General features: G+C 40.1%; 58 protein-coding genes and 1 pseudogene (1 of these 59 running past the window's edge). 40 read left to right on the top strand and 19 right to left on the bottom strand.

The window, feature by feature from the left end; translation table 11 throughout:
- Window positions 1–518: hypothetical protein (locus tag GBI66_RS15955; RefSeq protein ID WP_151716770.1), on the bottom strand; the 518-nt coding region annotated here is incomplete at its 3' end.
- Window positions 519–1,099: 581 nt separating this feature from the next.
- Here GBI66_RS15955 and GBI66_RS15960 point away from each other — a divergent pair.
- Window positions 1,100–2,047, top strand: coding sequence for a MobA/MobL family protein (locus GBI66_RS15960; RefSeq protein WP_151716771.1), 948 nt, complete (start codon window positions 1,100–1,102; stop codon window positions 2,045–2,047).
- 153 nt (window positions 2,048–2,200) lie between these two features.
- Here the strand turns inward: GBI66_RS15960 and GBI66_RS15965 are convergent, their stop codons facing one another.
- Together GBI66_RS15965 and GBI66_RS15970 are read right to left on the bottom strand one after the other, a co-directional pair.
- Window positions 2,201–3,052 (bottom strand): hypothetical protein, encoded by an 852-nt coding sequence (locus GBI66_RS15965; protein WP_151716772.1) that lies wholly within the window; start codon window positions 3,050–3,052, stop codon window positions 2,201–2,203.
- Window positions 3,045–3,383: a hypothetical protein gene (locus GBI66_RS15970; protein WP_151716773.1), complete on the bottom strand. Its 339-nt coding sequence runs from the start codon at window positions 3,381–3,383 to the stop codon at window positions 3,045–3,047. Before GBI66_RS15970 ends, GBI66_RS15965 begins: the two co-directional genes overlap by 8 nt.
- A 1,351-nt stretch (window positions 3,384–4,734) precedes the next feature.
- On the opposite strand from GBI66_RS15970, the gene GBI66_RS15980 reads away from it, so the two are divergent.
- The 5 genes from GBI66_RS15980 to GBI66_RS16000 all read left to right on the top strand — a co-directional run bounded on the left by GBI66_RS15980 (window position 4,735) and on the right by GBI66_RS16000 (window position 8,747).
- Complete coding sequence (locus tag GBI66_RS15980) at window positions 4,735–5,343, top strand: hypothetical protein (RefSeq protein WP_151716774.1); 609 nt, start codon at window positions 4,735–4,737, stop codon at window positions 5,341–5,343.
- Window positions 5,344–5,373: 30 nt separating this feature from the next.
- Window positions 5,374–6,960 (top strand): CAP domain-containing protein, encoded by a 1,587-nt coding sequence (locus GBI66_RS15985; protein WP_151716775.1) that lies wholly within the window; start codon window positions 5,374–5,376, stop codon window positions 6,958–6,960.
- Window positions 6,961–6,974: 14 nt separating this feature from the next.
- Window positions 6,975–8,213 (top strand): tetratricopeptide repeat protein, encoded by a 1,239-nt coding sequence (locus GBI66_RS15990; RefSeq protein ID WP_151716776.1) that lies wholly within the window; start codon window positions 6,975–6,977, stop codon window positions 8,211–8,213.
- Window positions 8,214–8,304: 91 nt separating this feature from the next.
- Complete coding sequence (locus tag GBI66_RS15995) at window positions 8,305–8,499, top strand: hypothetical protein (protein ID WP_151716777.1); 195 nt, start codon at window positions 8,305–8,307, stop codon at window positions 8,497–8,499.
- A gap of 41 nt (window positions 8,500–8,540) precedes the next feature.
- Window positions 8,541–8,747, top strand: a complete 207-nt coding sequence (locus tag GBI66_RS16000; protein ID WP_151716778.1) for a hypothetical protein — start codon at window positions 8,541–8,543, stop codon at window positions 8,745–8,747.
- A gap of 36 nt (window positions 8,748–8,783) precedes the next feature.
- Here the strand turns inward: GBI66_RS16000 and GBI66_RS16005 are convergent, their stop codons facing one another.
- The gene (locus tag GBI66_RS16005; protein ID WP_151716779.1) at window positions 8,784–9,239 is read right to left on the bottom strand and encodes a DUF1289 domain-containing protein; all 456 of its coding nucleotides are present in this window, start codon (window positions 9,237–9,239) and stop codon (window positions 8,784–8,786) included.
- A 187-nt stretch (window positions 9,240–9,426) separates the two neighbouring features.
- Here GBI66_RS16005 and GBI66_RS16010 point away from each other — a divergent pair.
- The 3 genes and pseudogenes from GBI66_RS16010 to GBI66_RS16020 all read left to right on the top strand — a co-directional run.
- Window positions 9,427–10,548, top strand: a pseudogene (locus GBI66_RS16010) (ribonucleotide-diphosphate reductase subunit beta); the annotation flags it as partial.
- Between the two features lie 105 nt (window positions 10,549–10,653).
- Window positions 10,654–11,073 carry a DoxX family protein gene (locus GBI66_RS16015; protein WP_151716781.1) on the top strand — a complete coding sequence of 140 codons (420 nt, stop codon included), beginning with the start codon at window positions 10,654–10,656 and terminating at the stop codon, window positions 11,071–11,073.
- Between the two features lie 396 nt (window positions 11,074–11,469).
- Window positions 11,470–11,727 (top strand): hypothetical protein, encoded by a 258-nt coding sequence (locus tag GBI66_RS16020; RefSeq protein WP_151716782.1) that lies wholly within the window; start codon window positions 11,470–11,472, stop codon window positions 11,725–11,727.
- Between the two features lie 224 nt (window positions 11,728–11,951).
- Here GBI66_RS16020 and GBI66_RS16025 read toward each other — a convergent pair whose 3' ends face one another.
- Together GBI66_RS16025 and GBI66_RS16030 are read right to left on the bottom strand one after the other, a co-directional pair.
- A complete protein-coding gene (locus GBI66_RS16025; RefSeq protein ID WP_151716783.1) occupies window positions 11,952–13,145 on the bottom strand; it encodes an MFS transporter in 1,194 nt (397 codons plus the stop codon).
- Between the two features lie 19 nt (window positions 13,146–13,164).
- Entirely contained in the window at window positions 13,165–13,584 is a 420-nt protein-coding gene (locus GBI66_RS16030) for a RidA family protein (protein ID WP_151716784.1), read from the bottom strand.
- Window positions 13,585–14,460: 876 nt separating this feature from the next.
- Here GBI66_RS16030 and GBI66_RS16035 point away from each other — a divergent pair.
- The 3 genes from GBI66_RS16035 to GBI66_RS16045 are packed head-to-tail and all read left to right on the top strand — an operon-like array spanning window position 14,461 to window position 17,381.
- The gene (locus tag GBI66_RS16035) at window positions 14,461–15,588 is read left to right on the top strand and encodes a Re/Si-specific NAD(P)(+) transhydrogenase subunit alpha (protein WP_151716785.1); all 1,128 of its coding nucleotides are present in this window, start codon (window positions 14,461–14,463) and stop codon (window positions 15,586–15,588) included.
- 11 nt (window positions 15,589–15,599) lie between these two features.
- A complete protein-coding gene (locus tag GBI66_RS16040) occupies window positions 15,600–15,923 on the top strand; it encodes a proton-translocating transhydrogenase family protein (protein WP_004655717.1) in 324 nt (107 codons plus the stop codon).
- Window positions 15,924–15,926: 3 nt separating this feature from the next.
- Window positions 15,927–17,381 (top strand): NAD(P)(+) transhydrogenase (Re/Si-specific) subunit beta, encoded by a 1,455-nt coding sequence (locus GBI66_RS16045; protein ID WP_005184817.1) that lies wholly within the window; start codon window positions 15,927–15,929, stop codon window positions 17,379–17,381.
- A gap of 62 nt (window positions 17,382–17,443) precedes the next feature.
- Here the strand turns inward: GBI66_RS16045 and GBI66_RS16050 are convergent, their stop codons facing one another.
- Window positions 17,444–18,265: an SDR family NAD(P)-dependent oxidoreductase gene (locus tag GBI66_RS16050; protein WP_151716786.1), complete on the bottom strand. Its 822-nt coding sequence runs from the start codon at window positions 18,263–18,265 to the stop codon at window positions 17,444–17,446.
- A 252-nt stretch (window positions 18,266–18,517) separates the two neighbouring features.
- On the opposite strand from GBI66_RS16050, the gene GBI66_RS16055 reads away from it, so the two are divergent.
- Window positions 18,518–19,789, top strand: a complete 1,272-nt coding sequence (locus GBI66_RS16055; RefSeq protein ID WP_151716787.1) for a hypothetical protein — start codon at window positions 18,518–18,520, stop codon at window positions 19,787–19,789.
- A gap of 41 nt (window positions 19,790–19,830) precedes the next feature.
- On the opposite strand, the gene rsfS is transcribed toward GBI66_RS16055, so the two are convergent.
- From rsfS to GBI66_RS16080, 5 genes are all read right to left on the bottom strand, one after another.
- Window positions 19,831–20,229, bottom strand: a complete 399-nt coding sequence (rsfS, locus tag GBI66_RS16060; RefSeq protein ID WP_004774663.1) for a ribosome silencing factor — start codon at window positions 20,227–20,229, stop codon at window positions 19,831–19,833.
- A gap of 81 nt (window positions 20,230–20,310) precedes the next feature.
- Window positions 20,311–21,105 (bottom strand): hydroxypyruvate isomerase family protein, encoded by a 795-nt coding sequence (locus tag GBI66_RS16065; RefSeq protein ID WP_151716788.1) that lies wholly within the window; start codon window positions 21,103–21,105, stop codon window positions 20,311–20,313.
- Window positions 21,106–21,135: 30 nt separating this feature from the next.
- A complete protein-coding gene (locus GBI66_RS16070; protein ID WP_151716789.1) occupies window positions 21,136–22,002 on the bottom strand; it encodes an NAD(P)-dependent oxidoreductase in 867 nt (288 codons plus the stop codon).
- 21 nt (window positions 22,003–22,023) lie between these two features.
- The gene (locus GBI66_RS16075; RefSeq protein WP_004655703.1) at window positions 22,024–22,812 is read right to left on the bottom strand and encodes a crotonase/enoyl-CoA hydratase family protein; all 789 of its coding nucleotides are present in this window, start codon (window positions 22,810–22,812) and stop codon (window positions 22,024–22,026) included.
- Window positions 22,813–22,941: 129 nt separating this feature from the next.
- On the bottom strand, window positions 22,942–25,752 hold the full coding sequence (locus GBI66_RS16080; protein WP_151716790.1) for an ATP-binding protein: 2,811 nt from the start codon (window positions 25,750–25,752) through the stop codon (window positions 22,942–22,944).
- A gap of 149 nt (window positions 25,753–25,901) precedes the next feature.
- On the opposite strand from GBI66_RS16080, the gene cysM reads away from it, so the two are divergent.
- From cysM to GBI66_RS16100, 4 genes are all read left to right on the top strand, one after another.
- Window positions 25,902–26,825 (top strand): cysteine synthase CysM, encoded by a 924-nt coding sequence (cysM, locus tag GBI66_RS16085; RefSeq protein WP_151716791.1) that lies wholly within the window; start codon window positions 25,902–25,904, stop codon window positions 26,823–26,825.
- A 92-nt stretch (window positions 26,826–26,917) separates the two neighbouring features.
- A complete protein-coding gene (locus GBI66_RS16090; protein ID WP_151716792.1) occupies window positions 26,918–27,739 on the top strand; it encodes a 3'-5' exonuclease in 822 nt (273 codons plus the stop codon).
- A 9-nt stretch (window positions 27,740–27,748) separates the two neighbouring features.
- Window positions 27,749–29,158 (top strand): 23S rRNA (uracil(1939)-C(5))-methyltransferase RlmD, encoded by a 1,410-nt coding sequence (rlmD, locus tag GBI66_RS16095; protein WP_151716793.1) that lies wholly within the window; start codon window positions 27,749–27,751, stop codon window positions 29,156–29,158.
- A 31-nt stretch (window positions 29,159–29,189) separates the two neighbouring features.
- A complete protein-coding gene (locus GBI66_RS16100) occupies window positions 29,190–31,496 on the top strand; it encodes a bifunctional (p)ppGpp synthetase/guanosine-3',5'-bis(diphosphate) 3'-pyrophosphohydrolase (protein WP_005184802.1) in 2,307 nt (768 codons plus the stop codon).
- A gap of 44 nt (window positions 31,497–31,540) precedes the next feature.
- On the opposite strand, the gene GBI66_RS16105 is transcribed toward GBI66_RS16100, so the two are convergent.
- Window positions 31,541–32,314 carry an SDR family oxidoreductase gene (locus GBI66_RS16105; protein WP_151716794.1) on the bottom strand — a complete coding sequence of 258 codons (774 nt, stop codon included), beginning with the start codon at window positions 32,312–32,314 and terminating at the stop codon, window positions 31,541–31,543.
- Window positions 32,315–32,417: 103 nt separating this feature from the next.
- Between GBI66_RS16105 and mazG the strand changes: the two genes are divergently transcribed.
- The 9 genes from mazG (at window position 32,418) to yjgA (ending at window position 39,075) form a co-directional block, all read left to right on the top strand.
- The gene (gene mazG / locus GBI66_RS16110; protein WP_151716795.1) at window positions 32,418–33,224 is read left to right on the top strand and encodes a nucleoside triphosphate pyrophosphohydrolase; all 807 of its coding nucleotides are present in this window, start codon (window positions 32,418–32,420) and stop codon (window positions 33,222–33,224) included.
- Window positions 33,193–33,621: a ComEA family DNA-binding protein gene (locus GBI66_RS16115; RefSeq protein ID WP_151716796.1), complete on the top strand. Its 429-nt coding sequence runs from the start codon at window positions 33,193–33,195 to the stop codon at window positions 33,619–33,621. Before mazG ends, GBI66_RS16115 begins: the two co-directional genes overlap by 32 nt.
- 139 nt (window positions 33,622–33,760) lie before the next feature.
- Window positions 33,761–35,215, top strand: a complete 1,455-nt coding sequence (gene pcnB, locus GBI66_RS16120; RefSeq protein WP_151716797.1) for a polynucleotide adenylyltransferase PcnB — start codon at window positions 33,761–33,763, stop codon at window positions 35,213–35,215.
- The gene (gene folK, locus GBI66_RS16125; protein WP_151716798.1) at window positions 35,212–35,700 is read left to right on the top strand and encodes a 2-amino-4-hydroxy-6-hydroxymethyldihydropteridine diphosphokinase; all 489 of its coding nucleotides are present in this window, start codon (window positions 35,212–35,214) and stop codon (window positions 35,698–35,700) included. Before pcnB ends, folK begins: the two co-directional genes overlap by 4 nt.
- 39 nt (window positions 35,701–35,739) lie before the next feature.
- A complete protein-coding gene (gene panB, locus GBI66_RS16130; protein ID WP_005184787.1) occupies window positions 35,740–36,549 on the top strand; it encodes a 3-methyl-2-oxobutanoate hydroxymethyltransferase in 810 nt (269 codons plus the stop codon).
- A gap of 3 nt (window positions 36,550–36,552) precedes the next feature.
- The gene (gene panC, locus GBI66_RS16135; protein ID WP_005184785.1) at window positions 36,553–37,398 is read left to right on the top strand and encodes a pantoate--beta-alanine ligase; all 846 of its coding nucleotides are present in this window, start codon (window positions 36,553–36,555) and stop codon (window positions 37,396–37,398) included.
- 20 nt (window positions 37,399–37,418) lie between these two features.
- Window positions 37,419–38,270 carry an RNase adapter RapZ gene (gene rapZ / locus GBI66_RS16140; protein WP_005146575.1) on the top strand — a complete coding sequence of 284 codons (852 nt, stop codon included), beginning with the start codon at window positions 37,419–37,421 and terminating at the stop codon, window positions 38,268–38,270.
- On the top strand, window positions 38,267–38,536 hold the full coding sequence (locus GBI66_RS16145; protein ID WP_004804467.1) for an HPr family phosphocarrier protein: 270 nt from the start codon (window positions 38,267–38,269) through the stop codon (window positions 38,534–38,536). Before rapZ ends, GBI66_RS16145 begins: the two co-directional genes overlap by 4 nt.
- Window positions 38,537–38,538: 2 nt before the next feature.
- Window positions 38,539–39,075, top strand: a complete 537-nt coding sequence (yjgA, locus tag GBI66_RS16150; protein WP_151716799.1) for a ribosome biogenesis factor YjgA — start codon at window positions 38,539–38,541, stop codon at window positions 39,073–39,075.
- Between the two features lie 38 nt (window positions 39,076–39,113).
- On the opposite strand, the gene GBI66_RS16155 is transcribed toward yjgA, so the two are convergent.
- Complete coding sequence (locus GBI66_RS16155) at window positions 39,114–40,760, bottom strand: acyl-CoA synthetase (RefSeq protein ID WP_151716800.1); 1,647 nt, start codon at window positions 40,758–40,760, stop codon at window positions 39,114–39,116.
- A 264-nt stretch (window positions 40,761–41,024) separates the two neighbouring features.
- On the opposite strand from GBI66_RS16155, the gene thrS reads away from it, so the two are divergent.
- From thrS to GBI66_RS16190, 7 genes are all read left to right on the top strand, one after another.
- Window positions 41,025–42,947, top strand: a complete 1,923-nt coding sequence (gene thrS, locus GBI66_RS16160; protein ID WP_005184776.1) for a threonine--tRNA ligase — start codon at window positions 41,025–41,027, stop codon at window positions 42,945–42,947.
- 5 nt (window positions 42,948–42,952) lie between these two features.
- Window positions 42,953–43,504, top strand: a complete 552-nt coding sequence (infC, locus tag GBI66_RS16165) for a translation initiation factor IF-3 (protein WP_081401483.1) — start codon at window positions 42,953–42,955, stop codon at window positions 43,502–43,504.
- A 170-nt stretch (window positions 43,505–43,674) separates the two neighbouring features.
- A complete protein-coding gene (locus GBI66_RS16170; RefSeq protein WP_151716801.1) occupies window positions 43,675–43,995 on the top strand; it encodes a hypothetical protein in 321 nt (106 codons plus the stop codon).
- Between the two features lie 128 nt (window positions 43,996–44,123).
- Window positions 44,124–44,744: a glutathione S-transferase N-terminal domain-containing protein gene (locus tag GBI66_RS16175; protein WP_005184766.1), complete on the top strand. Its 621-nt coding sequence runs from the start codon at window positions 44,124–44,126 to the stop codon at window positions 44,742–44,744.
- A complete protein-coding gene (locus tag GBI66_RS16180; RefSeq protein WP_151716802.1) occupies window positions 44,741–45,184 on the top strand; it encodes a hypothetical protein in 444 nt (147 codons plus the stop codon). Before GBI66_RS16175 ends, GBI66_RS16180 begins: the two co-directional genes overlap by 4 nt.
- Before the next feature lie 120 nt (window positions 45,185–45,304).
- Window positions 45,305–46,156, top strand: a complete 852-nt coding sequence (locus GBI66_RS16185) for an arylamine N-acetyltransferase (RefSeq protein ID WP_151716803.1) — start codon at window positions 45,305–45,307, stop codon at window positions 46,154–46,156.
- Window positions 46,157–46,220: 64 nt separating this feature from the next.
- The gene (locus GBI66_RS16190) at window positions 46,221–46,646 is read left to right on the top strand and encodes a YqaA family protein (RefSeq protein WP_005051656.1); all 426 of its coding nucleotides are present in this window, start codon (window positions 46,221–46,223) and stop codon (window positions 46,644–46,646) included.
- A 34-nt stretch (window positions 46,647–46,680) separates the two neighbouring features.
- Here GBI66_RS16190 and GBI66_RS16195 read toward each other — a convergent pair whose 3' ends face one another.
- Complete coding sequence (locus GBI66_RS16195) at window positions 46,681–47,934, bottom strand: MFS transporter (RefSeq protein ID WP_151716804.1); 1,254 nt, start codon at window positions 47,932–47,934, stop codon at window positions 46,681–46,683.
- 237 nt (window positions 47,935–48,171) lie between these two features.
- Here GBI66_RS16195 and rpmI point away from each other — a divergent pair, with 237 nt between their 5' ends.
- Entirely contained in the window at window positions 48,172–48,366 is a 195-nt protein-coding gene (gene rpmI / locus GBI66_RS16200; protein ID WP_004278281.1) for a 50S ribosomal protein L35, read from the top strand.
- Window positions 48,367–48,377: 11 nt separating this feature from the next.
- Window positions 48,378–48,737 (top strand): 50S ribosomal protein L20, encoded by a 360-nt coding sequence (rplT, locus tag GBI66_RS16205; protein WP_004664213.1) that lies wholly within the window; start codon window positions 48,378–48,380, stop codon window positions 48,735–48,737.
- A gap of 41 nt (window positions 48,738–48,778) precedes the next feature.
- Here rplT and GBI66_RS16210 read toward each other — a convergent pair whose 3' ends face one another.
- Window positions 48,779–49,915: a hypothetical protein gene (locus tag GBI66_RS16210; protein ID WP_151716805.1), complete on the bottom strand. Its 1,137-nt coding sequence runs from the start codon at window positions 49,913–49,915 to the stop codon at window positions 48,779–48,781.
- A 72-nt stretch (window positions 49,916–49,987) separates the two neighbouring features.
- Here GBI66_RS16210 and GBI66_RS16215 point away from each other — a divergent pair, with 72 nt between their 5' ends.
- Window positions 49,988–50,365 carry a hypothetical protein gene (locus GBI66_RS16215; RefSeq protein ID WP_151716806.1) on the top strand — a complete coding sequence of 126 codons (378 nt, stop codon included), beginning with the start codon at window positions 49,988–49,990 and terminating at the stop codon, window positions 50,363–50,365.
- A gap of 106 nt (window positions 50,366–50,471) precedes the next feature.
- Complete coding sequence (locus GBI66_RS16220) at window positions 50,472–50,669, top strand: hypothetical protein (RefSeq protein WP_005184732.1); 198 nt, start codon at window positions 50,472–50,474, stop codon at window positions 50,667–50,669.
- A gap of 57 nt (window positions 50,670–50,726) precedes the next feature.
- Here GBI66_RS16220 and GBI66_RS16225 read toward each other — a convergent pair whose 3' ends face one another.
- Window positions 50,727–51,731, bottom strand: coding sequence for a hypothetical protein (locus GBI66_RS16225; RefSeq protein WP_151716807.1), 1,005 nt, complete (start codon window positions 51,729–51,731; stop codon window positions 50,727–50,729).
- 230 nt (window positions 51,732–51,961) lie between these two features.
- Between GBI66_RS16225 and pheS the strand changes: the two genes are divergently transcribed.
- The 3 genes from pheS to GBI66_RS16240 all read left to right on the top strand — a co-directional run bounded on the left by pheS (window position 51,962) and on the right by GBI66_RS16240 (window position 55,691).
- The gene (pheS, locus tag GBI66_RS16230) at window positions 51,962–52,942 is read left to right on the top strand and encodes a phenylalanine--tRNA ligase subunit alpha (RefSeq protein WP_151716808.1); all 981 of its coding nucleotides are present in this window, start codon (window positions 51,962–51,964) and stop codon (window positions 52,940–52,942) included.
- A 74-nt stretch (window positions 52,943–53,016) separates the two neighbouring features.
- Window positions 53,017–55,398, top strand: a complete 2,382-nt coding sequence (gene pheT / locus GBI66_RS16235; protein WP_151716809.1) for a phenylalanine--tRNA ligase subunit beta — start codon at window positions 53,017–53,019, stop codon at window positions 55,396–55,398.
- On the top strand, window positions 55,395–55,691 hold the full coding sequence (locus GBI66_RS16240) for an integration host factor subunit alpha (RefSeq protein ID WP_000126166.1): 297 nt from the start codon (window positions 55,395–55,397) through the stop codon (window positions 55,689–55,691). Before pheT ends, GBI66_RS16240 begins: the two co-directional genes overlap by 4 nt.
- A gap of 92 nt (window positions 55,692–55,783) precedes the next feature.
- Here GBI66_RS16240 and GBI66_RS16245 read toward each other — a convergent pair whose 3' ends face one another.
- Both GBI66_RS16245 and rho read right to left on the bottom strand, forming a co-directional pair.
- Window positions 55,784–56,029 (bottom strand): hypothetical protein, encoded by a 246-nt coding sequence (locus tag GBI66_RS16245; RefSeq protein ID WP_151716810.1) that lies wholly within the window; start codon window positions 56,027–56,029, stop codon window positions 55,784–55,786.
- Between the two features lie 396 nt (window positions 56,030–56,425).
- Window positions 56,426–57,671: the 3' portion of a transcription termination factor Rho gene (rho, locus tag GBI66_RS16250; protein ID WP_005146524.1), read on the bottom strand. It continues 23 nt past the right edge of the window; 1,246 of the gene's 1,269 nt are visible here — the last part of the coding sequence; its start codon lies off the right edge, out of view — the gene reads right to left on this strand; its stop codon occupies window positions 56,426–56,428.

Consider the following 57,671-nt stretch of genomic DNA (forward strand, 5'->3'; position numbering starts at 1 on the left):
ATTTCAATATCTTGAGATTTTAAAAATGAGATAAGCACACTGCCAAGAAAAAACTTTTCATGATTTTCTTTCTTCCTATCTTTTATCTTCTGATTTCTTTGCTTGTATAAGTTATTGAAAGAGTTTTTGATTTCATGGTGTGCTTTTTGTTTAATTTCATCAAGAATTTTTTTATTGTAATTTTTTAGCATTCTTAATGCTATTTTTAATCTTTCATCAGTTTGAGAGAAAGGATCTTCATATCCACTAAAATCAACGATATCATTTTCAATATCAGAGCGATCACTCTTTGCGATTGTGCAGATAGAGTCCATTAATTCTTCTAATCTGTTTAATTCTAAAATTTTGTGATATTTATTTTTTAATCTTTTTATATCTTCTTCTGTAAATTGATTTACATGTTTAGATTGAATCAATTGAAGTATCAACTCATCTGAATGAGTACGTCTTGCTATCTGTCTTAAGTGTTTTTCAACTCTTAAAGAAATTTCATTCACTGTTAATTTAACTCTAGCCATTTTGAAACCATCTGTATTTAAGAAAATGTTGGTATATCACAGAGTCTAAAAAAAAATCGCCATAAGTTGAGTTTTTCAAAAAATACTACTCTTCTGTTAATTTATGGCTGTTAATAGGGGGACAGATAAAAAATCTTTTTTGCGAATGCAAAAAAGATTTTTTATATCTCGTATCCGTGTCTTTTTAAATTTCGCTTCACTCCCATTTAAAAAGACACTTCTCCTCGTGCTGCGCAGCCCTTTTAATTTTAAGTGTTTGATTATTAATGATTATATGGTGTTACTCATGTGATTTATTGGTGTTACTCATATTTTTAAAGGGTGTTACTCTTATCTAGTGAAACTGTTACACGTTTTTTGTAAACATCTTATATATTTGTTTTTATTGATAAAAACTGATATATCTTAAATTTCTGGTTCTGTTACTCTTATTTTTAGGTTTTGTACTCATGTAGTTTTATTGAAAGTATGTTTTTTGATCGAAATTTAAGTTTTTTTCATTTTTCTTCACGAAACGAATCATGAAATTTTAAAATTTTGTAGGATCCGATATTCCAATTAAATTAATATCGGAAGTAAAAATGTATTATTTTCATTTAAGTCACAACGTTAAAGGTGATAGTCAAATAAAATTGAGTGACGGTCATTCAAAGTATCGACTATCAAAAAGTGCCTATCACTATATTACTCGTACTTTATATTTTTCTAAGCATAAAAGTGAGATTGAAGAGCTTGAATATTGTGCTCCTTATCATATGCCTCAATGGGTAGATAATCATCCAGAAAAATTTTGGCATGCGGCAGATCAATATACAAGTGTGACCCGACGAACCTCATCGCATATTACAATCGCTTTGCCAAAAGAATTGGATAAAAATCGGCGCATTGAATTGTCTGAAAGGTTAATGCATGAGTTTTGTGGTCAATATAAAATGCCATGTACAATCGCAATTCATAATCATGTTGCTGCGCTGGATGGACAGTCAGAACAACCACATTTACATTTATTATTTTCAGAAAAAAGTATGCTGGATAATATTCAACGTTCCCCAGAGCAGTTCTTTAAGCAATATCGTCAGAAAAATCCTGATAAAGGTGGTGCATTAAAAATCACGGCAGATGTACTTGGATTTAGTCGTAATATATTATTTCACTATCGAACAAAAACTGAAAAAATAATAAATGAATTTTTAGAAAAATATGCACCAACCAAGATTGTAGAAATTCATGGTATTCAATTAGAAGTGAGCAGTGCAGTGTCGTGTTTATCAAATGAAGATTATAATAAAAAATATGGAACTAAATTAAAGGATGTTCCTCAAATTCCTAGGCACTTACTGTATAGCACCGATCCTGAAGATCAAGACACAGTGACAAATTATAGAAAGGAGATTCGGGAAATTCGTCAAAATAACCTATGTGAACTCTATAAAAAAGAGTATGAGTTAGCGTTGGCTAAAAAATGTGAACAGGAAAATTTGAATACTTATCATCGTGATCAATCGAAAAATCTAGATTTTGACTTTTAATATACATACATTAAAAAAATAAGGCTTGTTATATCTGATGAGCTAGTTCAATGGATTTAATCAGTCTGTGTTCAACCTGTGATTTAATCAAATGATCCGTTTATAACCTTCCTATAGACGGATCATTTGAAATTGACCTTAGTTTGATTTGACCTATTTCTTTAAATAATTTTCCATTTGTAGCTGCTCAAGTGTGTGCCATTGATAGCGCTCATGTCCTGCAAAATTCTGTTTGATATATACAATATGTTGAAGAATCCGCTTCTGATATTTCAACAGTTGTTGAATACGTAGATCATCATAATCAATATCTACACGTTGCTGCCTAAGTGCTTGATAAAAGCAGCGGCAATTGATATCCATATTTTTTAACGTTTCCTTTGATGCAGCAGGATGGAGTGGTTGGCTTAATCCTTTTACTGAATAAGATTCATGTGTGACAAAGTCGGGGCGTAGACGGGATTCTTTTGCCACTTTTAATGTTGGTTCAAATGTATTTGATTTAACCTTGATATTTTGAAATGCCTGTTGAATTGAATTTATTAACATGGATGACTGGACGCCTTGAGCAGAATTCTCCAGAGAGGGTGTGATTACGACAGGATCAGGAGTTAGGACGATCTCGTTAGGCAGATTGTTTTGCCCGTTATTCAGCGTGATGAGTTGTTTTAATTTCTTATAGTTAATCGTATAGAAATTGGTTTGTAGCCATTTGTTCTGTGCTAACTTTTCAATCACAAGAATTCCAGCTTGCTTTAACTTTGCGACAATTCGTTTAATCGTTGATACGCTATACACGCCAAGTGTAGTTTGCCATTGCTCGTAGCTATGGAACCAATACTTTTTTCCATTAAAAATTTTCCCTTCGCTATTTTCTAAACAGTAATGCAATTTCTGTAGAAAATTGGCGGCCGCAACGCCATACGCTTTTGCAAGCGTAGGCGAAGCAATTAAAGGATAGTCTCCCGAAATTAGGAGATTGTTATTCTTCTTAGCCTTAGACATGACCAGCCCCAAACAGCACACGCTGTGCGCGCTCAATCAACTTGTGACGTTGATGCGTACGGAATGCCCAGAGCGATGATAAATTATTATTTTGATTGAGCTTTGCGACTTTGAGAATTTGTTCATCATTCATTTCATGCATACATTCACGAATGATCTGATGTGCTTGTTCAAGTTCTTTGAGCAAGGAGTTTGCAGTATCAACAGCGATATAGAGGTTGGCGAGTGTCTGACGCTGAGGATTTGAAATGGATTTGCCAAGTTCAACAATTAGTTGAGAGGCTTGTTTTTTAGGTGTGCAAGTGCTTGCACCATGAAGAATTGCGTTCATAGCAGTAGTCCTAGATAAGTTTTAACACTTACCATCATTACTTCTCACGGTAATGGTGGCAGCAAGACAGGGGTGAGAATACTGAATCTAGGATCAGCCAACCTTACGGTTGCCCTGCAAGCTGCCATAACGACTGCTAAACAGTAGACAAAAAAATAGCCGCTAGTGCGACATTAATTTGCACCTAGATTGTATCAGGTTCTCACGCCTGAACACAGATTTTGCTGTGTAATACTAGGTTAGCTGGGTATACCTTAATCTGTCAACGATCCAATTCAATCTTTTTACATATCTTAACATTAAATAATTTATTGATTAACCTGAAGATATTTTTGATTGTTGACGGCTAGGGAACTCGTTGTCAGAAGTGTTTATGGATGGTGGGCATTGCTCGATTTTTATTCTTTTTCCTGCGTTGAGGACTGATCTGAATAGATATTAGATGTTTTAAGTCATAAAACTTAGAGTGATTGCTGTTAATCATGAGCTGAATTCATGATCAATTCGTCACGGCCTCAATAATATTTAAGACTTTCACTAATTCTTCTCTATCTTAAATTTGTTGAACTGGATATCACCAGAAACTGTATTGAATGTGTTCATAAAATAAGAAATCCATTCTGAATCATAGTTCACATGACTAGGTCAATTTGATTAAACCAAATATTTAAAGGTGCGGTTGGAAGATTTATTGATTTATTTTATTGTTTTATTTTACTAAAGAAGAAAAGTTCATTTTAGACCCATCCATAAAATCAAAATAAGCCAATCGATTGGTTTAATTTGGTCTAATGGGAAAAATCAACCACTTAGATTAAATTAGTTGAGTCCAAACTGATTGTCCAGAATTTAGTATTGCTAAAATTGACTAAAGCGTTGGATAAAATTAATATGGGCTCGCTGGCCTACATTGCCAGTCGGTTTTAGCAGACCGTTGATCCAGCACAGAAAATAGCCTGTCTATTTTTTGTGGACCTTCTCGTCCCCCTTTTATCTTTATGGTAGGACAGAAGGGGGACACCTTCGGGTGTGCTGGTTCCTTGGATCCCAGTCTGCTAACCCTCTTTTGTTCTGCCACCATTATTTAGCAGTAATCGGCAGAACTTCTTAAGATTCAAGGAGCTTCTCATGCTGTATCTATATCTATCTTTTCTCATTTGTGCCTCACCACCTGTTCAACCTTGTTGTGCTTTGCAACGGGGACTAGACGGCTAACTATTATTATTCGTCTGTATTAAAAAACTTTTAACAAGAACAATCCAACGGTGGATGGCTAAATCACGCCTATAAAAATAGACCTTTTTATATCTGCTGGTGATTGTGAATTGCATTGAACATGTGGGGAACAACCATGACTGAACTTACTAAACCCAAAATCATTCCAATCGAAAACCGTCCTCAAAAATCCAAACTCTTTTTAAAATGTGTGGTTTTGCCAATTGTGATCTTTCTGATTATTGCCAAAATCTTTTCCTTTGGTGCTTTTGCCTATATCTTCTTTGGCTTTGACCTGTTCTGGTTTGTGATCATTTACTACCTCTATCAATATGGAAATATATATTTCGATGGAATGACTGAGCAACTGAAACGCCAAGGGGAAACTTTTAACTATCAAAATCGTGGTGTCTGGATTAATAGTCAGGATAAAACCATCATCCTGTTTGATCAGCCGGATCAGCGCTTAGTCAAATATCCTTTTGACTATATAACTTCTGTTGGACATTACAATCTGGTTGAAGATCGCTTTAGAACCACGACTACCGTGATCAGTAACCCAATGATGGGAACCCATGTTAACCAACAAGTACATCGAACACCAATGAAACGTGAGTTTCAGGTCAATATTGGAACACGGGATCAATTTAAACCGAATTATAGTCTTAAAGTGCTGTTTCCTTGGCGTAGTCCCCAGATGGCCAGTGAAATCCGTCAACTCCTTTCGGCTGATCATTATCAATAACAACAATATAAAAATTTAAGGCAGTCAAACATGATGATTTCAAGATCGTTTATGCCATCAGTTCTGATGATGGCAATCAGTACTGTAATGCTCGGATGTGGAGGCGGTGGTTCGGGAGGAGATTCTGGTTCATCCAATAGTGGTGGAACGGAAAATTCTAATAGTGACAATACTAATCCTAAGCCAGTGACCTGCGCTGAAAGCCAATATCTGGAAGAGGATATATGTAAAAACAAGCTAGTGCAGAATATCCAGTCTTTACCATTCAGCAGCCTGATCCGAGGTCAAAGCTATCCATTATCGCTGAAGACGGATCAAGGTCTGGCAGTGACGTTTAGCAGTAACACACCCAACATCTGTAGTGTAAGTGGCAGTGAACTCAAAGCTTTAAATGTTGGTCAATGTACTCTGGTCTTGACACAGACAGGCACGGCAAAAGTTCTACCATTGAATAGCAGTATGACCGTCAATGTGACATGTGCAGCGGAGCAATATCTAGAAAATAATGTGTGTGTAACTAAGGCCAAGCAAACCATTACCCCACTTAAAATGAAATACATCCTGACGGATAGTATTTATTCATTGGATGCTGAATCCAGTGCCAAACTTCCTGTCAAAATCAATAGCCTTTCTTCAGCAACCTGTACTTATTCTAATGGTGAACTCAAAGGGATTAGTGCAGGTGCATGTACCCTTAAACTCACCCAAGAGGGTGATGCCAAAACACTGGCAGCAGAGAGTAAGACCATCAGTTTTGATGTGTTTAAAGCTTCATCTATGGGTGATGCACCCGATATCAATAACTGTTATGCAGGCAAGCTCAGTGCAAAGTTTAGAAATGAATTTTTAAATGAGCTCAATACGGTTCGTGCCTTGCATGGGTTGCCAAGTATTACATACGACTATGCCCGTGAAGATGAAATGATGCAAACTGCTCTGATTCTTGCTGCTAACAACATCTTGACCCATTATCCGGAACCCCACACAGACTGTTATTCAGATATTGGTGCTCTAGGTGCAAGAACTAGTAATCTTGAGATGGGTGTCAGAGCTAATATGTATGACAATCCGCCTGCCAACACTATCAGAAGTTTGATACATGATTATTTTAATGTTATGGCAAATAATGTAGGTCATCGTCTTTGGATGCTCAATCCTTTCTTGCAAAAATCGGCGTATGGTTCAGTCAATGCGCCATCATTCAGGGATACCCGATTCCCTTACGTTGTAGGGACTTCAATTAAAGTTGTTTACCCTTTTAATAATGCAACCATGACACCCCTCGGTGTGATTGCCTATCCCTACCACAACTATCCTGCAAAATATTATATGCCGGGTTCAATCCTCTCGATTTCAGTTTTAACAGATCAAAAGAATTTCTTTGCCAATCGCAATGTGGACTACGGCAAAGCCACTGTTGTTGTCACTGAACGAAGTAGTGGGGCTAAACAAAAGATCAGCAATATCCGCTATGAAAATATTGGTGTTCCCAACCATATCCAGTTTAATTTTGACGATTTAAAACTAAACGTGATCTACGATGTCAAACTCAGCAATGTCTTGGTGAATGGTCAGCCAAAGGAATATTCGTACTGGTTTAAAGTCGATGACAAATAAAGGATAGAAATCAAATGAAAAGATTAATGCTTCACCTTGTTGTCGCCATTAATATGGTAGTGACCAGTTCAACGGTATGTGCTGAAACCAAGAAAGTGAACCTATCAGCAGGTTTGAACTATGTTCTGTCTCAAGTAGCGAGCAAAGGAGATAACAATCAAAGTAACCATAATATGGGGATGCTTTACTACTTAGGTAAAAATGGCGTACTCAAAGATTATAAAAAAGCTGTTGAATGGTTTTCCAAGTCAGCAGCCAATGGTTATGCTCCTTCACAGTACGCATTATCAGTCATGTATCTAAATGGGGATGGTATACCACAGGATGCAGAAAAAGGCGTGGCTTTATTACAAAGTGCAGCACAGCAAGGGCAACCTGAAGCGGTCAGGCTGTATAACTCACTACAAGCTAAGGCCCAGCAGCTTAATACCACTCAAACGCCATCAGTACAAACAGCCACAACAGCCATTAAATACTATGATACATCCAAGCTTGAACCTAAGAACTTTAAGCAAGTTGTACTCCCTAACCTAAGTACAGATACCGTTGCTCGAAGTTTTTATAAAGTGACATCATCCAGAGAAAGAGAAAAAGATGATTACTGGGGAAGTGGCAAATACTACTATGTTAATAAGCCTAGCGACTTGGATGATCTCACAGACGCTGTAATCAGTATCGCACCTATTTTTATTTACCAGAATATGCAGGGGGAAGCTCGTTATTTAGTCCCAGTCGAAGTGACTTTAGCAATCGAAGGCAGGATCGAAACTTCACATGCTACACGAGGCACTTTGGAATTATATCTCTTTAAAAAATTGGACAATGGGCAATTCCAAATGATTTCAAAAACAGCCCAAGGGGGAGTTGAAAGTATTGAGGAATATGGTCGAACCTCATGGAACGCCCAAGAATTTAGAAAGAACTTACAAGCTTTTGGAAACAATATACTAGGAAGCTATACCATTGATGGTTATTACGGCAATGGTTATGGAGAAAGCGTATGGTCACTTCTTCTGTTAAATGAAGAAGGCTATATTGTTGAACAAATGTTCGAAGAAGGGAAAGTTTCAGAACAACCAGAGTATGGCTATTCTTCAGCAATCAAAGTTAACAAAAATGGACAACCATTTTATCCATTCCAGATTCATTATCAGGGAACGGATATGAACGACAATAATCGGATGGTTAAAGTAAATAAAATTTTAAGTTATCAGTATGACAGTAAGAGTAAGTTTTATTTGAAGCTGAAATAATACTCTTAAATTAGAATAGCTATATTGATGTCTATCCTCCTGTTTCTGGGTATTAGGAATTGGAGGACACTATAAGAATGAGGAGGTATCAGTGAATATTAAACCAATCAGAAATGATGATGATCTTACTAACGCTTTTATTCGTTTAGAAAGTATCTTTCAGGCAGATAAAGGTACGTCTGAAGCTGAGGAAATGGAAATTTTAGTTGTCCTTATTGAAGCTTATGAAGAGGAATATTATCCAATCAAAGTTGTAAAGAGCAGTGAGGTATTAAAAATTAAATGAAATATCTACGGCTCTTATCATTAACAAACATATTCTAAGATATGAGCAATAGTGTTACTCAAAGACAAGTATCTTTATACTGCCGTTATCTGGTTCAATATGTCGGTGTTAAGAGACAGCAGATCGTACGATCACGAGAGGAAATTGTATTACGTGAACAATGGTATCAACAAAATAAACATGCCATGCGTACGATGAGTTTGAAGGATATTCAACAAAATTCATATAACACTGTTAAAGCTGCTTAGAGGAGTCAGTGCAGTATTTGGAATCAAAGAGCGAAACTAAAAAATTTCTACAGCTTTAATTTTTTTTAAATCGTGAATTGCTAGCTTATATGCTTCTTTTTCAATCACTAACCATAAGGTCTTTACTTCATCTGAACTTATATTTAAACCACTTTCCACGGTATAAGATGGGAATTTATAACAAAATTTAAGGGCTAAATAATATACACGCCCAATACTGTTTTTTTCAGGTAAAGAGATTTTTTTTTCACCCAAAAAGGACAATACATTTTCGAAATTTGCTTGTGGTAGAAAACCAAGAATGAGCTGATCTAACTGATAATTTATTCTTTTCCAAATTTCGTATTTATCTTCATTAGACATTCCATTCCAATTAATAATTTCGTGGGCATATCTACGGCAACCTATGCAAACCTCATCCCCAAACGTAGTTGAACAACGACCTATGCATGGGGTGGTCAATATATGAGTCTTTGTTTGATGTGGTGACATAGTTCTAATTCGCAGTTGCTGAAACACCAAAAAAGAATAATTCAAAAAAACCAAAAACACAATATATTGTGTTTTATTTAAAAATATATACCATATGTAGTGTTGGTGCTTAATTCGAGCACCAGCGATGTTAAATTGATTTGATGGAATTTTTATGACTGATTTAAATGAACTTAAGAATGAAAAATCTATGGATGATAAAGAAATGTCTAATCATAATTTGCTGAAAGCAAAAGAGAATTTGGCCAATCTTGATATTAGTTTAGGTCTAGAAGAGTTAGAAGGAATTGGTGGTCGCGTGCAAGTTGATGAGAAATTTATGATCAATTGTAGATCGGATGTTAATCAACTAGTTCCTTTTAAATATGAATGGGCTTGGCAAAAATATTTGGATGGATGCTCAAACCACTGGATGCCACAAGAAGTTAATATGACTCAAGATATTACACTTTGGAAATCTGAAAATGGTTTAAGCGACGATGAACGTACAATTGTTATGCGTTCACTCGGTTTTTTTGCAACTGCAGATTCGTTGGTAGCAAACAACTTAGTTTTGTCAGTTTACAGACATATTACTAACCCAGAATGTCGTCAATATATTTTAAGACAAGCCTTTGAAGAGGCAATCCATACCCACACCTATCAATATTGCATTGAGTCATTAGGAATGGATGAAGGTGAAGTCTTTAATATGTATCGAGAGGTGCCTTCTGTTGCCCGAAAAGCTACATGGGCTCTAAAGTATACTCAATCTTTATCAGACCCTAATTTTAAAACAGGCACAGTTGAAAATGATCGCAAGCTTTTAAAAAATTTAATTGCGTACTATTGCGTTCTTGAAGGTATTTTCTTTTATTGTGGCTTCACTCAAATTCTGAGTATGGGGCGGAGAAATAAAATGACTGGGGTCGCTGAGCAATTCCAGTTCATTCTAAGAGATGAATCGATGCATGTTAATTTCGGCATAGATGTAATCAACCAAATAAAGATTGAAAATCCTCATTTATGGAATCTTGAGTTTCGCGTTGAAGTTATCCAAATGCTGGTTGAAGGTACAATGCTGGAAATCGAGTATGCAAGGGATACTATGCCTCGAGGCGTATTAGGCATGAATGCATCTATGATGGAAGAGTACCTTAAATTCATTTGTAATCGACGTTTGGTACAGCTTGGACTTCGAGAGCAGTATGTTCAGGCTAGCAATCCATTTCCGTGGATGTCAGAAATGATGGATCTTAGAAAAGAGAAAAACTTCTTCGAAACTCGAGTAAATGAATATCAAGCTGGGGGAGCATTAAGCTGGGATTAGATTTATTTTTTAAAATATAAATTAATCAATAATTAAGGTGATTCCGCTTTTAGAAAAGTTTTGCCTTCTCTTATACATCCTTTTTTATTTAAGGAAATAAACCCAATGGTTGATCAAAAAATAGCTCCTTACGGTATTTTTATTCTACGGTTTGCAACTGGCTTCGCGTTGTTAGCTCATTCTTTTTATTTGAAAATTTTTGTTTTTACTATGCCCGGAACGGTTAGTTTTTTTGAATCGCTTGGCTTGCCCGGTATTTTGGCATGGTTTACTCTTGCTGGAGAGGTGATTACAGGATTAATGCTTATTTTAGGTATTAAGCCAAGGTTGGGTGCCATTTTAGCTGCGCCTATTGTTTTGGGCGCTACTTGGGCACACTCTAATAATGGATGGCTATTTACTAATACCGGTGGTGGTTGGGAATATCCACTCTTCTGGTTTATTGTTTTAGTCTCTATTGCTCTACTTGGTGATGGTGCTTTTACTACAGTAGCAACAAATAAAAAGCATTCGAAAAAATATTAATATTTTTTCAGTTTCAAATATTTTTGTGGTTATTGTAAGTTGGTTTTAGTAATCCTAGATGATCAGAGCACATCAAATCTCAGTCTATATAGGGTGCATTTTCATCAGATATCAATAATGGAAATACATTCCTATTCGATTATAGTGTTTCTTATTCTTGGCAAGAATCTAACTCAATAAAATCTTTTAAATAGGCATGTTCTGGGTTTGAGCATGCCTTTTCTTAAAACAAAATTTTAAAAATTAAAGTGTTTAAGAATTTAGTTCTAGATATGCAGGAAATTAAATTTCACTCTCCAGTTTCTTTTCAATAAAAAACTTCGCTACAGCCTCAGATGATACATTGATTAAAATGACTGCTGAGCGAAAGTACTTAGATGAAAATCTAAGGCTGCTATGGATTTGTTAATAAATGAATACAAGAAAGGTGATATTAAGGCTGCCCAGAATTTTAAAAATCAGCTAGATGAGGCTTTGGGTAATTGGGCTACATCTGGAAGTTATGAGGTTCTTTGTGTAAATCCAAAAGCAGCAGTTGGGGCAATGGTTTACGCTATTGGCGAGTTAACTATTCCAGTTAATGCTTATGAAATTATTTCTGTAGATAAGCTAGGGAGGGCAGTAAAGGTTATTGAAACCATATTGCAACCATAAGAATATTTATTGATTTTAAGTTGTTGTAATAATTAAATTATATATAAAAAGTGATCCCATCCATCATCGGGGCGACGGAAATACGTGGCTTTAATGATTCAAGTGGTTGCATAAACGGTTCTCGGATCTGGACAAGAAAAGAAAGGGCAGCATTATACGAGTTTTGTGATCAATTCACCAATGCTCTTCCCGAGCACTTCAATTTTAACCATGAAGCGTGATATTTAAGATGTTGCGATGTCTGTTCTCTTCGTCAAAAGGTAATCAAACAAGCTAAACAACATGCATGCGAAAACGAGGCTGATTCCTGCTAAACAAGTCATGCTCCAGCCACCGTGATTCCAGGCAAAAATGCCGAGAGCCGAACCACATGCACCGCCAGTAAAATACGCTGTCATATAAATGGCATTAATACGAGACTTTGCATCAGGACGTAAACGGAAAATCACACTTTGATTGCTGGTATGGACTAAGGCGAGTGCCAACTGGATGAGTGCAAAACCAAGGATATAGCTGAACAAGACGCTTTGTCCGAAATAGAAACAGATCCAACTCACGATAAATAAACCACATCCAATCCATGTTAACTGATTGGTATAACCTTGATCGGCATATTTACCGACATACTGTGTTGAGAGCGCACCAAAGATTCCGACCAAAGGCACCATACCAATTAAAAGATCTTGAAGATGATGTGCTGAGGTTAGCAGTAGGGCAATGGTAGAATATAAAATACTGACCGCGGCAAAAGCAAAGCCGCCTGCAAGTGCACGTAAGACTAAACGTTTCTCTTGCTTTAACAGTTGCGCCATTGAAGCGAAGACTTGGCTATAATTCATTTTCATGCGCATGGCGTATGGCAAACGACTTTTTAATGCGTAGGCCAAGATCAGCATCAGTATGCCACTGACCACATAAATCACTTTCCAGTGGAATAAATTCGAAAATAAACCTGCCAGACTGGTTGAAAGTAAAATACCTACCAGCAATCCACTCATTAAGAAGCCAATCACTTCACCTGTTTTTTCTGGTTTTACCGTCATGGTTGCAAGCGGAATCAATACCTGTGCAGCAACTGAAAATAGTCCAGCCATGACCGTACCGAGCCAAAGCATAGGTAAGTTGATGGAGAAAGCACTAATAAATAGGCCAACAGCACATAACACCATCAATAAAGGAATGAATTTAGTTTTATTGACCACATCGCCCATTGGCACAATAAACAGTAAGCCCAATGCATAAGAGACTTGGGCAAAAGTCACTGTCAGTGCAGCTTGACCTTCGGTCACTGCAAAATACTGCTGAATGGAGTGAATCAAAGGCTGACTATAATAGTTGGCACCCGCACACAAACCACATGCTGCAGCCATAAACCAGAGTAATGCTTTATTTTGACTAATATCTTGGGGGGCAGACATAATTTTCTCGATCACTGATTTATGCGGTATAGGCAGTTGCTTCAACTTCGATTTGCATGCCTTCCAATGCCAAACGTGGGACAGGAATGAGCGTACATGCTGGGAAAGCATGGTTTTTCCATAAATCTTGCATGATTTGAATCAAAGCCTGATGCTTTTTAGCATCATGCTCCACTATTAGAATGCGTAAAACGGCGATATCCGTAATTTGAGCATGGACTGAAGCTAAAGCGTGTTGAATATTATAGAAGACTTGTTGTACCTGTTGGTCAAAATATTCTGAAAGCTCACCATTTTTATTTTCGCCACCTTGACCTGCGATATGAATGGTACGCATATTGGGTGGAACAATGGCCACATGACTATAGCCATTACTACGTGGATCATAAAGTTCATTCGGATTAATGATTTCAAAGGGCGGTGTGTCAGTCTGTTTCATGGCTACAACATCATGTTGAACATTGAGATGATTGAGTATCAAAGCTCAAGTTAGCTTGAGGTCAAGTGGATTTTGAAGCCAAACCAACAATAAATGACAATAAATGACAATAAAAAGCCTATTTTTTAGAATTTTAAGTTTTATGCAGATCAAAAGTTGGTTTAATTACTAAGAGTGTTTGTTTTTTGCACCAATATTGTGCAATAAAGCAGCTTTTGCTAGACAAAACCATACAAATATCACTTGAAAAAATGTCTATCTAAGTTTTTTTAACTCTTTTTGATTTTTCTGAAGTATTTACTGCCTACAATTCAGATTAATTGATAAGGAGAAATAAGCGCTCATGCTTATAACTCACTTGAGTTCTATAAATGAGCAGATAAAAAGTAGCCGAAAAGACCAATAAAAGTTCAGAGAAGCCAATCCCTCCTAACAACTGCATGATTATGATGCCGATTCAACCCATCTATCATTACTAGATAAAAGGAGTGATCCAATTTGGTGAAACGAATTTAGTGTTTTGGTAATGAGGATAAGGGCGATCAGTAGGTTTATTGAGTGAATGCCGCTTTTATCTTTCGTGTGAGAAAGGGAAATGCAAGAAAATAGATGGATTGATTATGAGAATGCTTGAGTTCTCACATTCATGGAATATGAAAAACAAGGTTTGACTGATCAAAAGGCAAACCTGCGGATCATACAAGTTAAAAATGTGAATGTGAATCATCAGTTCAAAATATAGGTATTTATTAAATAAATATTGGGTGGAAATTTAAAATACTTCCATTAGAATCCAAATTTCTACAAAGAATACTCCTGGGGGAAACATTGCTATTTGCGATGTTTACTTAAGAAAAACTAGCTTGAGGAACGCTCATGCAGATCGGAATCCCAACCGAAACTGTTGCAGGTGAAAGTCGTGTAGCGGCAACACCAGAGACAGTTAAGAAGTTGATTAACGCAGGTCATAGTATTGTCATTCAACGTGGTGCTGGTGTTAAAGCTGCATACATTGACAGTGCTTATGAACAAGTTGGCGCAACCATTACGGACGATGCTTATACAGGCAGCCAAATTATTTTGAAGGTACGTGCCCCTAAAGGCGATGAAATTCAAAAACTTGCGGCGAATACTACTGTCATAGCAATGTTTGACCCTTACCGCAATCCAGAACTAGATCAGTTTGCTAATCAGCAAGTATCTGCTTTTGCTCTAGAATTACTTCCACGTACGCTTTCTCGCGCACAAAATATGGATGTACTTTCTTCTCAAGCAAACTTGGCGGGTTATAAGTCTGTATTGTTAGCTGCGGCTGAATATCAACGTATGTTCCCAATGTTAATGACGGCTGCAGGTACTGTTAAACCAGCACGTGTTGTGATTATGGGTGTTGGTGTTGCGGGTCTTCAAGCGATTGCGACTGCGAAACGTTTAGGTGCAGTCGTAGAAGCGACTGACTTACGTCCAACAGCAAAAGAGCAGGTTGAATCTTTAGGCGGTAAGTGGCTCGATGTGCCAATGTCCGATGAAGAAAAACAACGTGCTGCTGAAGCTGCGAAAAGCGGCTATGGTTGGCAGCCGGGTGAGCAATACATCAAAGATCAAGCTGCGATTGTAGATAAAGCTGTATCAAATGCTGACATCGTAATCACCACTGCATTGATTCCGGGTCGTAATGCTCCGCGTTTAATTAAAGCTGAAACCGTTGCCAAAATGAAACCGGGTTCTGTCATTTTAGATATGGCAGTAGAAACGGGTGGTAACGTTGAAGGTTCTAAAGAAGGCGAAACAGTCACAACTGAAAATGGCGTGAAAATTTTGGGTATTCCAAACATTCCAGGCACAGTTGCAACTGAAGCATCTGCATTGTATGCACGTAACGTTTTTAACTTCCTTGAGACATTATTCGACAAAGACAAAGCCTTTGCGATCAATCAAGAAGAAGAAATCCAAAAAGCGTTACTCGTGACTCATGGCGGTCAAGTACTGCTCAAGCGCGGTTAAGGAGAGTTCTCATGGTTGAAACGATTACAATTTTCGTCCTTGCCATCTTCGTTGGTTATTACGTGGTGTGGGGTGTAACACCTGCATTACATACACCATTAATGGCAGTAACCAATGCGTTGTCTTCAATTATTGTTGTTGGCGCGATGATCCAAACAGTGGGTATGCCAGCAATTGGTGTGGATGCTAATGTTGCATTCCAAAGTGTAAACGTGGTGAGTATCCTTGGTGCGATTGCTGTGTTCTTGGCAAGTATCAACATCTTCGGTGGCTTTGCTGTAACTGCTCGTATGCTTGAAATGTTCAAGCCGAAGCAAAAGAAAAAAGAGGGCTAAGCAATGGAATTCATTCGAGACTATGCGGATTGGTTCTACCTGATTGGTGCTGTCCTCTTTATCTTAACTTTACGTGGCTTGTCTGGTCCTAAGACTGCAATTGCAGGTAATCGCTACGGTATGATCGCAATGGCGATTGCTGTAGTAACCACCTTCTTTGTTGCTGAACATCCTGTTGTTTGGATGATCGGTGGTGCAATGGTATTGGGTGCTGTCGTTGGTATCGCACGTGCGAAAACAGTGCCAATGACACAAATGCCTGAGACTGTTGCGTTGATGCACTCTCTCGTGGGTTTGGCTGCGGTATTGATTGCAATTGCGGCGATTCTGCACAACAACCAACTCAATGTTTTATTTGAACAAAATGAAGCCGCGTTAACAGCTGCTGGTGTTCAACATGCACATATGAGTTCAGTTCATTTATTTGAATTGTTTGTGGGCTGCTTCGTTGGTGCGATCACATTTACTGCATCTGTATTTGCTTACGGTAAATTGGCTGCGAAGAAATGGGCAAAAACAATTTCTGGCGCATGGGTTAAACCAGTTCAAGCAACCATCTTTATTGCGATGCTTGCATGTGGTTTCTACTTCTTCACTACAGGTAACATGACTGCATTCTGGGCAATGACTGCACTTGCACTTGCATTTGGCTGGGTATGGATTGCGCCAGTAGGCGGTGGTGATATGCCAGTTGTGGTATCACTTTTGAACTCATTTTCTGGTTGGGCTGCGGCAGGTATTGGTTTCACACTTGAAAACAATATGTTGATCGTTGCAGGTTCGCTTGTAGGTTCTTCTGGTGCGATTCTTTCTTACATCATGTGTAAGGCAATGAACCGTTCAATCATCAATGTTTTGTTTGGTGGTGCAATGGGCGGTGCAGCAGTTGCATCAGCAGATAAGGGTGAGCAAGTTCAACGTAACCACCGTTCTGGTTCAGCAGATGACGCAGGCTTCCTGATGTCAAATGCAGATAGCGTTGTGATTGTACCAGGTTATGGTATGGCACAAGGTCGTGCACAGAATGCGGTGAAAGAATTATGTGAAATCTTGAAAGAGCAGGGCGTAAAAGTTCGCTTCGCGATTCACCCAGTTGCTGGTCGTATGCCTGGTCATATGAACGTATTGTTAGCTGAAGCAGATGTTGCTTATGAAGACATCTTGGAAATGGATGAGATCAACTCAGATTTCCCAGCAACAGACGTGGTACTTGTTATTGGTGCAAACGACGTTGTGAACCCTGCGGCGAAAGACGATCCGACTTCACCGATTTATGGTATGCCGATTCTTGAAGCGCATAAAGCACGTACCATTATGGTGATCAAACGTTCTATGGCGACAGGTTATGCTGGCTTAGACAATGACTTGTTCTACAATGAAAAAACCATGATGATCTTTGGTGATGCCAAGAAAGTTGTGGAAGATATGACGAAAGCAATCAATGGTGGCGGTCACTAATCTGACCTCAATCAAGATTGTAAAAGCCACCCTCGGGGTGGCTTTTTTATTTGGTTTATTTTTTAAAGAAACTTTTCGACCAATTGTATAGATTGTTGATATAGATCATGTGCCAATTGCTGATTTTTGGCATGGGAAGATTTCCAGTCAGGCATATGTGCACTGACATACTCCCCATTACGGTTTGCCCATTCATCTCCAATCGCCATTCTGCTAATCAAATTTGCAGGAACAGAGGTTGGTACTAAACCTAGTTTCATCGCCGCATAGACAGGTTTAGGCAAATCTCGATAAATATCTGAAGCGACACCACCTGGGTGTAGTGCATTATTGGTAATTGAACTATCTGCCAGTTGTTCTGCTAACGCATTGCTAAACAGTAAATTCGCGAGTTTGGATTGTCCATAATAGAACAGCGGATTATAAAAACCTTCTGCACGGAATTTATTGGGTTTGATTGAACCTGCCCAATGTGCAATTGAGGCTAAATGGACGATACGTGCTTGAGGAGATTGTTTTAAAACGGGAAGCAGTTTTTGGGTCAATAGAAAATGCCCCAGATAATTGACGCCAAACTGTTGCTCAAAACCATCAGCAGTCAGTTGTTTGGTTTTGGCAAATAGTCCCGCATTGTTGATCAACACATCCAGATTGCCATAACGATCTGCAATTTCATCCGCTGCTTTTCGAGTCAGTTCAAGGTTGTTGAGGTCGAGGGAGATGAGATCGACTTGTCCTTGGTCGAGTGCACGTAATTTGTTTTGTGCTTGTTGTGCTTTCTGTGGATTTCGGCACGCCAGAATCACGTGTTGCCCTTGTTTAACTAACTGTTCTGCCGTGGCAAAACCAATGCCTGTATTGGCACCTGTAATCAGTATTTTCACTTCCTGTACTCCAGTTATGCTATTTATTGGTGGGATTGCAAGAATCTGTATAGTGCTGCAAATTTGACAATTTGTCATGTCAAATTTGAAAATGGGAGATGACTGGCATTCAAGAAACTTACTAATGTAGCTCAACTTGGCTCTAACATTTTTGGCTAAAATTGATAAAAGTCATTTTCAGTCGCTTTTTATTTATTTCCAAAAGAGCTTTAATGTCTTGTAGCGATAAACTTATAAAATGATTTGAAGATAATGAGTCCAGAAGAATTACAGCGGTGTATTAATCAACTCTATTGGTGGGATGGCTATGAGCGTGAAGCAGCATTAAAGCAGCTAAAAGGGTGTTTTGAACCAGATCTATTTCCGCATTTATTGCGTAAATTAAGTGATTATGTGCCTATAAATAGGCAACTTGCAGCCCAACATTTGTTGGTGTGGTCTGAAAGACCGGAGTGTATAGATCTTTGTATTGATTATTTCCTTGATGTTTATGCAATTCAAAAACGAATCCGTATTGTGGGCGAGATTGAAGAGATATTAATGCAAAAGATAGCCTATAATTTGGATAGGGTGAAGTCTATATTGCGGTTTAAACAAGGGAAATTAGCTAGAACGCTATATCGTTATGTTTTCGATAAAAGAATACTCTCAGAGCTTGAACTGGTTGAAATAGCTCAATATGCAAAGGATCAAGGTATTCGAAAATACTGGATTTCTTTTGTTGTGAAGCAAGATGTTGCATTCATAAAGCAGCAACTAATACAAACGCAATATGCTGATGTTAAAAAAGCAATTTTATATGAATTGCAACAACAGGGTGAGTTGGATGAAGTTATTCTACTTCAAGCCCTGAATAGCCAATATTTATCAATTGTCGATATTGCCATTTATGAGTTAAAACAACGGGATTTTGATTTTTTTGAATATTTTAGACGACTCATAATAGTCTTAGCTTTAACTGAACAAGAGGTTAGACTCGGGTTGATGCAAATGCTGTTATTAAAATGGGATAAGCAGGACTTTTATTCTTTGATTAAGTTTTTAAATCAACCTTCTGTTTTATTTGTTGTTTTATATAAGGCGACGAAGTTGGGATATTTTGATTTAGATGAAGTTGTGAAAGTGCTGGAAGAAAAACAGCTTAGACTGCCTTTTTATTTGTTGCGAAAATTTATTTTACTTGATCGCATTCAACCTAGGCAGCTTGATCATCTTTATCAATTCAGTAATGAGCAGCTTGGTGTAGCTCAACGTTTAGAGGCTTACGATAATTTTTCTTTTTGGAATAAGTTTGATTGGCTTATTTGTTTATGGAAATATTGTCATACTCATATAGAGAAACAAATTTTAAAAGAAAAGGTAGAGGTATTGTTAAGTGAAGTTAAGCATCAATACTATCGCCCAATTTGGACCAAAGAGGATCGATTAAAGAGAGCAGCTTTATTTGCCACTTTTTGTCAAGTTTATAGTCTTACAGAGCAATATACGCAAGAGTGTAAGCGGATACAGGAATTACTGATTTAGATATAAAAAAGCGACCTATTCGGTCGCTTTTTTTGAGAGTTTTACGCTACAGATTCGGGTGCACGCCATAAGCTTTCTAAGTCGTAGAACTTACGCGCGGTTGGTAACATTACATGTACCACAACAAAACCGAGGTCGATTAAGATCCACTCAGCATCGCGTTCACCTTCGACACCGATTGGGCGGAAACCTGCTTTACGTGCTTCATCAGCAACATTGTCTGCAAGGGCTTTGACATGACGAGTCGATGTACCGCTTGCAATCACAATTGCATCGGCAACATTGCTAATCGTACTTACGTCAAGTTCAAGAATATCTTTGGCTTTTACATCAGTGAGAGCTTCATGTACAACTTTTAGGCAAGCTTGTACATCTTTGTTCGCTGTTTTGATTTTTAGGTCGTGAGAATTAGAAGCGCTGGGCGATGGTTCTAAATTCATAGAGGGTATATTTTCCTGACAATTGCTCATTGTCAAATATACCGTTTTTCTCTAAAAAGTTCAAATTTTAGCAGTAACAGTTTATGTATTCACATCATTGGAAAAGTACTTCTTTTTCCATGCAAAAGATTGATCTGACTGAGTTTTTGGTCTGTATTCAGCTGCAATGAGACCTCGATAGTCACTTTGTGCTAACCAGTCAAAGATCTGTTTATACGGGATATTTCCTGTATCTGGCTCATTGCGGCCCGGACAGTCGGCAAATTGAATATGCCCAATTTGATGCAAGTTTTCTTGTAAACCAGCCAAAACATCTTCACCCATCATGGCCATGTGATAACAGTCATACTGCATTTTGAGCGCAGGATGGTTGACCGCTTCTAGCATTTCTTGCGCTTGAGCAATGTTCTGAACCAAAAAGCGTGGCATATCGGTGCCATTAATCATTTCTAAAACAGGTTCAATGCCTTGTTCGGTTAACATATGACAAGCAAGCTTTAGATTATTTGATAGGGTATTAAGACAAGGGAGTAGATCAGCATCAAGTGGCTGTTTACCTGCCAGAATATTCACACGTGGAACATTTAATGCATTTGCATAGCTAATGGCGAGTTCAAGGGCCTGATGAAACTCGACTTCACGACCAGGTACACCCGCAAGCCCATTGCCGCCTTGCATTAAATCGCCTGCAGGAACGTTAATCAGACAGAGAGATAAATTGTATTGTTCAAGTTGGGTTCGAATATCAATGATGTCTAATTCATAAGGAAATTGAATTTCCACATGCTGAAAACCGTGAGCTTGCGCTAAAGCAAAACGCTCGATTAAAGGGACTTCAGTGAAAATCATTGATAAATTGACTGCAAGATGGCTCATGTTCGGACTCCCTGAATCAATAGATCCTATTTATTGTTCTATAATTTTGATGATAGTCGCTAAATCCTTCTCAGCAAAGCCATTTTCTTGGTGAGCTTGTAACTGTAATAGAGCTTTTTGTGCCACAGGTATCTTTAAGTTAAAACTTTGTGCCAGAAGTAATGCATTGTTTAAATCTTTTGATAGGGTTTGCACCTTCCACTGTACTGGCTCAAAAGTATGTGTTGCCATACGAGGAGCGAGAATTTGAAAGGGTTTAGAGTCGGCAAAACCACCTGCGAGTGCAGGAGCAAGTAAAGTCGTATCCACACCTGCTTGGTCTGCAAGAGCGACTGCTTCGGCAATGAGCGTGCTATTAGCTGCAACAATCAATTGATTACAGATCTTGGTGGCTTGCCCTGTGCCTGACTCTCCCATACGAGTAACACGCTGTGAGAGTACATTGTAAATTGGGGTGAGCTGTTCGATCGTCTTAGCATCACCACCTGCAAAAATAACCAATGTCCCTTGCTCAGCTCCCATGGTTCCGCCTGATACAGGGGAGTCAATCCATGTGACCTGTTGTTGTTGAGCAGACTGAGCCAATTGTTGCGTTGCTGAGACTGATAAGCTGGAGAAATCAACGATGATCTGTTCAGCTTTCAAATACGGTTGAATTTGGGCGAAAACATTTTGCACCGCTTGATCATCGGCTAAACAGGTCAAAATAACAGGATAGCTTCCGATGTCATTTAGCTTTAAGAGTAATGCACCTTGCTGCTGTAGAGGTTCACATGCAAGTGGGCTACGGTTCCAGACCGCCACAGGATAACCTGCTTGTAAGAGTTGGCTGGCCATACGTGTGCCCATTAAACCCATCCCCAAGAAAGCGATTGGTGTTTTTTGATTCGCATGCATGTGAATATTCTCCAGTCGTGATTATTTATATTGACGTGGTAGGAATTGAACCTCTGGATTCTTGTCCTTTTTACGCGCAAGACTGCTGTTTTTACCTAAAAGTAGTTTGAGTTGCCAGAGTTTTTCTAAGCGTAAAGCTTTTTCTGGTTGGTGTTCCATCGCATCTAAGACACGTTTGGCCGCCATAATCGCATCTGGTGAGCGCTGTAAAATTTCTTCGGCAATGATGTTCGCTTTCGCTAATGGGTCATTGTCTAAATGCGTCACCAGACCAATTTGTTTGGCGTATTCAGCATCAAAGATACGTGCAGTTAAGGTCAATTCTTTTGCCAAATCAACGCCAATCAGTCCTTTTAATGAGCGTGTTAGCCCCATATCGGGTACAAGGCCCCAGCGACTTTCCATAATTGACATTTGAGTGCTTGGCGTCGCAATACGAATATCGGCTGCGAGTGCGAGCTGCATACCTGCACCAAAGCAATAGCCTTCGATTGCTGCAATCACAGGGATCGGTAGGTTTTGCCAGATCAGGAATGCTTTTTGAAACAGACTTTGCCCTGGTTTGATCAGTTCCCAAGCGGCAAAAGCGGTATTTTTAGGATTGTTTAAATCAGACAGGTCGATGCCTGCACTAAAGACTTGCGCTTCACCTGTGAGAATGACACAGCGGATTGAACGATCTTTTTCAATTTTTTTAGCAGTTGCCACCAGCTCTTTGAGTAAGGCAAAGCTCATTGCATTGCGTTTGTCAGGGCGGTTTAGGGAAACTGTTGCGATTCCATTGTTCTTTTCAACGCGTAAAAGTGCCATCTGCCTTACTCTTATTGTGTTTGATGAGGCAGCATAGCATGAGTCTTTAGGTTGAAACATGACAGGGCAGTCACAAAAAAGCCTGCCTGTATTTTAATCATTGATTATCCAATATCCCAACTTACAGTCTTAGGAGTCATGGGCATGTAGGATTAAGTTGGCGGCCTGTCTCACTTGTTCAATTGCCGTGCTGAGTTCATTGAAACGATGTGTGGTTTCACGAATAAACACATCATCCGCTTTACGACGTTCTTTGCGTAGGGTCGAGATAAATTGTTCAAACTCGCCTGAGACTTGCTGTAAATTTGGGGTGCCAACATAACGGGTTGCGCCATAAAGACGATGTAGGACATGCTCGAGTTGTGGAAAATCTTCCATCTCAATCAGTTGCTGCATTTCCGCCAGTTCCGTATCGAAACTATCCACCAGCATATTTAATAAATCTTGCGCTAGATCTTCTTTGTTAGCTGCAAGTTGTACGCTTTGTTGCCAATTCAGGATTTGAGGATCAATTGATTCAATTGGCCGCTTGGGTTCAATGCTCGCAGGTTGGGCACTGAAGTTATTTTTGGTCCAATGCGTCAGAATCTGAATGATTTGCTCCATCTGAATCGGCTTGGTCACATAATCATTCATACCAACTTTGAGCAGCTTCTGCTTTTCATCGGCCAGTGCATGTGCTGTGAGTGCAATAATTGGCAGTTGCATCCCATTATCAAGTGTTGATTCCAATGAGCGAATGGCGCGCGTGGTATCAATCCCTGACATCACTGGCATTTGAATATCCATAAATACCAAATCAAACGGCGGCGATTTTTGTTCGATTCGCTCTTGAATAATGTCGATGGCCTTTTGTCCACTTAAGGCTTTGGTGGTGGTGACATTGAGCTCGCCAAGTAAGGCTTCAAGTACAATCAAATTAGGCAGATGATCATCCACAGCCAAGATATGTAAACCTTGACCATTAAAGTCTTCTGGTTCTTGCTCAAAAACAGGCTCATTGCCGAGTAATTGGACCAACTCACGACGACTTAACGGTTGATACAGTGGGCGCGCACGATATTCATTGAGCATGTTCGGCTCAAGACTCATCTGGTAACCATAAACGGCTAAGTTGCCATGATAGCGTTGACGAATCTCTTTGAGTAAGGCCTCTGTATCACCACTATGATCTACAATTAGCCAAGTATTTTCCTGCTGATTCAGGTGATTTAAACGGCTGAATAGGTCCAGAATCGACTGTGTTTCAATATGTGAAACATGATAATTCTCGAGGTATGAACGTAGTACGCTGGCCGTTGCAGGATGGGCAAGATACGACACCACTTGTAAATGATCGAAACGAGGGTGTTCAACAAACTCATCTTGTTCTTCAACTTTAAATGAAGCCGTGAACCAGAAGGTTGAACCTTTCTCTGTTGGCGCACGTTCTTGGTTATCTTCAAAGCCAATTTGACCGTGCATCAAATGTACCAGCTGTTTGGAAATCGCTAAACCAAGTCCTGTACCACCAAATTGACGGGTGACTGAAGCATCACCCTGAGAGAATGATTCAAATAACTTTTTACGATCTGTACCACTCAGACCAATACCGCTGTCTTGGACACTAAAATGCAGTAAACATTGCCCAATTTCATCATCTTCCATACGTACACGGACAATGATTTCCCCATCAGGAGTGAATTTGATCGCATTGGAGATTAGATTGGTCAGAATCTGTTTAAAGCGTAAGGCGTCACCCACCACATGCTTTGGAATATTCTCTGCATAATAGAAAGCCATGTTGATATGTTTTTGTGCCGCCAAAGGCGAGAGCATATCCATCACATCGAAAATGGCTTCTTCAAGGTCAAATGGGGCGGTTTCGAGTTCTAATTTACCTGCGTCAATTTTAGAGAAATCTAATACATCGTTGATCAGTGCCAATAAGTGTGCAGATGATTTTCGGATGGTTTGCAAATAAAGATTTTGCTCATTACTCAGGTTTTGCTGGCGCAGCAGTAAATGAATAAAGCCATCAATACTGTTCAATGGTGTTCTAAGTTCATGGCTGATATTGGCCAAAAACACCGACTTGGACTGATTCGATGAAATCGCTTGGTCACGTGCCTGACGATAGGTAATGTTCTGAACTTCTAAGGTATCCAGTGTCCGACGTAAGTCTTCTTCGGTTTGTTCAGTATGTTCTTTTAATTCTAAAAAACTAAAGTGTAGGCGTTTTACTACATTGGCAATATCACGTTGCAGCAAACGCAGCTCACCAGTACTGTTCACTACGATATGCTGGTCTAGTGTATCGGCATTTAAGCGTTGCATTTGCATGCGGATTTCGTATAGCGGTGCGAGCCAGCGACGCGAAAAGACATTTAAGCAGAACAATAAAATGAGTAAGGTGAGTAGTCCTGTCACCACCAACGAAAGTAGAATTTTATAGCGAGCAAGTTCAAGTGGTTGATTGTCTAATTCAATCATTAACCAAACAGAATAGGGGTTGCCACTGTCCAGCTTGGAGCCATAGATACTGTTGTGGTTGTGGGCAATTGGCCCAAAGAAATTACTATTTTCTGGGAAGTTTGGCCAAAACCGATTGTTTTGATAGCCAACACTTAAATAAGTTTGTCCTCGGGTATCAATCAGCACAGCGCGCTGTAAATTTTTTTCATCAAACATCTTTTGCATGATGTTTTGGGCACGATCATATTGATCTGGTTGCTCTTGAACCAAGCGTAATAAATCATTTGCGGTTTGATGGTAGCGCGCCAAAATCGCCGAAGCATCCGAACGTTGTTGTGATTTTGCGGAGCTGGTGGTTTCGGATAAAACCCAAAGAATTCCAACGCCTGTCAAAATGGCAATCGGCACCAAAATCAGTGCAATCAATTGCCCATAAGCATGATTGAGGCGTAAGCGTTTCGATATGGTCTTATTGAAATTTGACATAGTACGGTCAGATTTATCATTCTGCGCAACATCTTAGCACGCTTTGTGAAAATCAAGGACATCTGCTTGCCAATAAAAAGCATAGTGAAAAGGTGCAGTATCTCTATTTTTTTCATACAATAGGCGCCACCTTGATATCGGTGTCGATCATGACGAATACGCAAACTGATTTTTTAGCAGATGATTTTTTACTGGATTACTATGTCGGTAAAACCCCTTTGGTGCGTTTGCAGCGTTTAGCGTGTCATACCCAAGCCGCGGTATTAGCAAAATTAGAAGGCAATAACCCTGCAGGTTCGGTCAAAGACCGTCCAGCTTATAACATGATTGTGCAAGCGGAAAAACGTGGACAAATTCAACCGGGTGATACCTTGATTGAAGCGACCAGTGGCAACACCGGTATTGCTTTGGCGATGGTTGCAGCAATGCGCGGCTATAAAATGAAGCTGATCATGCCGAACAACATGAGCCAGGAGCGTAAAGATGCAATGTTGGCTTATGGTGCTGAGCTGATTGAAGTCACGCAGCAACAAGGAATGGAAGGTGCTCGCGACCTTGCTTTGCAAATGCAGGCGGAAGGCAAAGGCTTTGTACTGAATCAGTTTGGTAATCCCGACAACGTAGAAGCACATTACCTGACGACGGGTCCTGAGATATGGAAGCAAACAGGTGGGAAAATTACCCACTTTGTCAGCTCAATGGGTACCACAGGGACGATTATGGGCGTCTCTAAATATTTGAAAGAACAAAATCCAGATATTCAGATTGTCGGCTTACAACCTTCTGATGGTTCAAGCATTGCTGGGATCCGCCGTTGGCCTGAAGAATATTTGCCGACGATTTTTGATCGCAGTCGTGTAGACCGTATTATCGATATTCCACAGATTGAAGCAGAAAAAACCATGCGTAAACTGGCACGTACGGAAGGTATCAGTGCGGGAACATCTTCAGGTGGTGCGGTTTGGGCATCGATTAAAATTGCTGAAGAAAATCCTGATGCGGTGATTGTCTGCATTATTTGTGATCGTGGGGATCGTTACTTATCTACGGGATTATTCTCAGTACAAGATTAGAATCTCCCCGAAACCCCTTCTTTTAAAAAGAAGGGGGAACTCCTCCCTTTATAAATAAAAGGAGGTTGGGAGGGATTTGAAGAGATTTTAAGATGAATTTACGTTTTCCGATTTTAGTTTTTGATATTGAAACACTGACTGATATAAAAGCTGGTGCACATCTTTATCATCTTGATCTGCCTGAAAGCGATGTTGAACAAGCGTTGACCAAAATTCGTCGTCAAGAGTCGGGGATGGATTTTCAACGCTTACCATTACATGAAATCGTTTGTATTTCAGGGTTGTGGATCGATGAAAAAGGCTTTCGCCTGTTTTCATTTAGTCAGGAACAAAACACTGAAGCTGAGATGTTGACCAAGTTCCTGTCTATTTTTGATAAGAAACAACCGACCTTGGTCAGTTGGAATGGTTCACAATTTGATTTGCCTGTGATCCTATTCAGGGCCATGTATCATGGTCTTTCGGCACCAAGTTTATTTGATCAAGGCGAAATTGATCAGCAAAAGCGTTTTAATAACTATCAAAACCGTTATCACCATCGTCATGTTGACCTGATGGATGTAATGGCGATGTTTAATGGTCGCAATTTTCAAAAACTGGATGATATTGCTTGTTTGCTTGGTTTTCCTGGGAAAAGAGGCGAGTCTGGCTATCATGTGCCAGAATATGTTCGTACGCAACAGTGGTTGAAATTGACCAGCTATTGCGAAGGTGATGTGCTGAATACATGGCTGGTTTATTTACGCTGGCTGTTGCTCAAAGGGCAGCTCAATCAACACGATCATCAGCATTTGGTTCAATCGACGATTGATTATTTACAAACGCAAACGCAACAAACAGAATTCTTACAGGTATGGCAGCAGTCATCGCAATATACTGTATTCACCGCAGATACTTTTGCGCCAAAAAATTAGGTTCATCTTTTGAAACACAAAGCCAAACAACGTCCAGCTCAATATCCAACTTATACCTTTCAGATTGAAGCTTTTTCACATGAGGGGCGTGGTATTGCGCACTATGGAACGCACCCAGATCATCCTAAAGAAAAGCAGGGCAAGAAAGTTTTTATTCGTTATGCCTTGGTGGGTGAGACGGTACAAGCCAAGATCACTAATCAGACCACGCGTTTAGAAGAAGCGGATATGATCTCGCTTGCGAGTGAGGCTGCACAGGAACGTGTCGATCCGATTTGTCCGCATTTTGGTGTGTGTGGCGGTTGTAGTCTGCAACATATTCATCCTGACCAACAGATTTTACTTAAGCAGAATGTTTTAAAATCCCATTTGCAGCATTTTGCAGGTCTGCAACCCGAGCAATGGTTGGATCCCATTCGTTCTGTCAAAACTGATTACCGCCGTCGTGCCCGAATTGGGGTGCGTTATATGGCTAAACAGGATCGTTTGGTGATGGGGTTTCGTGAGCATCACAGCAATCATTTAACTGCTATTCAGCAGTGTAAAGTATTGGATCAAAGTTTATCCGAAACTTTACCAGAATTGAAAAAACTACTCGAAAGTCTAACAGGCAAGGCGCATATTGGTCATATAGAATTGGCGATGGGAGACAATGAGGTTGCATTGTTGATTCGTCATTTAGATGAATTAAATGTGTCGGATGTCAACCAATTACGTCAATTTACGTTACTCAAAGGATGGCAGTTGTATTTGCAACCTAAAGGTGGAGAAAGTTTACATCGCGTAGATGATTCACAAGCTCCAATGCGTTTGCATTACAGTTTGGGCGATTTTGACATCAAATTTGCGTTTTCACCTTTAGACTTTACCCAAGTCAATAGTGGTGTAAACGCACAAATGATTCAGTTGGCATGTGAATTGCTTCAATTACAGGAAGGGGAAAGAGTGCTTGACCTATTCTGTGGGTTAGGTAATTTTTCTCTACCAATTGCACGTTGTGTGGGTGAGACAGGTCAGGTGGTCGGCGTTGAGGCGAGTGATGAGATGGTGCAACGGGCAACTGAAAATGCGAAAGCGAATCAATTGTCACAGGCAGTATTCTTTTCACAAGATTTAACAAAAGACTTTTCGCATCATTCTTGGGCGAAGCAAGGATTTGATGCATTATTAATTGATCCTCCACGATCAGGTGCATTTGAAGTCATGCAATATGTACCAAAGTTTGGAGCAAAAAGAATCGTTTATGTTTCATGTAACCCATCAACACTGGCAAGGGATGCAGGTGTACTGGCACAATATGGCTATCAATTGAAGAAAGCTGCGGTAATGGACATGTTTACGCATACTGAACATGTTGAATCGATTGCCCTGTTTGAAAAAATTGGTCGGCTTGAAAAAATCGAAGAGATAAACGATTAAAAAATGAGTTACATATCCAGAGGAGAAAGGTATGGTCACAGTACGTGAGCAGTTACCTGGACGACTCCAAGAGTTGTCTGAGGAAGCGACTGTAGAACATGCCGCTGAAGCGCAAAGTAGTCTAGTGTCTTGGCTAGATCGAGTGCGTGGTATTTTGGATGGGGCTGAGCTGAAACAACTTCAACAAGTTGCAGAGCTTACCTTAGCAAAAGAATTACAAGCGACGGTGAATCATCGTATCAATACCTTTAGTACAGGGATTGGTATGGCGGATATTTTGGCCCATTTACGTGTTGATGAAGACACGCTTTCAGCGGCGGTGTTATATCGTAGTGTACGTGAGGGATTAATCACCTTAGAAGATATTCAACAACAGTTTGGCGAGCAAGTTTTGGCTTTGGTCCAAGGCACTCTTGCAATGGGTAAACTGTCAGAGTTGATTGAAAAGAATAAACGCCTCGAAGATCATTTTAATAATAACCAGCGCGAGCACTTAAATGGCATTTATAAAATGCTGATTTCAGTGACCGAAGATGTTCGTGTTGTTTTGATCAAATTGGCAGAGCGGACCTATGCTTTACGTGAGTTGGCGACAGCAAGCAAAGAGCGTCAAGAGCGTGTGGCACGCGAAATTCTCACCATTTATTCTCCATTGGCACACCGTTTAGGCATTGCCCAGCTCAAGTGGGAATTGGAAGATCTTGCCTTTCGTTATTTAGCACCAGAACGTTATAAAGAAATTGCATCTTTATTGAATGAAAAGCGTTTGGAGCGTGAGCAATATATTCAGTTTGTGATTGATAAACTCAAAACTGAACTCGGTGAATACGACATTCAAGCTGAAATCACTGGCCGAGTGAAGCACATTTATTCGATTTATCGAAAAATGAAAAGCAAGAACCTCAGTTTCGACCAGCTTTATGATATCCGTGCAGTGCGTGTGTTGGTGAAAAGTGTCCCTGATTGTTATCACGCATTGGGGATTGTGCATCAGTTATGGCGTCACATTCCGAACCAGTTTGATGACTATGTTACCAATCCAAAGGCAAACGGTTATCGCTCATTGCATACTGCCGTGATTGCTGAGAATAAGTCTTTAGAAGTACAAATTCGTACCTTTGAGATGCATAACGAAGCAGAGCTTGGGGTGTGCTCGCACTTTAACTATAAAGAAGGTGCGAAGAATACCGACCATTCTTTTAATGATCGTTTGCATTCGTTACGTGCTGTGCTTGAGCATTATCAAGAGCGTACTGAGACTACACCGCACGGTGAAGATGAAGAGTCGAATGGTATTGATCAAATTCAAGATTTTGAGAATTTTGAAAAGATCTATGTATTTAGTCGTGATGGTGACATCAAGGAGTTGCCACGTGGTTCAACCGTTCTTGACTTTGCGTATCATGTGCATACTGAGGTGGGGAACAAGTGCTATGCGGCACGTGTCAACCAACGTTATGTGCCTTTAACCTACACTTTAAAGACAGGTGAGCAGGTAGAGATTCTAACCAAGAAAGATCGTGAGCCAAACCGTGACTGGTTGGTGAACTCTTTGGGTTATATCAAAACAGCACGTGCGCGTGACAAGTTACGTCATTGGTTTAGACAGCAGGATCGCAGCAAGAACGTTGAAGTTGGACGTGAGCTTCTGACTAAAGAGTTGGCGCGTTTAGCAATTCATCCAAAAAGTATTGATCTCAAAGATTATTCATCTCATTTCAACCTGAAATCGGGTGATGATATTTTGGTTGCATTGGTCAGCGGTGATGTCAGCCTGCATGCTTTGATGAATCAAGTGAATCGTCAGATGCACTTGGATCAAGACGAACCTGAACTGGTGTTAAAACCTGCCTTAAATCCACGTGCCAGCCATACGTTATCGGCACATGGGATTTTGATTGATGGTTTGGATAATGTTGAGCTACATATTGCGCAATGTTGTCAGCCCGTACATGGTGAGTCGATTGGTGGTTATATCACGTTGAATCGTGGCGTGAGCATTCATAAGGTTGCGTGTCCTGACTACTTACGGATGACCACTCAAGAACCTGAGCGTGCTGTTGAAGCTGATTGGGAAATGCAGCCAACGCGTGGTCAGAGTGTGCAGATCGTGGTGGAAGCTTATGATCGCCGTGGTTTACTGAAAGATTTAACTCAGGTGATTTTCTCAGACCAAATCAATATTCGTCAGGTGAATACGATTTCTGAGGCAGATGGTATCGCCAATATGAAGTTGTTGATTGAAGTAAAAGGCTTGGCACAACTGTCCCGTTTATTGGCCCGTTTAGAGCAACAACCAGGCATTATCAGTGCAAGACGTTTGGTTCAAGGAAGCTAGACAATAAAAGAAAAAAGCTGCATTTCGATGCAGCTTTTTTATGTTTATCGTTTCGCTAAAAAGATATTGGTGAGTCGGTTTAAAAACTGTGGGCTAATACTGGACAGTTGATACATCAATTTGGTTTTTATCCCAACAGGTGTGTGGGTCGGGATTAGGGCATGGTCTTTTTGTTGTGCCAAATGCAGCACCTGTTTCGCCACATCGGCAGGGGTTAAATCCACACCAATATTTTGAATACTACCTGCATCCATGTCTTTCACCATATTGGTTTGTACAAATAGTGGCATGACGTCTAAGACTCGAATATTGTATTTTTGCCATTCGACATCCAAGGCTTCCGTTAAACCGCGAACTGCAAATTTGCTGGCAGAGTAAGATGCTAAATCAGCTTGACCATAAATCGCGGATGCTGAAGAAAGGTTAATAACACGTGCAAAGCTGGCTTGTTGTAAATGTGCTAGGGCGGTGTGGCAGCCATTGAGAACGCCCTTAACGTTAATATCAATGGTACGGTGATGTGATTGAATTGGGGTGTTTTCAAACGCCCCCGAATAGAGAATTCCGGCATTATTGACCAAGATATTCAGTTCACCTGCCCAGCTTTTAAATTCCTGTAGTGCGATCTGCCATTGACGCGGATTGCTTACATCGAGATAGCCTGCTTTAGCATTCTCTCCAAGTTGTTTAGCTAAGCCTTGAGCTTGTTCTTCGTTGATATCATAGATGCCAACTTTAAAACCTTTTTGGTGAAATAAACGTGCGATTTCAGCACCAATTCCTTGTGCAGCCCCACTAATAAAAACACTATATGGCATTACTTTCCCTTGCTTTATATTGATAATTTTTACGTGCGTGTATATTACGCATATGCAGCTTGGTGCTGCAACAATTTGCTTGTTTGGGTTTGGAGATCACATCATGGAAAAATTATTGGCAATCATGCAAGAACTAAGACAAAAGTGCCCATGGGATCAACAGCAAACCCCAGAAAGTTTGACGCGATATGCCATTGAAGAGGCTTATGAAGTTGAGGATGCAATTCGTTCGGGTGATATCGATGAGATTCGTAATGAACTCGGTGATTTATTGTTGCAAGTGGTGTTTCAATCTCAAATGTTTGATGAAAAAGGATTATTTAATTTTCAGGATGTGGTAAATGCGATCAGTGAAAAATTGATTCGTCGTCATCCGCATGTTTTTGAGGCAGAAAAATATCAAAATCTAAGGCCTGAGCAAGTGAGTGAGTTGTGGAAACAAATCAAACAACAAGAAAAACAAGGTAAAGTACAGTCAAGGCTAGATGAGATTAAACATGCGCCTGCACTGGTACAGGCACATGAAATTCAGAGCAAAGCAGCACAACTCGGCTTTGATTTTGAAACTGTTGAAGATGCTTATGGCAAGTTAGATGAGGAATTGGGGGAATTACAGCAAGCGCTAAGAAATCAAAATGCTGCTGAAATTCAAGAAGAGTTTGGGGATTGTTTGTTCTCTTTGATTAATGTGGGGCGTAAGCTTGGTGTCTCAAGTGAAACTGCATTGCTGGCAACGATTCATAAATTTAGAAGTCGTTTCGCCTTTATTGAGCAACAGGCAATAAAACAACAGAAAGACTTGCAAGAAATGAGTTTGGCAGAAATGGATGAACTATGGGAGCAAGCGAAAAGACAATTAAAATCGCAGGAGAGAAAAAATGATATTGCCGCAATTAAGCAGCAAACATAAGATTTTTTTATTAATGCTTTTGTGCTTGGGATGTATTTCACATCTCAACGCACAGCAGTTTGATCAGTCTTATCAGCAATGGAAAGCACAGCAGCAGGTACGTGATCAGCAATTGGCGAATCAGCAGAACAATAACTATTATTTATCTCGCCCTACACAACAGCAAAATTCTAAACAAGTTTCATCATCCGTAAATATTCAAGGTGGTAAAATTAGCTTGAACCAAGCGAACTTACAGCAATTACAGACACTCAGTGGCGTTGGTGAAAAAAAGGCGCAAGCGATTATGGAATATCGCCAAAAAAATGGTGCTTTTAAAAGTATAGATGAGTTGATGAACATAAAAGGTATTGGGCCAAAACTGCTTGAGAAAAACAGAGCAAGGCTCATGTTATAACTAAGAAAGTGAGATGTGGTTGTTAATTTCGCATACAGATCTGTTGAAACTACAACAGAATAAATTGCCCTTTGTGTGTGTTAGAGCTATGATTAGCGACAAATTGTTATTTACGTCCTGACGTAGGAGACAGTGTCTTTTGCAAACTTTGCGTGCGTCAAAATGTGGTTTATCCACAACTCAACTCCCTTCCTCAATTCTAGATGTGATTGATAGTCTGACGAAAGCAGGCTACGAGGCATATATTGTGGGTGGTGGTGTTCGAGACATGATGTTAGGTCTTAATCCAAAGGATTTTGACGCGGTTACTAATGCTACACCAGCCCAAGTCAAAGAGGTTTTTGGTCGACGTTGCCGAATTATCGGACGGCGTTTTGAGTTAGCACATGTATATTCTGGTCGCGAACTGATTGAGGTTGCGACATTCCGTGCCCCACCAAAAAAAGCAGTCACCAGTGCCTCTGGTATGATTCTTCGAGATAATAACTGGGGAACGATTGAGCAAGATTTTGCTCGTCGAGATTTTTCCATCAATACCTTGTATTACCAGCCACGAAAAGGTGTCGTACTTGATTTCTGCCATGCGGTAGATGATATCAATACGCGTACCTTACGTTTCCTCGGCGAACCTGCACAGCGTTTTGAAGAGGATCCTGTACGCATGTTGCGTGCTTTGCGCTTTGCCGCAAAATTGAATTTTCAAATTGATCAATCCATTCTAGATGTTTTTGATGCAGATATGACGCAACTGTTGCGTGATGTCTCGCCACATCGTTTATACGATGAGTCACAAAAATTATTTACCATGGGGCATCTTACCCGTGTACTGCCAATGTTGATTGAATTTGGTGTCTGGAAGCAATTGTTTGCCGAAATCCCACCGAATCTCACTGCATTTATTGAGCGTGCGGCAAGAAATACCGATCAACGAATTCAAATTGGTAAAACCATTAACCCTGCATTTTTCTATGCAGTGTTGTTGTGGAAGCCATTTTTAGAGCGTTGTGATTTTTATTTAAACAAAGGTGTTGTTCCTGCAGAAGCACGCGCTCAAGCAGGACTTGATGTGCTTAAGCGTCAGGCAACCCGAACCATTATCCCTCGTTTTGCTGAAACCTTTATTCGTGAAGTTTGGGAGATGCAAACGCGTTTACTGAATCCAAAACCACAGCAGATTGAAGCATTGGCAGGGCATGCACGTTTCCGTGCAGGATTCGACTTTTTGTTACTGCGTGAGAAATCTGGTGATAGCAGTACTGAAGGTATGGGCATTTGGTGGGAAGCTTACCAAGAAATGTCACTTGATCAAAAAGAAGCGGCAATCCGTCAATACAATCGTCAGCGTAGTAAAACACGTCGTAAAGCGGTTGATGTCGATGAAGCTAAGCTGACTGAGATCGAACCTTTGGTGGATGTGCCTGAGCCAAGAAATCGTCGTGGCCGAAAAGAACGTGTAAGAACGGACGAGTCGGTTGGACGCTTTGTTGAAAAAGCGGCATCGAATCCGAATCAGATTAACGCTGATCACCCGATTCTTAAACGTAAACGTGTACAACGCGATTTAAGCCAAGTGGTTTTTGGGCCAACGCAATGACCATTCGTAGCTATATTGGTTTAGGCAGTAATTTAGGCGATTCGCAACAGATTCTCAGTGAAGCAGTTGCGAAGCTCGCGACCTTGGGCCATGTAAAAGTATCACGGCTTTATCAAAGTCCACCGATGGGACCACAAGATCAGCCCAACTATTTAAATGCGGTTGTTCAATTGGATACAACACTGGCACCACTTGCTTTACTAGACCAACTACAACAGTTTGAGCAAGAGTCTGGACGTGTCCGTTTGCGCCGTTGGGGAGAGCGTACCCTTGATCTGGATTTACTGATCTATGGCCAAGAGCAGATTCAAAATGAACGTTTAACCGTGCCACACATTGGTCTGTTGGAACGTGATTTTGTGATCCTTCCCTTATTAGATTTAGATGCTCATTTACAATTGAATGGTCATTCTTTAAAAGATTTAGAACTGGTACAGCAAGCAAACTTGACTGTAATAGCAGACCAGTCTTGGGCAACCGCTTAAGACTGTTTCGTTCTGGAAACGCCTGTAGAGGACATCATCATGATTAGTCTAAGTGACTTAAGAAAGTTTAAAGCCGAAGGACGCAAGTTCTCATGTCTTACTTGCTACGATGCAAGTATGGCTAAAGCTATGGAATTGGCTGAAATTGATACGATTTTAATCGGTGACTCTCTAGGAATGGCGATTCAAGGCAGAGACTCTACACTTCCTGTCACTGTCGAAGATATGGCTTATCATACCGCTGCTGTACGCCGTGGTAATTCACATGCCTTAATCATGACTGACCTACCATTTATGAGCTATGCAACGCTTGAAGATGGCTTGAAAAATGCCAAGACTGTGATGCAAGTCGGTGCTCAAATGGTCAAGATCGAAGGCGGAGCATGGTTAAGCGAGTTGGTTACGGTATTGACACGTAATGGTATTCCTGTCTGTGTCCATTTAGGTTTAACACCACAGTCAGTACATGTTTTTGGTGGTTATAAACTTCAAGCTAGAACACGTGAAGCAGCGGATCAATTGATCGCAGATTGCCAAGCCGTGGTTGATGCGGGTGCTGCGGTTTTATTACTTGAGTGCGTGCCAGCTCAACTGGGTAAAGAAATTGCCGAATTATTCCCGAATACGCCAGTGATCGGGATTGGTGCAGGCAATGAAACTGATGGTCAAGTCCTCGTTGTACAAGACATGTTGGGTTTAACTTTTGGTCGTGTTGCGCGTTTTGTGCGTAACTTTATGAAAGAGCAAGCGGGTGAAACTGCAATTGTAGATGCATTTAAATCGTATCATGCCGCAGTACAAGACCAGTCGTTCCCGGCCAAGGAACATACTTTCCAAGTTGAGCTTTAATTCATGAAAACTGAAACAACAATACAAGGCTTAACTGCATCACTAGCACCGACACGTAGCTCAAAAAAATTGATTGGTTTTGTGCCAACCATGGGTAATCTGCATGAAGGTCATTTGACTTTGGTGCGTGAAGCAAAAAAACTCTGCGATGTGGTCGTGGTGAGTATTTTCGTCAATCCAATTCAGTTTGGTGCAGGCGAGGATTTTGATAGCTATCCACGTACTTTAGAGCAAGATAGTCGTTTATTGGCAGATGCGGGCTGCGATATTATTTTTGCGCCTTCTGTTGAGCAAATGTATGGTACTCAACCACGTTTGACCAATATCAGTGTTAGCCAAATTACCGATGATCTTTGTGGTAAATCACGTCCAGGTCATTTTGATGGTGTCGCGGTTGTAGTGACCAAGCTATTCAACATTGTACAGCCAGATTATGCATTTTTCGGGCAAAAAGACTATCAGCAACTGGCCGTGATTCGTCAGTTGGTGCAAGACTTAAATATGCCACTGGAAGTGATTGGTGTGCCAATTATTCGTGCTGAAGATGGGTTGGCTTTAAGTTCACGTAATGGTTATTTAACTGAACAGCAACGTGCACTTGCACCGACAATTTACCAATTGCTCAAACAAGCTGAACAACAATTGCATGAAGGGCAGACACTTACACAAGTGTTAGAAAATATCTCAGCTCAATTGACACAGGCAGGTTTTGTTGTGGATTATGTGGAGGCTCGTCAAACCAACTTGCAACCGATTCAGCAATTTGACCAAAACTTGGTGTTATTTATTGCAGCGAAGCTGGGTTCAACACGTTTGATTGATAATTTGCAAATCGATTTTAAAACATAAAAAATGAAGGTAAAAACGCCATGAAGCGTATTCTTATCGTTACAGGTCAATCCGGTTCAGGAAAATCCTCTGCCTTACAAGTACTTGAAGACTTGGGCTATTATTGTATAGATAACTTACCTTTGGCGTTGTTGCCTGAAATTGTTGCAAAACTGGATCATGAAAATAATCTGGAGCAACTTGCACTTGGGGTCGATATTCGAAGTACCCGTGCAGATATGCAAGAGTTTGATCATGTTTTTGAGCAATTAAAAAGACATGGTTCGGTCGATGTGATCTACCTGACCACTCAGGATCAAGATTTGATTGCACGTTTTAGTGCATCACGTCGACCGCATCCTTTGGCCAGTCGTTTCAATAGTCTGTTGCAATGTATCCAAGAAGAGAAGCAATTGCTCATCCCGATACAATTCCGTTCAACAGTACATATTGATACGACTGATAAAAGTGTTCATGATTTAAAACATATTCTATTGTCTAAACTCGGGCAGTCAGATAACTTAATTGTGATTCTGCAGTCCTTTGGTTATAAACACGGCATTCCGTTGGATGCTGATTATGTATTTGACGTACGACATTTACCAAACCCGCATTGGGATTTAGAATTACGTCGTTTTTCAGGTTTAGATGAACCTGTACGCCGCTTTTTGGAAGGGAGTCAACAAACCAATGAGATGTTTGAAGACATTTATACTTTCTTGGATAAGTGGTTACCTGCATTTGCAGAAGGGCATCGCCATTACATGACCATTTCTGTGGGATGTACAGGCGGGCAACATCGGTCGGTTTATATTGTAGATAGACTCAAACAAGCCCTTGAGGCAAAATGGGCTGTCCAAATCTTACATAGAGAAATGAAGCACTGGTCATGATAGACACAACAATTGATGTAATTAATAAACTCGGCTTACACGCTCGTGCATCTGGTAAACTGATTGAAGTGACGACGAAATTCCGTTCTTCTATCCAAATTGGTAAGGGCGATAAGTTGGTTGATGCAAAAAATATTATGTCATTGTTGATGTTAGGCGCAGGTAAAGGCACCACATTAAGATTGGTGATTGAAGGTGCTGATGAAGACAAGGCACTGGAAGAAATTCAAACGCTGTTCGCAGCAAAATTTTACGAGGCAGAGTAATAGTGGCACGTGGTACCCAGCGTTATACCGATGAAGATTTTGAGTCATTAGATGGACGTGCGAGTAGGACTGAGCAAAAAAAAGCTGTGCAGCGAATGGCAGCTTTGGGTGAGCAATTGGCTCAACTGAATAAAAAACAGATTCAGAAACTTCCCGTTGATGAGCGTCTCATCGATGCTTTACTGGAAATACAAAATATTAGTGCGCATGAAGCACGTCGTCGTCAATTTTTACGTATCGGTAAATTATTGCGAAATGAAGATGAAACCGTCATTTTATCTTATTTAACACCGCAACAAGGTGCTAAAAAACAGATGCAATTAATGCGTTGGGTTGACCGTATGATTGACCAAGGTGATCCAGTGATCAATGAGTTTAGTAAGGTGTTTAATGCATCTGAACGCCATACCTTGCGTCAGCATGTCTTGCGTATTCACCGTGATATGAAGCAGCAAGGCAGTGAAGAAGACCTTGCCGCATCTAAGCTTAAATTTGTGAATTACGTACAACAAGTCGCTTTGTTATCTGAACAAGGTTAAAACTGAAAAAGAAGTTTCCAAGGAAACTTCTTTTTTGATTATGAGTTTGTTGATCTATTTTCCGCTCGTTCCTTGGCCCATTCTCTTAAAATAAATTTCTGTAATTTCCCTGTCGAAGTTTTTGGGATCTCAGTAATCACTACATCTTTCGGAACTTTAAATCGAGCGAGTTCCTTTTGACAATGTGCAATGATCTCCTCAGCTGATGTGGATGCACCTTGTTTAAGTTCAATAAAAGCACACGGCACTTCTTGCCAGCGTTGATCAGGTTTGGCTACCACTGCGGCAGTGAGCACAGCAGGGTGGCGATAAAGCACATCTTCAACTTCGAGCGAGGAAATATTTTCTCCACCTGAAATAATAATATCTTTCGAGCGATCCGTAATCTTGGCATAGCCATCAGGATGACTTACTGCTAAATCACCTGTATGAAACCAGCCACCTTTAAATGCCTCTTCTGTGGCTTGAGCATTTTTCAAATAACCTTTCATCACGATATTGCCACGGAACATGATTTCACCCATGGTTTGTCCATCATTGGGTACAGGTTGCATGGTGTCTGGATCAAGCACACGCATGCTGTCTTGCAAGGGATAAGGTACGCCTTGGCGAGAATGTAGCTGCGCTTGCTCCTGAATAGATAAATCACTCCAGCCGGCTTGTGAAGCACATAAGGCAGAAGGGCCGTAGGTTTCAGTCAAACCATAGACATGATTGACGTTAATGCCGATATTACGCATCCCCTCGATGATCGTCACAGGTGGCGCAGCACCTGCAACCATGACTTCAACATGATGCTCAAAAGCTGTCTTTTGTTCGCTTGGGGTGTTGATCAGCATGGAGAGCACAATTGGTGCACCGCAGAAATAATCCACTTTATACGCTGCGATGTATTTAAAAATTAACGCGGGGTCGACACGGCGCAGGCAAATATTAGTACCGCCACTGGCAGCAATTGACCATGCAAAGCACCAACCATTACAGTGAAATAGCGGCAGTGTCCAAAGGTAAACAGCACGGGGTTTCATGCCACAAGCCAAAATATTACTGGCAGCATTCAGATAAGCACCGCGGTGGTGATAGACCACACCTTTGGGATTGCCTGTGGTACCTGAGGTATAACTCAGACTAATTGCATCCCATTCATCTTGAGGAAGCAACCATTCGAAGGTTGGGTCACCTTGTGCTATCCATGCTTCATATTCATATTGACCAATCGCTATTTGTTCACCATCAAACTCAGGATCAAAGACGTCAATCACAATAATGTCTTGCGCAACAAGCTGAAGTGCTTCTTCTGCAACTTGTCGAAATTCAGGATCGACCAATAGCACTTTTGCTTCTGCATGTTCCAGCATAAAGGCAATGGTCTTGGCATCGAGGCGGGTATTTAAGGTATTCAGTACCGCACCTGCCATTGGTATAGCAAAATGTGCTTCAATCATGGCAGGGATATTGGGTAATAGCACGGAAACAGTATCGTTCTTTTGGATGCCTAAATGACGGAGTTGATGCGCAAACTGACGGCAGCGCTGATAAGTCTGTTGCCATGTGATTTGGCGTTGGCCATGAATAATTGCAGCCTGATTGGGATAGATATAAGCAGCCCGTTCTAAGTAGCGTAAGGGTGATAAAGCAACAAAATTTGCTGGATTTTTGGGTAGTTCGTCATATGCACTTACCATGTGTCTTGCTCCATTTCCGTTTTTTTCATTTATTGGTATTAACCTAGACTGTCATCGAGTCTAAATCATTTAGGCTTTAGTCGGAGATGAATCTGAACTGATCTCGGGTTTTTCTGGTTCAGAGGTTTCATCCATAGCTAAACCCGTGTAAAATCTTCGATACTTTTTTATCCGCCGTTTTTTATTTTTTGAGGCTTGCCTCAATACATAATCTCGCGGTGATATGCTCCTTCGTATAGGGCATCACTCCTTAAGGATTTTATTATGCCAATCATTACTTTACCAAATGGTGATCAGAAGCAGTTTGATCATCCGATTTCTGTGATGGAACTTGCTCAGAGCATTGGTCCAGGTCTTGCAAAAAATACTGTTGCTGGCCGTATCAATGATCGCTTGGTGGATGCTTGTGATTTAATCACAGAAGATGCGACAGTTCAGATTATTACCCCTAAAGATGAAGAAGGTTTAGAAATTATTCGTCACTCATGTGCGCACTTGGTAGGACATGCCGTTAAGCAATTGTTCCCAGAAGCGAAAATGGTGATCGGTCCTGTGATCGAAGAAGGTTTCTACTACGACATCTGGATGCCACGTCCATTTACTTTGGATGATATGGCTGCGGTTGAAGAGCGCATGAAAAAGCTCATCGATCAAGACTATGACGTCATCAAAAAGATGACACCACGTGAAGATGTGATCGCTGAATTCACAGCACGCGGTGAAGAATACAAGTTACGCTTGATTGCAGACATGCCAAATGAAACTCAAATGGGCTTGTACTACCATCAAGATTATTTAGATATGTGCCGTGGTCCGCACGTACCTAACACTAAATTCTTAAAATCATTCAAGCTCACTAAAATCTCTGGTGCTTACTGGCGTGGTGATGCGAAGAATGAACAGCTACAACGTATTTATGGTACAGCTTGGGCTGATAAAAAACAGTTAGCTGCTTATATCAAACGTATTGAAGAAGCTGAAAAACGTGACCATCGTAAAATTGGTAAAGCATTAGACTTGTTCCACATGCAAGAAGAAGCACCAGGTATGGTGTTCTGGCATCCGAACGGTTGGACCATTTACCAAGTGCTTGAACAATACATGCGTAAAGTTCAGCAAGATAATGGCTATCAAGAAATTAAGACACCGCAAATCGTAGACTTTACGCTTTGGGAAAAGTCAGGGCATGCGGCAAACTATGCTGAAAATATGTTTACGACTCACTCTGAAAGTCGTAACTATGCAGTCAAGCCAATGAACTGTCCATGTCACGTACAAGTCTTTAATCAAGGCTTAAAGTCTTACCGTGATTTACCAATTCGCCTAGCTGAATTTGGTTCTTGTCACCGTAATGAACCATCAGGTTCTTTACATGGGATTATGCGTGTTCGTGGCTTTACCCAAGATGATGCACATATCTTCTGTACCAAAGAACAGATTGGTAAAGAAGTTGCAGACTTTATTAAGCTGACTTTAGATGTGTATAAAGACTTCGGTTTTGAAGAAGTGCAAATGAAATTGTCTACACGTCCAGAAAAGCGTGTGGGTGATGATGCACTTTGGGACTTGGCTGAAAAATCTTTAGCAGATGCTTTGGATGATGCTGGCTTGGCTTGGGACTTGCAACCAGGTGAAGGCGCATTCTATGGTCCGAAAATTGAATTCTCATTGAAAGACTGCTTAGGCCGTATCTGGCAATGCGGTACAATCCAGTGTGACTTTAACCTACCAATCCGTTTAGACGCTTCTTATGTCACTGAAGACAATGATCGTGATCAACCAGTCATGCTTCATCGTGCAATTCTTGGCAGTTTCGAGCGTTTTATTGGTATACTAATTGAACACTATGCGGGCTTCATGCCACCATGGCTTACACCAATCCAAGCTTGTGTCATGAATATTACTGATTCACAAGCGGAAGCAAGTGAGCAAGTGGTCGCAAAACTCAAAGAAAATGGTCTTCGTGCTATTTCTGACTTGAGAAATGAAAAGATCGGATTTAAGATTCGTGAGCGTACCCTAGAGCGTATTCCTTACCTTCTTGTTCTCGGTGATCGAGAAGTTGAAGAAGGTACAGTCAATGTGCGTACTCGCTCAGGAAAAAATTTAGGTACTATGTCAGTAGATGCATTTATTGACTTAGTGAAATCTGCCGTTGCCGAACGTGGCCGGTATATCGTGGAGTAATAAAGATTAAACAGCCTGACCGTAACCAACAACAAGGTGCTAAAAGTAACCGTCCTGCAATTAACGAAGAGATCCGTGCGAAAGAAGTACGCCTCGTCGCTGCAGATGGAGAACAAAAAGGTGTCGTTTCATTAACTGAAGCGTTGCGTGCTGCTGAAGAAGCTCATCTTGACTTGGTTGAGATCGTTGCGAATGCAGAACCGCCTGTTTGTAAAATCATGGACTACAACAAGCACTTATTTGACTTAAAGCAAAAGCAAAAAGATGCGAAGAAAAAACAGCATCAAGTGCAAGTGAAAGAAATCAAATTACGTCCTGCAACGGATGTAGGTGATTACCAGATTAAATTGCGTGCAATTTTGCGTTTCCTTGAAGAAGGGAACAAGGTAAAAATCACTTTACGATTCCGTGGTCGTGAGATGGCGCATCAACAGCTTGGTTTGGCTCAATTGCAAAAAATTGAAGCAGACGTTGCTGAATTTGGCGTGATTGAACAAGCGCCTAAGATGGAAGGTCGTCAAATGGGCATGTTAATTGGTCCGAAAAAGAAAAAGTAATTTTTCTTATAAAAAAAGCACCGCTCTCAGCGGTGCTTTTTTTTGTCTAAAACGTATAACTCAATCAGGGATAAGTCTGTTAAAAAATGTCTAAGTATCATTGGATCAGCTGAAAACAAGCTATGATAGGATTTGTTGATAATTACACTATTCAAAAATAGGAATAAGACATGTCTACAGTTACTGGTACTCAAAAACTCTCTGAAATTAATCAAAAAGTGCTACAAGAAGGTGAGGTTTTACCACAAGTCACATTGAAAGATGGCAGTCGTGTACAAACGGGTACTGTCGCGACCATGCTGCACAATATTAATTTATATAATGCAGGCGTTCGAGGTACGGTTGAAGATGAGTTGATCCTAGCGGTTCCCACCTTATTTAAAGTGGGGATGTTTGATTTATTCTCTGTGGAAGAGTGGATCAATGGCAGTAATGCTGGTCGTAAATTCGTTGGAGAGAAAGCCAAAGAATTCTTGGATAATCAAGCTTAAATCTTTTCAACATTGTCTTTGAAAACACCGCTTTATTGTTTCTTTTCGTGCTTGTCTACTGATCAATAAGTAGGAAGTGTGCTATAACGCAACAACAGTCAAGATAACGATGAATAGGACAATATAAAATGATTGACTTATATTATTGGGGTACACCCAATGGGCATAAAATAACAATCGCCTTAGAAGAAATGGGACTTGAATATCAGATTTTTCCAATCAATATTTTGGAAAATGATCAGTTTCAGCCTGATTTTTTAAAAATCTCTCCCAATAATAAAATTCCAGCGATTGTCGATCAAAATGGTCCAAGAGGTGAGCCGATTTCAGTATTTGAGTCGGGTGCGATTCTACAATATTTAGGTCGAAAAACAGGTTTGTTCTATCCGACCGATGAGCAAGAGCGAGTCGAGGTTGAACAATGGTTGATGTGGCAAATGGGTGGATTTGGTCCAATGCTTGGGCAAAATCACCACTTCAATAAGTTTGCCTCTGAACGTATTCCTTATGCGATTGATCGTTATGTCAATGAAACCAAGCGTTTGTATAGTGTCTTAAACAAACAGTTGATTGGTCAAAAATTTGTAGCAGGCGAATACTCGATTGCGGATATGGCAATCTTACCTTGGGCGTTGCGTTACGAATGGCAGGGCATTCAACTTGAAGACTATCCGTATGTGAAAGATTATATTGAACGCTTAACAGCTCGTCCTGCGATACAAAAAGCCTTGTCGATCAAAGTTGGATGAATCAAGGTGTTGGGCTACACCGCTACTTAAAGCACTGGGCGATTGCGATGGGATTGTTGTTGCTTACAGCAATCCTTTGTGCTCAGCTGCAAAAGCTCTATTCAGAGAGTCATTTAGCGGTTTTGGTATTTGCTTTTATTACTGTTTTAGGGCTCTTATTTTCTACACTCTTTGCTTGGCTACAGCTAGAGACCAAAAATTCATATTTTAGTAGCTGGGTTTTTGCCGGCTTTTTAAGTTTATCCTTAGTGTTATGTAGCTATCTTGATCATACGGTCTCTATTGATTGGGCTGCGGTTTCTGCTAGTGAAATGCAACTTAGCCTGTACCAAAAAATTATTAGATCTGATCTTACATTTTGGCTCTTATTTGTTTTTCCATTCATTTTTTCAGTTACGTATTTTTCTATTCGATCTAAAAAAGCGAAAACTAAAAATTAATCTTTGCAAAAGCCATGATTTCGGGCATGTAAGCCTGACTATTTTATAATTGTGTAATTTTTCATCTAGTCTATGCATGTTCAAGCTACGATGATTTAAGCTCATCAAAGATAAAGCATCATGCAAGCAAAAATATCAGCCCTTTATTTAAAAAAGCTTGGTTTTGAGGGAGATTTCTCTCCAACTTTGGCTAATCTAAAAAGCCTATTAAGTCTTCATGTGCAAGCTATTCCTTTTGGTAATTTATCCTCTTTTTTAGGAGAGGAGGTTTCATTAGCGTCAGAGCAACTTGTGCAAAAATTATTGATTGAAAATCGTGAAGGCTATTGTTTAGAACACAGCACCCTAACCAGAATTGTGTTAACTGAACTGGGCTATGAGGCATATAACGTACTCGGTCGAGTGTATTATCAAAGTTCGCCTGTCAGTACTCCAGTGAGAACTCATTTGGTCACACTGGTACGTATTGATCAGCAATTATTTTTGTATGATCCTGGATTTGGAGGGATGACTCCGACCACGGTTTTATCTCTTGACAAGATCGGTGAAACATTGCAGACACCACTTGAACCGTTTAGATTTGTTGAAGTTGCCCAGAGTGGTTTGGATACGACTGTACTGACGGAAATGACGTATATGCTGCAAGTCTGTATTCATGATCAATGGATCAATGTCTATGCGATTAACCCTCAGCAGCAGATTGCAGATGCAGATGCTGTAATTGCAAACTGGTACATTTCGACTTCGCCTGAATCCTTATTTACCCAGTATTTAATGTTATCTACTGCCAATACAGAAATGCGAATGACCTTAAAAGATCGTGTTTTACGGACGCATGGCAAAGGAAGCTCTGACAAGAAAGAGTTATTCACTTTGGATGAGTTTGAACAAACCATTAAAAGCGTTTTTCGGATTGATATTTCACAGGAGATGCTTGAAGCGGCTTGGGCAAAATTAACCTTGAATCTATAGCATTCACGTTATATGGTCTGCTCTTGATGCTGTGTTGCTGCCTGTTTGAGAGAACCTTGTTTTGATGTCTTATTTGTTATTATTTCTCTCAGCCTTTGGTGCTGCCACCTTATTGCCTTTACAGTCAGAAGCGGTATTAATGACCTTGCTGGTACAAGGGCTTTCTAATCCTTTCTATCTTATCTTGGTTGCGACCATTGGTAATGTCTTGGGTTCTTGTGTGAATTGGTGGCTTGGATTAAAGATTGAACATTTTAAAGATAAAAAATGGTTTCCTGTTTCAGAACAAAGGTTGTTACAAGCACAGCAGATTTATCATAAATATGGCTTTTACTCCTTACTACTAAGTTGGACTCCTGTGATTGGTGATCCAATTACCCTGATTGCTGGACTGATGAAGGAAAACTTTTGGCGATTTTTATTGATTGTCACCATCGCCAAAGGCGGTCGTTATTTAACGTTATATGCTTTATATCTCGGTCTCTTTTAATGAGAAAGGGAAAGGTGGATTCTTTCCCTTTTGTTTAGTGATCCGAACCTTTAGTAATATCGACTTTGAATAAGTCATTGGTTTTAAACCAGCAATAACTCACTACGGCAAGTGTCATACAACCACCAAGAATAGTTGCAGTGATTGTGCCGAGGTATTTGGCTGCGAGACCAGATTCAAAAGCTCCCAGTTCATTACTTGAAGAAACAAACATTCCATTCACTGCTGCGACACGACCTCGCATATTTTCGGGTGGAAAAATTTGCAAGATGGTTTGACGCACTACGACAGAAACACTGTCACAAGCACCGGTCATGGCTAAAGCAAATAATGAAAGCCACATATGATTTGAGAAGGCGAACAGAATGGTAAAAATACCAAAACCTGCTACCGCTAATAACATATTCCGCCATGCATGTTGCATTGGTGGGAATTTGGTGAGTGCAATCATGGTGATGAGAGCACCAATAGATGGTGCGGCACGTAAATAGCCAAGACCTTCGGGACCGACTTTTAAGATTTCCTCAGCGAAAATTGGCAATAACGCAATCACACCACCAAATAGCACAGATACTAGATCAAGTGAGATCGCCCATAAAACAATTTTAGTTTTCCAGATAAAGCGGAAACCATCAGTCAGGCTTTGTAGTACGTTCTCCGTTTCCATTTTCGGGAAAGTACGTTTCTGCAAACGTGTAATTAAGATAAAGCAAATGGCCAATAATGCCGTGACAGCAAATAAGCTAGTTTCACGTCCCAGAAATGCTAGCATAAAGCCACCGAGCATAGGACCGATGATCACACCACTTTGCCAGCCAATTGTGGTCCATGTTGCACCGTTGGCATACAGTTCACGAGGGATTAGAAATGGTTTGAGTGATGTTGCCGATGGATTGTAAAAACCTCGAATGGTTCCTAAAGCAAAAATGACAGCATAGATTCCCCAAGAAAGAGCGTTGATTCCAATTTTTTCTAAACCGTGTAAATGAAACAGTGCCCAGAGAATTAAAGGTAAGGGAATCGAAAAGAATAAGCAGATTTTCATAATGGTCTGTTTATTCAATTTGTCTGCGAAATAGCCGCCCCATAAGGAAAGCGTGATAAATGGAATCGCTTCTGCCAGGCCAATGAAACCCAAGGTGAGTGGGTCACGGGTGATTTGATAAAGTGAATAGGCGACGATAATTTCCTGAATCAAAATTGCCAGTGTTAGGCAGAATTGATTAATAGTCACAATAGAGAAATCCCGATACCGCAATGCAGCAAAAGCATCATTCTGTATAGTCATATTCTTTTGAATTTAAGAGCTTGTATTTATTATAGGTGTTAATTTTGTGGATGTTTCTCGTAATTTGAGAATTGGTTATAGAAAATAACGTTTATAGAAAGTAGACGATTTACTATCAAAAAATGAGCATTTTACTTTTGTTTTCGCTTGCTATGCTTTAGAATACTGGCTCCCTTACCTGCAGGTCGTTTTTGCAATGGTGCAAACGTTCCGAACAGGTGTTCAAAAGAGGTTGTTATGCCTAAGATGAAAACTCGCCGTGGTGCAGCTAAACGCTTCAAAGCGACTGCAAACGGCTTTAAGCGTAAACAAGCGTTCAAACGCCACATTTTGACCAAAAAATCTGCTAAGCGTATCCGTCAATTGCGCGGCTGTGTAATGGTTCACGTAAGTGATGTTGCATCAGTTCGTCGTATGTGCCCATACATCTAAGGAGATTATAAATGGCTCGTGTAAAACGTGGTGTAGTGGCTCATCGTCGTCACAAAAAAATTCTTGCTCGCGCTAAAGGTTACTATGGTGCTCGTTCACGCGTTTATCGCGTAGCGTTCCAAGCGGTAATCAAAGCTGGTCAATACGCTTACCGTGACCGCCGTCAAAAGAAACGTCAATTCCGTGCTTTATGGATTGCGCGTATCAATGCTGGTGCTCGTCTTAACGGTTTGTCTTACAGCCGTATGATCGATGGCTTGAAAAAAGCTCAAGTGATCATCGACCGTCGCGTATTAGCTGACATCGCTATGCATGATGCAGTTGCATTTGCTGCTTTAGCTGAAAAAGCTAAAGGCGCATTAGCTGCATAAGCTTAGAGATTCAAAGAAGGCCGCTTTTTAGCGGTCTTTTTTTATTTCCGTCCTATAATTATAAGTACAGACAAGATTGTAGTAATAATTAATAAAAACTTAGCAAATTCATATTTCTGAACCAATAAAAATAGGCCATATAATATTATTAAGAGTATTGCTAAGACGATGAGTAGTGTGGTTAGTGCTCGCCAACCAGAAATAATTTCAGGTTCTGGCGATACGGTATTTTCGATAGCTGGTGAGTTTTGCAAACCAGATTGTTTTTTACTTGATATTATTTCTTTTTCTAACTCATTTTGAGTTTTTGCCGAGATGTAAGATGTTTGATAACTATTAGCAGTATGGCAAATGAGTTGGACAAATTGTTGACCGATTGACTCTTCATAGAGATTAAATTTATTTATTTCTTCCAGATCAAAGTTTTGATATTCAGACATTTCATTACGTGGATGTTTAAAGCCTCGAAGATGAATTTGTAAAGTTTCGAACTGTTGAAGCAGGGTGAATGCAAGATTATTTTGTGGAGAGGAAATTTCTAGCAATGGGAAAGTACATCCTTCTTCTTCGTGGGGGTAAAGATGTAAGTTGTTTGTGAACGAAATATCATAGGTTCCATAAAATTGATAAGGTGCGGAACGAATAAACTCTTGGGTTTCCTTATAGAAACTTTCCCAATTCAGACCGCTATCAAATATTCTAATTTTTTTATTTTGTTCCAAATTTAGAGGAATAAGAGTAAACAACATATAGTTGCACTCGTCTTGTGTGGATAGAGCTCCCCAAAACTCTCTAGGGTCACCTATAGGTTGGATCTCTTTTACAATCTCTCTTTTTATTTTTATTAATGCGATGTTGGTGTGTCTTAGCTTGAAAACTAATACTGGATAATTATTTATTTCAAATAAAAATTTAGATTGGGTTTTTTCAAATTCAGGAAAAAGTAAAGCAAAAGGGTAAAGTGAACAATCGTAGGCACCTTGATGAAATAGATCAAATATTAAGGCATCAATTGAGTCATAAATAAGCGAGCAATTCTCTAAATCTCGTACCATAAAAATATCGTGATTACGAATGCTCCAATGGTGACGAACGGCATGATAAGAAATTAGGCCTTTAAAAAATTGTTGGGCATTATGTTGTAAGCCTAAAATGAACTTCCAGTAATTATCGGTCATTGTTTTATGTATGCTGTTATTGGTGAGACGCTAAGCTTATTATCATATCTGAAATTAATGATGGATTAAAACGTGCGCAGACAATATCACTTTAGACAAGTTGGAGAGGATACTTATATTTGGGATGTTCATCGCTTGGTTGAACTGACAAATAAGTTCGTCGCCAAGAGATTACAACTTGTTGATATTCAAGAACTCAATGAAGCCTATTGGTTTCCAGATCAGTATCCGACCACACAGCAAATCATTGAACACTTTCAATTGGTGCAAGATGCTGATCTGAGTTATCCGATTATTCTGTGTGCTGAAGGTCGAGTCATGGATGGTATACATCGTGTTGCTAAAGCAAGCTTACTTAAGCAAACTGAGATTCTAGCGGTACAATTTGAGCAAACCCCTGAACCTGATTTTATTAATGTTGATGAAGATGACTTGGACTACGATGAGTAAATCAAAGATATGATTTATTTCAAGATTACATAACCTGAACATGTTTAATTAGACATTTACGTTTGAATCTTTTTACAGTAAAGAAAACAAGCGAAAGGTAAAAAATATGTTAGTGAGTGTAGAAGGCTTGGAACAAGGTGCGATTGAAGTAGAATTGAGTATTGTGCCGAGAAAGGGTGAGACCATTCGGATTTTTTATGGACCAGATGCTGAGGTTGAAGGTGAGATTGAAAATGTACATCACGTTATTAATCAGCATGATGGTGGACATAAAGTGATTTTAAAAATTAGACCTACTTTTTAAGTAGTGAAAAATAAAAACCTAGATTTTGAAATCTAGGTTTTTTTATGACTCGTATTGTTACAGACCAAAATAGTAAGCAACGAGACAAATAATCACAGTCAGTATAATCAATTTAATCACGCCTGATGCGCCAACTTTATGATGTTGCGTTTTATCAAGCTGATGATGTGGAACCTCCATTGTTCGATCAATGATTTCAGGTTCAGCGGCAGTGAGTTGAGCTGTTTGATAATGATTTGCTGTTTTCACAATCAGCTTGGCAAATAAATCATCAGTTTTTTGTGAAAAATTACGTAGATTAATTTGCTCTTCAGGGCTAATCAGTTCGCCAGAAGCATTGTAAGGGTGCAGTCTTTGTTGTTCTAAGTAATCCGTTAATGCCTGAGTGCGATGCAATAAGCTGTGAGCACAATCTGCTGGATAGTCTGTTGGAATCAATGCATGCTGTTGTTCTAATAGCGCAGTTGGATCAATGTCGTATCCGTAAAATGGAAAGTCTTGTTGTTCTGGTTCTGAAAAATACTCCGCATATTTGCTGGCGAACAATTCTCGTTCCAAGAATGAAGTAACATCATTCCAATTTAATTTTTGTAAATCCGTATTAATTTTTTTGGAAAATTTACCATTCAGCTCATAACGCCAAAGCGTTTCTACTCGCAAATTACTTTGCTGGGAAACTGGGGCTTCAAATTCTTTATCGCTGTTGTACCATTCAGGCAGTTCATGACCGCAGATCCAAGCTGTTTTTTTGTTGGCTTGATGACTGATAATAAAATGAGTGAAGGGAAGCAGCTCAACATTGGCATTGGGATTCTGCTCATCACTGAGTAAGCTTGATAAATGTAAGCTGAGTTTGTTAACCCCTTGTTTTTTTAGGCCTTCAAGCCAAACTTGAAAATGTTGGGCTAAGAGGTGTTGAGAAAGTAAATCTCTAAAAACTAGGCTTTTTTGATTGAAAATTGGGTGTTCAATCCAACGGCTAAAATGAAGTCCTCCTGCGAGGAATTCATTGCCATAGGTGACAAGTGTAAGCTGTTGTTTCCAAATCTGATCAAGCGCCATCGTTATTCTTTCTCATTGACGATATTGGTATCTTATCCATTTTATTCAATTATTGATCATTTTTTTCAAAAAATTAAGTGATCTACTTCGTCATCCTGTTGTTTTATCTTTACATTGACACTGAAAAAGTCGCTTATTTAAACCGTGGTTTATCTTCATAAAATAGGTAAAAAGCTGATAAACTATAGCGTTTTATTATATTTCTATATTTTGTTGCTTTGAGAGTTACTATGTCACTGGAAGCCCTGACCACTGAAGCGCTTGCTGCCATTGCAGCGGCTCAAGACCTTGCTGCACTCGATCAAGTCCGTGTGCAATTTACAGGGAAGAAAAGCCAGCTTGCAGAGCAGTCGAAAGCACTTGGAAAAATGGATCCTGAAGAGCGGAAAGTACAAGGTGCTGCGATCCATGCTGTTCGTGAAGCAATTAATACCACTTTGACTGAACGTCAACAGACATTACAACAAGCTGAACTTGCAAAGAAATTGGCAAGTGAAACGATTGATATTACTTTGCCTGGTCGCGGTCAGCGCATGGGAAGTATTCATCCTGTAACTCAGGTACAAGAGCGTATTTGCCAGTTCTTTACCAAAGCTGGTTTCCAAATTGCGTATGGGCCTGAGGTTGAAGATGATTATCACAACTTTGAAGCCTTAAATATTCCGGGTCATCATCCAGCTCGTGCTATGCATGACACGTTCTATTTTGATGCAACGCATTTGCTTCGTACCCATACTTCGGGTGTGCAGATTCGTACCATGGAAACTAGTCAGCCGCCAATTCGCATCGTGTGTCCAGGCCGTGTATATCGTTGTGACTCGGATCAAACGCATTCGCCAATGTTCCATCAGATCGAAGGTTTATACGTTGCAGAAAACACCAGCTTTGCTGAGTTAAAAGGTTTATTGATTAATCTTTTAAACGAATTCTTTGAAAAAGATTTAAAAGTCCGCTTCCGTCCTTCGTATTTCCCATTTACTGAGCCAAGTGCTGAAGTGGATATTATGGATGAGCGTGGTCGTTGGTTAGAAGTTTTAGGTTGTGGCATGGTACATCCAAATGTACTGCGTGCTGCAGGGATTGATCCTGATAAATACAAAGGCTTTGCTTTTGGTTTAGGGGTAGAGCGTTTTGCAATGTTGCGTTATGGCATCAATGATTTGCGTATGTTCTACCAAAATGATGTGCGTTTCTTACGCCAATTTGCCTAAACAGATTTGGACCTCTCCCTGACCTCTCCTAAAAGGAGAGGGGATCAAAAGTAGATTTATAGGTTTTTAACAAAATGAAAATTAGTGAAAATTGGTTACGTACGTGGGTGAACCCAGCAATTGATAGCGAAGCACTTTCTGATCAATTGACCATGCTAGGTTTAGAAGTTGATGAGTTAGCACCTGTAGCAAAACCATTTACAGGTGTGGTTGTGGGTGAGGTTCTCACCGTTGAGCAGCATCCAGATGCAGATCGTTTACGTGTAACGACAATTAATATTGGTTCTGGTGAGCCATTACAAATTGTATGTGGCGCGCCAAATGTTCGCGTGGGTATGAAAGCACCAGTTGCAACCATTGGTGCCGTACTGCCAGGCGATTTTAAAATTAAAAAGGGCAAGCTGCGTGGTGTGGAATCACAAGGCATGCTGTGTGGTGCTTCTGAAATTGATTTAGAAGATAAAATTGATGGTTTGTTGGAATTACCTGCTGATGCACCAGTGGGGGTGAATATTCGTGAATATTTAAAGCTTGATGACAATGTCATTGATATCAGTATCACACCAAACCGTGGTGACTGCTTTAGTATTCGTGGAATTGCCCGTGAAATCGCAGTGATCAATCAGTTAAAGATGAATGAGCCTGAGATTCAGTCTGTACCTGCAACAATCACAGATGAGAAAGCAGTAACGATTAGCACGGAAGGTACACCACGTTATTTGGGTCGTGTTATCAAAAATGTGAATGTCAAAGCGGCAACTCCTGAGTGGATGGAACAAGCTCTTGCACGTTCAGGTATTCGTACGCATAGTATTTTGGTCGATATTACCAACTACGTGTTGCTTGAGTTGGGCCAACCCATGCATGCCTTTGACTTAGCAAAAATCGAAGGTCCAATCCAAGTTCGTCAAGCCAAAGCTCAAGAAAAATTGACGCTGTTGAATGATCAAGAAGTTGAATTGCAAGATGACATGATGGTCATTGCAGATGATCAAAAGGTTCTAGCTATTGCAGGTATTATGGGCGGCTTGGACTCATCGGTTACTGATGATACCCAAGACATTTTCCTTGAAAGTGCATTCTTTGCACCTTTAGCGATTGCAGGTCGTGCACGTCGTTTTGGTTTACATACGGATTCATCTCAACGTTATGAACGCGGTGTGGATTTTGAATTGCCAATGATTGCTATGCACCGTGCTTCTGATCTAATTCAAGCCTTTGCTGGCGGTGAGTTTGGTCCAATCACAGTTGCTGAGCTAGTCGCTTTGTTGCCAAAACGTGAATCAATTGAGTTAAAACAAGCTCAAGTTGACCAATTACTCGGTTATCAAGTGGCAGGTGATTTTATTGCCGATGCTTTGACACGTTTGGGCTGCGTGGTTGAAACCAAAGCACAAGGTGAGTGGCGTGTTGTCCCGCCTTCGCATCGTTATGATATGGCAATCTATCAAGACTTAATTGAAGAAGTTGCCCGTATTGATGGTTATGACAATATTCAAATCAGTTTGCCGAAAATTGATGCGAAATTAGAGAAATATCAAGATCGTTTTGAAATTACTCAATTACGTCAAACCGTTGCGACATTGGGCTACCAAGAAGCAATTAGCTTTAGCTTTGCCGATGCAAAACTTGAGAAGCAGTTGAATCCAAATGTACAGCCATTGATGTTGGCGAATCCAATTTCAAGTGATTTGGCTGCAATGCGTAGCACTTTGTTATCAAGTCTGATTCCATGTGTACAGTACAACTTAAATCGCCAACAGCAGCGTGTACGTTTCTTTGAACTCGGTTTACGTTTTGATTATCAGAATGCACAAAGCATTCATGATCTGAAACAGATTCCAACTTTGGCATTGATTGCAGTAGGTTCACGCACACCAGAATCTTGGCATGCAAAACCACAAGCAATGGATTTCTTCGATTTCAAAGGTGAGGTTGAAGAGATTTTAGCAGCGGGACGCATCAGTGTTGAATTTGCGCGTACTGAGCGTGCATGGTTACATCCAGGCCAATCTGCAGAGATTTTAGTCAATGGACAATCGATTGGTTATTTGGGGCGCTTGCATCCATCTTTGCAAAATGAGCTTGATTTAGATACAACTTGGGTCGCAGAGCTGGATCAGCAGGCAGTTTTGCAATCTTATGTATCTAATTTTACAGAATTATCACGTTTTCCATCGGTTAGACGTGATATTGCGCTTTTAATCTCTGATAATATTGAGGTAAGAGATATTCAGCGGTTAATTGAGCAAACTGGTGGAGAGTTACTCGACTCGACATGGTTGTTCGATGTGTATACGGGGCAAGGGGTTGAACAAGGCAAACGCTCTTTAGCTTTTGCAGTGCTATGGCAACATCCAACTCGTACGCTTGAAGATGCTGAAATTAAATCTGGTATGGATAACATTATTCAAGTGTTGGAAGACACTTACCAAGCGACATTGAGGGCCTCATGACAGCACTAACAAAAGCAGATATGGCGGACCATTTAAGTGAGCTTACTAGCTTAAATCGCCGCGAAGCAAAACAAATGGTCGAGTTATTTTTTGACGAAATCAGCCAAGCATTAATTGCGGGTGAACAAGTCAAACTTTCTGGCTTCGGTAATTTCGAGTTGCGTGACAAACGTGAACGTCCAGGACGTAATCCTAAGACAGGTGAAGAAATTCCAATTTCTGCACGTCGAGTAGTAACGTTTAGAGCGGGTCAGAAATTTAGACAGCGTGTTGGGAATGAGCAGATCGATTGATCTGCTTTTTTATGCCTATGATTTACTTTAATAAAATTTAGGCATAAAAAAAGAGAACCGTAAGGTTCTCTTTTTTTTAATCTAAAACTAGATTAGTGTGCAGCAGAAGCTGGAGCAGCCGGAGCAGAAGCAGCAACTTCAGAAGCAGCAGCAGCAACAGTAGAAGCAGCAGCAGTAGTAGCTTCAGAAGCAGCAGTAGTAGCTTCAGAAGCAGCAGCTACAGCTTGAGAAGCAGCAGCAGTAGCGTCAGTAGCTGGCGCTTCTTCTTTCTTAGAGCAACCAACGAAAGCTAAAGTAGTAGCAATAGCAGCAGCAACAGCGAATTTTTTGAATAACATGGCATCACTCTCATAAAATTGTGAGATTAAAAAAAACCTTAAGTTAGTCTGTTTGTGCTTTTATTATTCCTAAACGCTTTAGGTAACAACGCAGGGAGCAGCCTAACTGGTCTGATGCTATCCTATCAAAGCAATTCATGAATTACTACTGTTCTGTCCAACAAAACGACAAAAATGGGCAGAATTTGGCTATTTTTTGATAGAAAATAACTATGGAAAATAGATTTTGAATCGGTAAGTTAAGGAAAATAAAGAATTTTATTTTATTATTTTTATATAAAACAATAACTTGAATTTTTTGATAAATTTTAAATGAATGTGTAAATATTCTGTAAGTCTGTCAACCAAATAAAAAAAGCCACCATTGAGGTAGCTTTTTTTATGTGTGCTTAGAACTTAGGTTGATGCTTTACGCTTCATTTGATCGAAGAAATCATCATTGGTCTTGGTTTCTTTCATACGATCCAATAGGAATTCCATCGCAGCAAGCTCATCCATTGGGTGTAGCAATTTACGTAAAATCCAAACCTTACGTAAGTTATCTTCATCCATTAAACGTTCTTCACGACGAGTACCTGATTTCTTGATGTTCATTGCAGGGAACACACGTTTCTCAGCAATACGACGATCAAGGGTAATCTCTTGGTTACCCGTACCTTTAAATTCTTCGTAAATCACATCATCCATCTTACTGCCTGTTTCAATCAAAGCAGTAGAAATGATCGTCAAAGAACCGCCTTCTTCGATATTACGTGCAGCACCAAAGAAACGTTTAGGACGTTCTAAAGCGTGAGCATCCACACCACCAGTTAATACCTTACCTGATGATGGAATTACCGTGTTGTAAGCTCGCGCAAGACGGGTAATTGAGTCAAGAAGAATGACGACATCTTTCTTATGCTCAACCAGACGTTTTGCTTTCTCGATCACCATTTCAGCAACTTGAACGTGACGGGCAGGAGCTTCATCGAATGTAGATGCAATTACCTCACCACGAACTGTACGTTCCATTTCGGTGACTTCTTCAGGACGTTCGTCAATCAAAAGTACGATTAAAAAGACTTCTGGGTTATTACGCACAATTGATTGAGCAATCGTTTGCAATAACATTGTTTTACCTGCTTTTGGCGGTGCAACAATAATAGAACGTTGACCTTTACCGATTGGCGCGACTAGATCGACAACACGAGAGGTTAAGTCTTCAGTCGTACCATTACCGAGTTCCATGACCAATTGCTCAGTAGGGAATAGTGGCGTAAGGTTTTCGAATAAAATTTTATTACGTGAGTTTTCAGGTGTATCGTAGTTAATTTGGTTTACTTTCAACAAAGCAAAATAACGCTCACCTTCTTTTGGTGGACGAATTGTGCCAGTGATGGTATCACCCGTACGTAAATTAAAGCGGCGAATTTGTGATGGGCTCACATAAATGTCATCTGGCCCTGCGAGATACGAACCAGCAGCAGAGCGTAGGAAGCCAAAACCATCAGAAAGAATTTCGAGAACACCATCACCAAAAATTTCTTCGCCATTCATGGCGTGGCGTTTTAAAATGGCAAAAATAATATCTTGTTTACGGTTACGTGCCATGCCTTCAAGGCCCATAAACTCCGCAATTTTAATGAGTTCGCCAATGGGTTTT

It is taken from the genome of Acinetobacter sp. TUM15071 (assembly GCF_008980925.1).
Classification (GTDB): Bacteria; Pseudomonadota; Gammaproteobacteria; order Pseudomonadales; family Moraxellaceae; genus Acinetobacter; species Acinetobacter dispersus.

Excerpts from the sequence above, each read along its gene's own strand:
- GBI66_RS15960 (WP_151716771.1), top strand. The coding sequence starts at position 1,100 with ATGTATTATTTTCATTTAAGTCACAACGTTAAAGGTGATAGTCAAATA.
- GBI66_RS15965 (WP_151716772.1), bottom strand. The coding sequence starts at position 3,052 with ATGTCTAAGGCTAAGAAGAATAACAATCTCCTAATTTCGGGAGACTAT.
- GBI66_RS15970 (WP_151716773.1), bottom strand. The coding sequence starts at position 3,383 with ATGAACGCAATTCTTCATGGTGCAAGCACTTGCACACCTAAAAAACAA.
- GBI66_RS15980 (WP_151716774.1), top strand. The coding sequence starts at position 4,735 with ATGACTGAACTTACTAAACCCAAAATCATTCCAATCGAAAACCGTCCT.
- GBI66_RS15985 (WP_151716775.1), top strand. The coding sequence starts at position 5,374 with ATGATGATTTCAAGATCGTTTATGCCATCAGTTCTGATGATGGCAATC.
- GBI66_RS15990 (WP_151716776.1), top strand. The coding sequence starts at position 6,975 with ATGAAAAGATTAATGCTTCACCTTGTTGTCGCCATTAATATGGTAGTG.
- GBI66_RS16000 (WP_151716778.1), top strand. The coding sequence starts at position 8,541 with ATGAGCAATAGTGTTACTCAAAGACAAGTATCTTTATACTGCCGTTAT.
- GBI66_RS16005 (WP_151716779.1), bottom strand. The coding sequence starts at position 9,239 with ATGTCACCACATCAAACAAAGACTCATATATTGACCACCCCATGCATA.
- GBI66_RS16015 (WP_151716781.1), top strand. The coding sequence starts at position 10,654 with ATGGTTGATCAAAAAATAGCTCCTTACGGTATTTTTATTCTACGGTTT.
- GBI66_RS16020 (WP_151716782.1), top strand. The coding sequence starts at position 11,470 with ATGGATTTGTTAATAAATGAATACAAGAAAGGTGATATTAAGGCTGCC.
- GBI66_RS16025 (WP_151716783.1), bottom strand. The coding sequence starts at position 13,145 with ATGTCTGCCCCCCAAGATATTAGTCAAAATAAAGCATTACTCTGGTTT.
- GBI66_RS16030 (WP_151716784.1), bottom strand. The coding sequence starts at position 13,584 with ATGAAACAGACTGACACACCGCCCTTTGAAATCATTAATCCGAATGAA.
- GBI66_RS16035 (WP_151716785.1), top strand. The coding sequence starts at position 14,461 with ATGCAGATCGGAATCCCAACCGAAACTGTTGCAGGTGAAAGTCGTGTA.
- GBI66_RS16040 (WP_004655717.1), top strand. The coding sequence starts at position 15,600 with ATGGTTGAAACGATTACAATTTTCGTCCTTGCCATCTTCGTTGGTTAT.
- GBI66_RS16045 (WP_005184817.1), top strand. The coding sequence starts at position 15,927 with ATGGAATTCATTCGAGACTATGCGGATTGGTTCTACCTGATTGGTGCT.
- GBI66_RS16055 (WP_151716787.1), top strand. The coding sequence starts at position 18,518 with ATGAGTCCAGAAGAATTACAGCGGTGTATTAATCAACTCTATTGGTGG.
- rsfS (WP_004774663.1), bottom strand. The coding sequence starts at position 20,229 with ATGAATTTAGAACCATCGCCCAGCGCTTCTAATTCTCACGACCTAAAA.
- GBI66_RS16065 (WP_151716788.1), bottom strand. The coding sequence starts at position 21,105 with ATGAGCCATCTTGCAGTCAATTTATCAATGATTTTCACTGAAGTCCCT.
- GBI66_RS16070 (WP_151716789.1), bottom strand. The coding sequence starts at position 22,002 with ATGCATGCGAATCAAAAAACACCAATCGCTTTCTTGGGGATGGGTTTA.
- GBI66_RS16075 (WP_004655703.1), bottom strand. The coding sequence starts at position 22,812 with ATGGCACTTTTACGCGTTGAAAAGAACAATGGAATCGCAACAGTTTCC.
- GBI66_RS16080 (WP_151716790.1), bottom strand. The coding sequence starts at position 25,752 with ATGTCAAATTTCAATAAGACCATATCGAAACGCTTACGCCTCAATCAT.
- cysM (WP_151716791.1), top strand. The coding sequence starts at position 25,902 with ATGACGAATACGCAAACTGATTTTTTAGCAGATGATTTTTTACTGGAT.
- GBI66_RS16090 (WP_151716792.1), top strand. The coding sequence starts at position 26,918 with ATGAATTTACGTTTTCCGATTTTAGTTTTTGATATTGAAACACTGACT.
- GBI66_RS16100 (WP_005184802.1), top strand. The coding sequence starts at position 29,190 with ATGGTCACAGTACGTGAGCAGTTACCTGGACGACTCCAAGAGTTGTCT.
- GBI66_RS16105 (WP_151716794.1), bottom strand. The coding sequence starts at position 32,314 with ATGCCATATAGTGTTTTTATTAGTGGGGCTGCACAAGGAATTGGTGCT.
- mazG (WP_151716795.1), top strand. The coding sequence starts at position 32,418 with ATGGAAAAATTATTGGCAATCATGCAAGAACTAAGACAAAAGTGCCCA.
- GBI66_RS16115 (WP_151716796.1), top strand. The coding sequence starts at position 33,193 with ATGATATTGCCGCAATTAAGCAGCAAACATAAGATTTTTTTATTAATG.
- folK (WP_151716798.1), top strand. The coding sequence starts at position 35,212 with ATGACCATTCGTAGCTATATTGGTTTAGGCAGTAATTTAGGCGATTCG.
- panB (WP_005184787.1), top strand. The coding sequence starts at position 35,740 with ATGATTAGTCTAAGTGACTTAAGAAAGTTTAAAGCCGAAGGACGCAAG.
- panC (WP_005184785.1), top strand. The coding sequence starts at position 36,553 with ATGAAAACTGAAACAACAATACAAGGCTTAACTGCATCACTAGCACCG.
- rapZ (WP_005146575.1), top strand. The coding sequence starts at position 37,419 with ATGAAGCGTATTCTTATCGTTACAGGTCAATCCGGTTCAGGAAAATCC.
- GBI66_RS16145 (WP_004804467.1), top strand. The coding sequence starts at position 38,267 with ATGATAGACACAACAATTGATGTAATTAATAAACTCGGCTTACACGCT.
- GBI66_RS16155 (WP_151716800.1), bottom strand. The coding sequence starts at position 40,760 with ATGGTAAGTGCATATGACGAACTACCCAAAAATCCAGCAAATTTTGTT.
- thrS (WP_005184776.1), top strand. The coding sequence starts at position 41,025 with ATGCCAATCATTACTTTACCAAATGGTGATCAGAAGCAGTTTGATCAT.
- GBI66_RS16170 (WP_151716801.1), top strand. The coding sequence starts at position 43,675 with ATGTCTACAGTTACTGGTACTCAAAAACTCTCTGAAATTAATCAAAAA.
- GBI66_RS16175 (WP_005184766.1), top strand. The coding sequence starts at position 44,124 with ATGATTGACTTATATTATTGGGGTACACCCAATGGGCATAAAATAACA.
- GBI66_RS16180 (WP_151716802.1), top strand. The coding sequence starts at position 44,741 with ATGAATCAAGGTGTTGGGCTACACCGCTACTTAAAGCACTGGGCGATT.
- GBI66_RS16185 (WP_151716803.1), top strand. The coding sequence starts at position 45,305 with ATGCAAGCAAAAATATCAGCCCTTTATTTAAAAAAGCTTGGTTTTGAG.
- GBI66_RS16190 (WP_005051656.1), top strand. The coding sequence starts at position 46,221 with ATGTCTTATTTGTTATTATTTCTCTCAGCCTTTGGTGCTGCCACCTTA.
- GBI66_RS16195 (WP_151716804.1), bottom strand. The coding sequence starts at position 47,934 with ATGACTATACAGAATGATGCTTTTGCTGCATTGCGGTATCGGGATTTC.
- rpmI (WP_004278281.1), top strand. The coding sequence starts at position 48,172 with ATGCCTAAGATGAAAACTCGCCGTGGTGCAGCTAAACGCTTCAAAGCG.
- rplT (WP_004664213.1), top strand. The coding sequence starts at position 48,378 with ATGGCTCGTGTAAAACGTGGTGTAGTGGCTCATCGTCGTCACAAAAAA.
- GBI66_RS16210 (WP_151716805.1), bottom strand. The coding sequence starts at position 49,915 with ATGACCGATAATTACTGGAAGTTCATTTTAGGCTTACAACATAATGCC.
- GBI66_RS16220 (WP_005184732.1), top strand. The coding sequence starts at position 50,472 with ATGTTAGTGAGTGTAGAAGGCTTGGAACAAGGTGCGATTGAAGTAGAA.
- GBI66_RS16225 (WP_151716807.1), bottom strand. The coding sequence starts at position 51,731 with ATGGCGCTTGATCAGATTTGGAAACAACAGCTTACACTTGTCACCTAT.
- pheS (WP_151716808.1), top strand. The coding sequence starts at position 51,962 with ATGTCACTGGAAGCCCTGACCACTGAAGCGCTTGCTGCCATTGCAGCG.
- pheT (WP_151716809.1), top strand. The coding sequence starts at position 53,017 with ATGAAAATTAGTGAAAATTGGTTACGTACGTGGGTGAACCCAGCAATT.
- GBI66_RS16240 (WP_000126166.1), top strand. The coding sequence starts at position 55,395 with ATGACAGCACTAACAAAAGCAGATATGGCGGACCATTTAAGTGAGCTT.
- GBI66_RS16245 (WP_151716810.1), bottom strand. The coding sequence starts at position 56,029 with ATGTTATTCAAAAAATTCGCTGTTGCTGCTGCTATTGCTACTACTTTA.